50 protein-coding genes, 1 pseudogene and 1 riboswitch are annotated in these 53,622 nt (G+C 61.6%); of the genes and pseudogenes, 21 read left to right on the forward strand and 30 right to left on the reverse strand.

Annotated elements, in window-relative coordinates; translation table 11 throughout:
* A pseudogene (locus tag ACIQ3Q_RS13250) lies at nucleotides 1-304 on the reverse strand (branched-chain amino acid ABC transporter permease); the annotation flags it as partial.
* A 368-nt stretch (nucleotides 305-672) separates the two neighbouring features.
* Here ACIQ3Q_RS13250 and ACIQ3Q_RS13255 point away from each other — a divergent pair.
* Complete coding sequence (locus ACIQ3Q_RS13255; protein ID WP_396269574.1) at nucleotides 673-2,604, forward strand: sensor histidine kinase; 1,932 nt, start codon at nucleotides 673-675, stop codon at nucleotides 2,602-2,604.
* Nucleotides 2,597-3,934: a sigma-54-dependent transcriptional regulator gene (locus tag ACIQ3Q_RS13260; RefSeq protein WP_396269575.1), complete on the forward strand. Its 1,338-nt coding sequence runs from the start codon at nucleotides 2,597-2,599 to the stop codon at nucleotides 3,932-3,934. The genes ACIQ3Q_RS13255 and ACIQ3Q_RS13260 overlap by 8 nt, the downstream gene beginning before the upstream one ends.
* Here ACIQ3Q_RS13260 and ACIQ3Q_RS13265 read toward each other — a convergent pair whose 3' ends face one another.
* Complete coding sequence (locus ACIQ3Q_RS13265; protein WP_396269576.1) at nucleotides 3,935-4,915, reverse strand: amino acid ABC transporter substrate-binding protein; 981 nt, start codon at nucleotides 4,913-4,915, stop codon at nucleotides 3,935-3,937.
* 106 nt (nucleotides 4,916-5,021) lie between these two features.
* Between ACIQ3Q_RS13265 and ACIQ3Q_RS13270 the strand changes: the two genes are divergently transcribed.
* Nucleotides 5,022-5,660: a UPF0149 family protein gene (locus ACIQ3Q_RS13270; protein ID WP_396269577.1), complete on the forward strand. Its 639-nt coding sequence runs from the start codon at nucleotides 5,022-5,024 to the stop codon at nucleotides 5,658-5,660.
* 37 nt (nucleotides 5,661-5,697) lie between these two features.
* Here ACIQ3Q_RS13270 and ACIQ3Q_RS13275 read toward each other — a convergent pair whose 3' ends face one another.
* The 7 genes from ACIQ3Q_RS13275 to ACIQ3Q_RS13305 all read right to left on the reverse strand — a co-directional run bounded on the left by ACIQ3Q_RS13275 (nucleotide 5,698) and on the right by ACIQ3Q_RS13305 (nucleotide 14,559).
* Nucleotides 5,698-7,470 carry a S8 family peptidase gene (locus tag ACIQ3Q_RS13275; protein ID WP_396269579.1) on the reverse strand — a complete coding sequence of 591 codons (1,773 nt, stop codon included), beginning with the start codon at nucleotides 7,468-7,470 and terminating at the stop codon, nucleotides 5,698-5,700.
* A 145-nt stretch (nucleotides 7,471-7,615) separates the two neighbouring features.
* A complete protein-coding gene (locus ACIQ3Q_RS13280; RefSeq protein WP_396269580.1) occupies nucleotides 7,616-7,831 on the reverse strand; it encodes an RNA-binding S4 domain-containing protein in 216 nt (71 codons plus the stop codon).
* Between the two features lie 69 nt (nucleotides 7,832-7,900).
* Nucleotides 7,901-9,694: a S8 family peptidase gene (locus ACIQ3Q_RS13285; protein WP_396269582.1), complete on the reverse strand. Its 1,794-nt coding sequence runs from the start codon at nucleotides 9,692-9,694 to the stop codon at nucleotides 7,901-7,903.
* Nucleotides 9,695-9,874: 180 nt separating this feature from the next.
* Nucleotides 9,875-10,408 carry a peroxiredoxin gene (locus ACIQ3Q_RS13290; protein ID WP_396269585.1) on the reverse strand — a complete coding sequence of 178 codons (534 nt, stop codon included), beginning with the start codon at nucleotides 10,406-10,408 and terminating at the stop codon, nucleotides 9,875-9,877.
* Between the two features lie 54 nt (nucleotides 10,409-10,462).
* Nucleotides 10,463-11,683, reverse strand: a complete 1,221-nt coding sequence (locus ACIQ3Q_RS13295; protein WP_396269586.1) for a hypothetical protein — start codon at nucleotides 11,681-11,683, stop codon at nucleotides 10,463-10,465.
* Nucleotides 11,680-12,567 carry a hypothetical protein gene (locus ACIQ3Q_RS13300; protein ID WP_396269587.1) on the reverse strand — a complete coding sequence of 296 codons (888 nt, stop codon included), beginning with the start codon at nucleotides 12,565-12,567 and terminating at the stop codon, nucleotides 11,680-11,682. Before ACIQ3Q_RS13300 ends, ACIQ3Q_RS13295 begins: the two co-directional genes overlap by 4 nt.
* A gap of 66 nt (nucleotides 12,568-12,633) precedes the next feature.
* Nucleotides 12,634-14,559: a prolyl oligopeptidase family serine peptidase gene (locus tag ACIQ3Q_RS13305; protein WP_396269588.1), complete on the reverse strand. Its 1,926-nt coding sequence runs from the start codon at nucleotides 14,557-14,559 to the stop codon at nucleotides 12,634-12,636.
* 204 nt (nucleotides 14,560-14,763) lie between these two features.
* Between ACIQ3Q_RS13305 and ACIQ3Q_RS13310 the strand changes: the two genes are divergently transcribed.
* Nucleotides 14,764-15,651: a DUF808 domain-containing protein gene (locus tag ACIQ3Q_RS13310; RefSeq protein WP_396269589.1), complete on the forward strand. Its 888-nt coding sequence runs from the start codon at nucleotides 14,764-14,766 to the stop codon at nucleotides 15,649-15,651.
* Here ACIQ3Q_RS13310 and ACIQ3Q_RS13315 read toward each other — a convergent pair whose 3' ends face one another.
* Both ACIQ3Q_RS13315 and ACIQ3Q_RS13320 read right to left on the reverse strand, forming a co-directional pair.
* Nucleotides 15,652-16,383, reverse strand: a complete 732-nt coding sequence (locus tag ACIQ3Q_RS13315) for an HAD family hydrolase (protein WP_396269590.1) — start codon at nucleotides 16,381-16,383, stop codon at nucleotides 15,652-15,654.
* Nucleotides 16,380-17,342 carry an aminotransferase class IV gene (locus ACIQ3Q_RS13320; protein WP_396269592.1) on the reverse strand — a complete coding sequence of 321 codons (963 nt, stop codon included), beginning with the start codon at nucleotides 17,340-17,342 and terminating at the stop codon, nucleotides 16,380-16,382. Before ACIQ3Q_RS13320 ends, ACIQ3Q_RS13315 begins: the two co-directional genes overlap by 4 nt.
* Before the next feature lie 171 nt (nucleotides 17,343-17,513).
* Here ACIQ3Q_RS13320 and ACIQ3Q_RS13325 point away from each other — a divergent pair, with 171 nt between their 5' ends.
* On the forward strand, nucleotides 17,514-18,194 hold the full coding sequence (locus ACIQ3Q_RS13325) for a hypothetical protein (RefSeq protein WP_396269593.1): 681 nt from the start codon (nucleotides 17,514-17,516) through the stop codon (nucleotides 18,192-18,194).
* Between the two features lie 10 nt (nucleotides 18,195-18,204).
* Nucleotides 18,205-19,227, forward strand: a complete 1,023-nt coding sequence (locus ACIQ3Q_RS13330) for an NAD-dependent epimerase/dehydratase family protein (RefSeq protein ID WP_396269594.1) — start codon at nucleotides 18,205-18,207, stop codon at nucleotides 19,225-19,227.
* Between the two features lie 123 nt (nucleotides 19,228-19,350).
* Here the strand turns inward: ACIQ3Q_RS13330 and ACIQ3Q_RS13335 are convergent, their stop codons facing one another.
* From ACIQ3Q_RS13335 to ACIQ3Q_RS13345, 3 genes are read right to left on the reverse strand one after another with little or no spacing between them, the layout of a single operon-like run.
* Complete coding sequence (locus ACIQ3Q_RS13335) at nucleotides 19,351-20,250, reverse strand: NAD-dependent epimerase/dehydratase family protein (RefSeq protein ID WP_396269595.1); 900 nt, start codon at nucleotides 20,248-20,250, stop codon at nucleotides 19,351-19,353.
* Nucleotides 20,247-20,723 (reverse strand): thiol-disulfide oxidoreductase DCC family protein, encoded by a 477-nt coding sequence (locus ACIQ3Q_RS13340; protein WP_396269596.1) that lies wholly within the window; start codon nucleotides 20,721-20,723, stop codon nucleotides 20,247-20,249. Before ACIQ3Q_RS13340 ends, ACIQ3Q_RS13335 begins: the two co-directional genes overlap by 4 nt.
* Before the next feature lie 57 nt (nucleotides 20,724-20,780).
* Nucleotides 20,781-21,305: a GbsR/MarR family transcriptional regulator gene (locus ACIQ3Q_RS13345; RefSeq protein WP_396269597.1), complete on the reverse strand. Its 525-nt coding sequence runs from the start codon at nucleotides 21,303-21,305 to the stop codon at nucleotides 20,781-20,783.
* 138 nt (nucleotides 21,306-21,443) lie between these two features.
* Here ACIQ3Q_RS13345 and ACIQ3Q_RS13350 point away from each other — a divergent pair, with 138 nt between their 5' ends.
* Both ACIQ3Q_RS13350 and yegQ read left to right on the forward strand, forming a co-directional pair.
* A complete protein-coding gene (locus ACIQ3Q_RS13350; RefSeq protein WP_396269598.1) occupies nucleotides 21,444-23,015 on the forward strand; it encodes a class I adenylate-forming enzyme family protein in 1,572 nt (523 codons plus the stop codon).
* On the forward strand, nucleotides 23,012-24,376 hold the full coding sequence (yegQ, locus tag ACIQ3Q_RS13355) for a tRNA 5-hydroxyuridine modification protein YegQ (protein ID WP_396269599.1): 1,365 nt from the start codon (nucleotides 23,012-23,014) through the stop codon (nucleotides 24,374-24,376). The genes ACIQ3Q_RS13350 and yegQ overlap by 4 nt, the downstream gene beginning before the upstream one ends.
* A gap of 69 nt (nucleotides 24,377-24,445) precedes the next feature.
* Here the strand turns inward: yegQ and ACIQ3Q_RS13360 are convergent, their stop codons facing one another.
* The 3 genes from ACIQ3Q_RS13360 to ACIQ3Q_RS13370 are packed head-to-tail and all read right to left on the reverse strand — an operon-like array spanning nucleotide 24,446 to nucleotide 28,820.
* Entirely contained in the window at nucleotides 24,446-25,576 is a 1,131-nt protein-coding gene (locus ACIQ3Q_RS13360; protein WP_396269600.1) for a lipocalin-like domain-containing protein, read from the reverse strand.
* On the reverse strand, nucleotides 25,573-28,170 hold the full coding sequence (locus ACIQ3Q_RS13365; RefSeq protein ID WP_396269601.1) for an FtsX-like permease family protein: 2,598 nt from the start codon (nucleotides 28,168-28,170) through the stop codon (nucleotides 25,573-25,575). The genes ACIQ3Q_RS13360 and ACIQ3Q_RS13365 overlap by 4 nt, the downstream gene beginning before the upstream one ends.
* Nucleotides 28,149-28,820 carry an ABC transporter ATP-binding protein gene (locus tag ACIQ3Q_RS13370; RefSeq protein WP_396269602.1) on the reverse strand — a complete coding sequence of 224 codons (672 nt, stop codon included), beginning with the start codon at nucleotides 28,818-28,820 and terminating at the stop codon, nucleotides 28,149-28,151. Before ACIQ3Q_RS13370 ends, ACIQ3Q_RS13365 begins: the two co-directional genes overlap by 22 nt.
* Before the next feature lie 130 nt (nucleotides 28,821-28,950).
* On the opposite strand from ACIQ3Q_RS13370, the gene ACIQ3Q_RS13375 reads away from it, so the two are divergent.
* Nucleotides 28,951-29,232: a hypothetical protein gene (locus tag ACIQ3Q_RS13375; RefSeq protein WP_396269603.1), complete on the forward strand. Its 282-nt coding sequence runs from the start codon at nucleotides 28,951-28,953 to the stop codon at nucleotides 29,230-29,232.
* Nucleotides 29,233-29,247: 15 nt separating this feature from the next.
* Here ACIQ3Q_RS13375 and ACIQ3Q_RS13380 read toward each other — a convergent pair whose 3' ends face one another.
* From ACIQ3Q_RS13380 to ACIQ3Q_RS13410, 7 genes are all read right to left on the reverse strand, one after another.
* Nucleotides 29,248-30,045, reverse strand: coding sequence for a nitroreductase family protein (locus tag ACIQ3Q_RS13380; protein ID WP_396269604.1), 798 nt, complete (start codon nucleotides 30,043-30,045; stop codon nucleotides 29,248-29,250).
* A gap of 17 nt (nucleotides 30,046-30,062) precedes the next feature.
* Complete coding sequence (locus ACIQ3Q_RS13385) at nucleotides 30,063-30,518, reverse strand: type II toxin-antitoxin system VapC family toxin (RefSeq protein ID WP_396269605.1); 456 nt, start codon at nucleotides 30,516-30,518, stop codon at nucleotides 30,063-30,065.
* On the reverse strand, nucleotides 30,508-30,768 hold the full coding sequence (locus ACIQ3Q_RS13390) for a type II toxin-antitoxin system Phd/YefM family antitoxin (protein ID WP_396269606.1): 261 nt from the start codon (nucleotides 30,766-30,768) through the stop codon (nucleotides 30,508-30,510). Before ACIQ3Q_RS13390 ends, ACIQ3Q_RS13385 begins: the two co-directional genes overlap by 11 nt.
* 136 nt (nucleotides 30,769-30,904) lie before the next feature.
* Entirely contained in the window at nucleotides 30,905-33,496 is a 2,592-nt protein-coding gene (acnB, locus tag ACIQ3Q_RS13395) for a bifunctional aconitate hydratase 2/2-methylisocitrate dehydratase (RefSeq protein WP_396269607.1), read from the reverse strand.
* Between the two features lie 219 nt (nucleotides 33,497-33,715).
* On the reverse strand, nucleotides 33,716-34,213 hold the full coding sequence (locus ACIQ3Q_RS13400; protein WP_396269608.1) for a hypothetical protein: 498 nt from the start codon (nucleotides 34,211-34,213) through the stop codon (nucleotides 33,716-33,718).
* A gap of 90 nt (nucleotides 34,214-34,303) precedes the next feature.
* Complete coding sequence (locus ACIQ3Q_RS13405; protein ID WP_396269609.1) at nucleotides 34,304-35,326, reverse strand: HpcH/HpaI aldolase/citrate lyase family protein; 1,023 nt, start codon at nucleotides 35,324-35,326, stop codon at nucleotides 34,304-34,306.
* A gap of 91 nt (nucleotides 35,327-35,417) precedes the next feature.
* Entirely contained in the window at nucleotides 35,418-36,404 is a 987-nt protein-coding gene (locus tag ACIQ3Q_RS13410; protein ID WP_396269610.1) for a malate dehydrogenase, read from the reverse strand.
* Between the two features lie 246 nt (nucleotides 36,405-36,650).
* On the opposite strand from ACIQ3Q_RS13410, the gene ACIQ3Q_RS13415 reads away from it, so the two are divergent.
* The 12 genes from ACIQ3Q_RS13415 (at nucleotide 36,651) to ACIQ3Q_RS13470 (ending at nucleotide 48,582) form a co-directional block, all read left to right on the forward strand.
* A complete protein-coding gene (locus ACIQ3Q_RS13415; protein ID WP_396269611.1) occupies nucleotides 36,651-37,421 on the forward strand; it encodes a GntR family transcriptional regulator in 771 nt (256 codons plus the stop codon).
* A gap of 120 nt (nucleotides 37,422-37,541) precedes the next feature.
* A complete protein-coding gene (gene sdhC, locus ACIQ3Q_RS13420) occupies nucleotides 37,542-37,973 on the forward strand; it encodes a succinate dehydrogenase, cytochrome b556 subunit (RefSeq protein ID WP_210807845.1) in 432 nt (143 codons plus the stop codon).
* 11 nt (nucleotides 37,974-37,984) lie between these two features.
* Entirely contained in the window at nucleotides 37,985-38,347 is a 363-nt protein-coding gene (sdhD, locus tag ACIQ3Q_RS13425) for a succinate dehydrogenase, hydrophobic membrane anchor protein (RefSeq protein WP_396269612.1), read from the forward strand.
* Between the two features lie 19 nt (nucleotides 38,348-38,366).
* Nucleotides 38,367-40,136, forward strand: coding sequence for a succinate dehydrogenase flavoprotein subunit (gene sdhA / locus ACIQ3Q_RS13430; protein ID WP_396269613.1), 1,770 nt, complete (start codon nucleotides 38,367-38,369; stop codon nucleotides 40,134-40,136).
* 22 nt (nucleotides 40,137-40,158) lie between these two features.
* Nucleotides 40,159-40,866, forward strand: a complete 708-nt coding sequence (locus ACIQ3Q_RS13435) for a succinate dehydrogenase iron-sulfur subunit (RefSeq protein WP_396269614.1) — start codon at nucleotides 40,159-40,161, stop codon at nucleotides 40,864-40,866.
* 33 nt (nucleotides 40,867-40,899) lie between these two features.
* Nucleotides 40,900-41,169 carry a succinate dehydrogenase assembly factor 2 gene (locus ACIQ3Q_RS13440; protein ID WP_396269615.1) on the forward strand — a complete coding sequence of 90 codons (270 nt, stop codon included), beginning with the start codon at nucleotides 40,900-40,902 and terminating at the stop codon, nucleotides 41,167-41,169.
* 28 nt (nucleotides 41,170-41,197) lie between these two features.
* Nucleotides 41,198-42,508: a citrate synthase gene (gene gltA, locus ACIQ3Q_RS13445; protein ID WP_396269616.1), complete on the forward strand. Its 1,311-nt coding sequence runs from the start codon at nucleotides 41,198-41,200 to the stop codon at nucleotides 42,506-42,508.
* A gap of 221 nt (nucleotides 42,509-42,729) precedes the next feature.
* Entirely contained in the window at nucleotides 42,730-44,274 is a 1,545-nt protein-coding gene (locus tag ACIQ3Q_RS13450) for a methyl-accepting chemotaxis protein (RefSeq protein ID WP_396269617.1), read from the forward strand.
* A 40-nt stretch (nucleotides 44,275-44,314) separates the two neighbouring features.
* Nucleotides 44,315-44,391: riboswitch (SAM riboswitch) on the forward strand.
* A 54-nt stretch (nucleotides 44,392-44,445) separates the two neighbouring features.
* The gene (locus ACIQ3Q_RS13455) at nucleotides 44,446-45,597 is read left to right on the forward strand and encodes a homoserine O-acetyltransferase (protein ID WP_396269618.1); all 1,152 of its coding nucleotides are present in this window, start codon (nucleotides 44,446-44,448) and stop codon (nucleotides 45,595-45,597) included.
* Nucleotides 45,590-46,174 (forward strand): methionine biosynthesis protein MetW, encoded by a 585-nt coding sequence (metW, locus tag ACIQ3Q_RS13460; RefSeq protein WP_396269619.1) that lies wholly within the window; start codon nucleotides 45,590-45,592, stop codon nucleotides 46,172-46,174. The genes ACIQ3Q_RS13455 and metW overlap by 8 nt, the downstream gene beginning before the upstream one ends.
* Before the next feature lie 48 nt (nucleotides 46,175-46,222).
* Entirely contained in the window at nucleotides 46,223-47,926 is a 1,704-nt protein-coding gene (locus tag ACIQ3Q_RS13465; protein ID WP_396269620.1) for an ExeA family protein, read from the forward strand.
* A 275-nt stretch (nucleotides 47,927-48,201) separates the two neighbouring features.
* Entirely contained in the window at nucleotides 48,202-48,582 is a 381-nt protein-coding gene (locus tag ACIQ3Q_RS13470; RefSeq protein WP_396269621.1) for a general secretion pathway protein GspB, read from the forward strand.
* Between the two features lie 27 nt (nucleotides 48,583-48,609).
* Here the strand turns inward: ACIQ3Q_RS13470 and ACIQ3Q_RS13475 are convergent, their stop codons facing one another.
* The 6 genes from ACIQ3Q_RS13475 to ACIQ3Q_RS13500 all read right to left on the reverse strand — a co-directional run bounded on the left by ACIQ3Q_RS13475 (nucleotide 48,610) and on the right by ACIQ3Q_RS13500 (nucleotide 53,449).
* The gene (locus tag ACIQ3Q_RS13475) at nucleotides 48,610-48,945 is read right to left on the reverse strand and encodes an H-NS histone family protein (protein WP_396269622.1); all 336 of its coding nucleotides are present in this window, start codon (nucleotides 48,943-48,945) and stop codon (nucleotides 48,610-48,612) included.
* A gap of 80 nt (nucleotides 48,946-49,025) precedes the next feature.
* Nucleotides 49,026-49,256 (reverse strand): hypothetical protein, encoded by a 231-nt coding sequence (locus tag ACIQ3Q_RS13480; RefSeq protein ID WP_246498668.1) that lies wholly within the window; start codon nucleotides 49,254-49,256, stop codon nucleotides 49,026-49,028.
* A gap of 192 nt (nucleotides 49,257-49,448) precedes the next feature.
* Nucleotides 49,449-50,360, reverse strand: a complete 912-nt coding sequence (locus tag ACIQ3Q_RS13485; RefSeq protein ID WP_396269623.1) for a hypothetical protein — start codon at nucleotides 50,358-50,360, stop codon at nucleotides 49,449-49,451.
* Between the two features lie 69 nt (nucleotides 50,361-50,429).
* Complete coding sequence (glf, locus tag ACIQ3Q_RS13490) at nucleotides 50,430-51,542, reverse strand: UDP-galactopyranose mutase (RefSeq protein ID WP_396269624.1); 1,113 nt, start codon at nucleotides 51,540-51,542, stop codon at nucleotides 50,430-50,432.
* Nucleotides 51,539-52,324, reverse strand: coding sequence for a glycosyltransferase family 25 protein (locus ACIQ3Q_RS13495; protein WP_396269625.1), 786 nt, complete (start codon nucleotides 52,322-52,324; stop codon nucleotides 51,539-51,541). The genes glf and ACIQ3Q_RS13495 overlap by 4 nt, the downstream gene beginning before the upstream one ends.
* A complete protein-coding gene (locus ACIQ3Q_RS13500) occupies nucleotides 52,325-53,449 on the reverse strand; it encodes a glycosyltransferase (RefSeq protein WP_396269627.1) in 1,125 nt (374 codons plus the stop codon).
* Between the last annotated feature and the right edge of the window lie 173 nt (nucleotides 53,450-53,622).

Consider the following 53,622-nt stretch of genomic DNA (forward strand, 5'->3'; position numbering starts at 1 on the left):
GGGCCAGGCGCGGCGCGTTGCGCAGCGGCCTGTAGGCCACCTTCTCAATGGTGAAGTTCAGCAGCGAGCAAACAATGATGGCCGCAAACGCCGAGATCAGCAGCAGCACCCAGCCCGGCCAGCCCGTATCGGCCAGGGCCGTCACCACCGTCCAGGACACCATGGCGCCGACCATCAGCACTTCGCCGTGCGCAAAGTTGATCAGGCTGATGATGCCGTACACCATCGTGTACCCCAATGCCACCAAGGCATACATGCTCCCCAGCACCAGGCCGTTGATGATCTGTTGTACGAATATGTCCATTGAGAACCCTTCAGTCGACGTGTTCGTCGCGATTGAAAACAGCACTGCTTATGCACATGCCGTGCCATGCCGCTCGACGCCCGGGTTTGCACTAGGCGCCGGGGCCAGCTGCGCCTTGATGTTTAAGGGCATACCCTTGGTTTTGGCCGCGAAAAGGCGCGAATGGCGGCTGTTGCGCAGTTGGCACTGAGGCGGTGTTGGTGAGCGCACATCGACTTGTGTGGAAATCCGCCCACCTGTCAAACCTGCCGGTGCGGAAATCCGCACTACAGCGCCGCTGCACGGTTGAATGGCCTTGCGGAAGGCTGGAAATATCTGTGGCGACCGGGCTCAAGCCTGCTGCGTTGTTGGGCAAACTACGCGCTCTGATGGTGCATGAACTGATTCTTCGCGCGCGCCACCGCCTGTTGCCGTGGGCGGGTGTGCTCACACGTCCGGGCTGGGTTGTCACCTTCACGTTGGCCTTGGCGATCTTGGGCATGGTGGTGGCGCACCGCACCAGCAGCCGGGCCGGCTTGCAGCAGTTGGCCGCGGTGGCGGGTGAGCGTTTGGAGCTCTATGCCTCCAACTTGGAAGCCGAGCTGGCGCGTCATGCCTACTTACCCAGCTTGATGGCCCTGGACGAGGACGTTCAAGCTTTGCTCAAACAGCCCAATGACGAGGCCTTGCGCCAGCGCACCAGCTTGCGCCTAGCCAGGGTGAATGTGCGGGCCGGCGCCATCTTGATGCTGGTGGCGGACAAGTCCGGGCAGGTGATCGCATCCAGCCAGCCCTCCCGCCAAGACGGGCTGCCGCCCGAGCGCTTGGCTTCTGCGTTGCAAGATGGCGCCACCAGCTTTTTTGCCACCCACTCGGTGGGCTTGGGGGCGGCGCCCGGGATGAGCGGCTCGACAGACCATGTCTTTGTGCAGCCCGTGCAACGCGACGGCCAGGTGCAAGGCCTGATGCTGGTCAAGATCAGCCTGGCGCCTCTGGAGGCGACTTGGATGGACTTGGGCGTGCGCTCTCACGGCGAAAAGCTGTTGGTGGTGGACGAGTTGGATGTAGTGATCATGAGTTCAGTGCCCGAGTGGAAGTTTCGAGCCCTGGGCGAGGTGAGTGCGGCCCGTCGCACCATGCTGATGAATACGGGTCGATATCCCCCCGAGGCGCCACTCAGCCCCTTGATGCTGAGTGATGAAGAGCGCGTGGCCCCGGATGCTGTGCTGAGGCGCGTGCCCGGCGTGTCGGGTGGCCGCAGCGGCCTACGCCTGGCCCAAGAGCGCGAGGTGGTGCCCCTGGGGGTTCGACTGATGACCTTGTCGGACCCGGCAGACGTTTGGCGCAATGCGCGCACAGCGGCGTGGGGCGGCGGGGCCGTGGGCGCGGCGCTCGGGCTTTTGGCGCTCTACCTCTCCTTCCGGCGCCGGGCCGTGCTGCAATTGTTTGAGGCTCGCAATCAACTGCAGTTGGCTCACGATGAGCTGGAGCGCCAAGTCTACGAGCGCACCCGAGAGCTGCGCCGCACCAACGTCGAGTTGAAGCACCAAATTGCACAACGACTGCAGACGGAGGATGAGTTGATCCAGGCTGGCAAGCTGGCGGTGTTGGGTCAGATGTCGGCGGGCATCTCGCATGAGATCAACCAACCGCTGACGGCCTTGCGGGCCTTGTCTCGCAACACCCAATTGCTCTTGGGGCAGGGCCGCACCAACACGGTGGCCGAGAACCTCAAGCTGATCGATGACATGGTCGAGCGCATGGCCAGAATTACGCGCCAACTCAAGACCTTTGCGCGCAAGGCCGAGAGTGCCAACGCTGCCATCTCGTTGTTGGGCGCAGTGCGCAACACGATGCTGTTATTGGAGCACCGCTTGCGCAGTGAAGGCGTGACCTTGAACGTGGATGTGCCGGAGAGCTTGCGCGTGCACTGTGACGCCAATCGCTTAGAGCAAGTGTTGGTGAATCTGTTCACCAATGCGCTGGACGCGATGAGCGACGCACCGCGCAAGGTCTTGGATGTGTCTGCCGTACCCTGGCAGCAGGTACGCGGCGCTGATCGCTCAACACCCCAGAGAGTGTTGGTGCAAGTGAGGGACAACGGGCCCGGCATGCCCCAGGCCTTGCGGGCGCGCTTGTTCGAGCCTTTTTTCACCACCAAGCCGGCGGGGCAAGGCCTGGGCCTTGGCTTGGTGATCTCCTCGAAAATCATCCATGAGTTCGGTGGCACGCTGAGGGCGCATGCGCGGGATGAAGTGGCTGATGACGGCCAGCCGGGCATGGTGTTTGAATTTGATTTGGAAGTCGCAGCAGATGTTTGAAGGCTATCGCGTCTTGTTCGTAGAAGATGACCCGCCCGTGCGGGCCAGCCTGACCCAAACCCTGGAGCTGGAAGGCTTGACGGTCGAGGCCTTTGCCTCGGCCGAGGCCGCATTGCCGCACATACAAGCCGGTATGCAGGCCATTGTGATCACCGATGTGCGCTTGCCGGGCATAGATGGCTTGGCCTTGCTGGACCATGTGCAGCAGGTGGATGCAGGCGTGCCGGTGGTGCTGGTGACAGCCCATGGCGATGTGGCCATGGCGGTGCGTGCCATGCGTGCTGGTGCCTATGACTTCATCGAGAAGCCCTTTGCACCCGAGCGCTTCGTGGACACTGCCAAGCGCGCATTGGAGAAGCGGGTTCTGCGGGTTGCAGTGGATGAGTTGCGCGCCCAACTGAACCAACGCAGTGGCATTGAGGCCGTGCTGCTGGGGCATTCACCCGCGATGCAGCAGGTGCGGCGCCAAATCTTGAACTTGGCCGACACCTCGGCCGACGTGATGATCTTGGGAGAAACCGGCACCGGAAAAGAGCTGGTGGCGCGTTGCCTGCATGACCACAGCCACCGCCGCGATCGGCACTTTGTGGCCATCAATTGCGGTGGGCTGCCCGAGTCATTGTTCGAGAGCGAGCTGTTTGGCCACGAGCCCGGCGCATTCACGTCAGCGGGCAAGCGGCGCATCGGCAAGATTGAGTTTGCCAATGGCGGCACGCTGCTGCTCGATGAGATCGAGACCATGCCTGTCGCCTTGCAGATCAAGCTGCTGCGCATCTTGCAAGAGCGCAAGGTCGAGCGGCTAGGCTCCAACGAGGAAGTGCCGGTCAACGTCCGTGTCATTGCGGCCACCAAGGCGGATCTGCGGGAGCTCTCAGAGCAGGGCAAGTTCCGAGGCGACCTTTACTACCGCTTGAATGTAGCGGTGCTTCATTTGCCGCCGCTGCGCGAGCGGCGTGAGGACGTGCCGCTCTTGTTTGAGCACTTCGTGGCCCAGGCCAGTGCGCGCTACGGGCGTGCCGCACCCGAGTTGAGTGCACAACGCCTGCGTGAGCTGATGGCCCATGACTGGCCCGGCAATGTGCGTGAAGTGCGCAATGCCGCCGACCGCTTTGTGCTGGAGTTGGGCGGCACCGAAGGGGCCACGGCGCACGCAGAGGCCGCACCCACGCTGGCGCAGCAAATGGACTTGGTTGAAAAAACCTTGATCGAGCAAGCCCTGCGCCGCAGCGGCGGCAAGGTGCCAGCGGCGATGGAGTTGCTAGGGACACCCAAGAAAACGCTCTACGACAAGCTGCACCGGCACGGTATTGAGCTGGAGCGCTTTCGCTGATCAGCGGTAGTGCGCCGGGTCGGGCGAGTCTGTGGGTTTGGCAATCACGCGCTTGAAGGCCTCACTCATGGGCTGCTGTAAGTTCAAGCTTTTGGGCGGCACGGGCGACTGGAACCAGCGCTGATAGATCGTGAAGATTTCGCCCCGGCGGTAGAGGTCTGTCAACACGCCATCGACCAGGGCTTTAAAGGGGGCGTCGTCGCGGGGCAGCCCAATGGCATAGGGCTCGACGCTGTAGGCTTCATCAGAGATCACATACTCCGACGATTGTGGGTTGCCGGCCAGCAGGCTGCGCAGCAACACATCGTCCATGGCAAAGGCTACCGCACGGCCGGTTTGGACATGGCGGAAGGCGTCGCCGTCATCTAAGCCCACCAAGATCTTCATGTCCAGTTTGCGGCTCTGATTGACATGATGAAGGTATTGAATGCTGGTGGTGGCAATGGTGGACACCACGGGTTTGCCGCGCAGGTCATCCAGGGTGCGAACACCTTCTTCACGACGCGACAGCAAGCGGCTCTCGGCCAGAAAAGTGGTGATCGAAAACGCTTGGTTGCGTTGCCGCTCAGCGGTGTTGGTGGTGACACCGCATTCCAGGTCTACCGTGCCATTGGCCACCAGCGGCATGCGGGTGGCTGAGGTCACAGCGATCAATTTGACTTCGAGATCCGGCATGTCCAAGCGCCTGCGCACCTGATCCACCACGCGCCAGCACAACTCCATGGAATAGCCCACAGGCTTGAGTTTCCCATCCAAGTAGGAAAAGGGCACAGAGCTGAGGCGATGGCCCAGCACGATCACACCGGTGTCGCGTACCTTGCGCAAGGTGGGCGAGTCGGCCAGATTGCCGGGCTGCACTTGAGCCAATACCGACGCATGAAAGCCCAGGCCCAACACCAGCCCTAAGCCCCCCTGCCACAGGCCGTGAGCGGCGGTGGTCTTGAAGAGGGCGCGGGGAGCGAGGTGGGGGTACTTCGGCATGATCAGCCTGAATTGTGTCAAAAAGCCACCGCCCTCTCCCCTGGGCATGTGCGGATGGCACTTCGGGAATTCGGCGACACTGCTGACCTATTGCCTAGAGACCGACATGAATTACCCCGATTACGACGCCCAATCTCCCATCACCCCACTCGACGCCTCGGAGCTGGACGCCCTAGACAGAACATTGATGAACTTGCCCCAAGACGGCGTGATGACCTTGGACGGCCTGGATGGTTATCTGACCGCGCTGCTGGTGGGGCCAGCGGAGGTTTTGGCCACGCTGCCGACCGCGCAATGGTTGCCCGTGATCTGGGGGGGTGATGCAGACGCCGAGACTGCGGCGCCCTTTGCCAGCAATCGGCAGCGCAAGAACGCCGTGGTGGCAGTACTTCGCCACCTTCGTCACTTGGCCGCTCAGTTGGCGACAGACCTGGATCAGTGGGAGCCGATTTTCAGCGTGGCCGAGCAGGGTGAGCGCGAGTGGGCAGACGCGAGCGATTGGTGTGCGGGCTTTTTGCAGGCGGTGGACTTGCGCCCACAGGCCTGGGGCGCGGTATGGGACGCGGCCGACCTGGGGGCACAACTCGCCCCCTTGCTGCAATTGGGTGGGGGCTTGGGCGATGACCTTGACGCAGACGACTCCGACGAGGACGATCTGAGTGACCCCGAGACCGTGGACACCCTGAGCCGCATGGTGCCCGAGGCGGTGTTGGCGCTTCGGGCACATTTTCATGCGGCGGGCTGAGCATGGTGTTGCTCCAACGCTCAGCCTTCGAGCAGGGTCAATAGGCCATGTGCAGGGTGTAGCTGCCTGCGGAGGCGCTGGTGTTGATGACCCGCACCACCCAGGTCACCGAGGCTGCTGAGGTGTTGGTGCGCACCAGGGTGTCGATCAGGCTTGTTCCTGAGGTGGAAGTCGCCATCACCACACCGCCAGTGGTCATCAGACTGATGGTGTAGTTCTTGCCGACGGCCGGGGTCAGGCCCGCTGTGAGGGTCCTGCCCGCTGCCACAGTGATCTTGTAGTAGTCAGTGTCCGTGCTGGTGGACATGCTGCCTGTGATCTTCACCGGGTTGAGCACCACGTTTTGAGCGGAGGCGATGGTGCCATTGGGCTCTACTTCAGCCAGGTTGGCCACACCCAGAATGGCCGAGTCCACGGCAGCCTTGGCATTCACGATGCCTGTGCCGCAGGTCACGCAGACACCCGGGAATGCACGCGCCGTCGACTTGAGTTTCGACTCGACCAGATCGGGGGTGAGCGAGGGGTTGCGCGCCAGCATCAATGCCGCCACACCCGCCACATGCGGCGCCGCCATGGAGGTGCCTTGGTAGTAGGCATAGCTGTCGGCCAGCGGCGTGTTGGTGCCGGTGTTCAAGGTGGACAGGATGCCGTTGGCGGCCACTGTGGTGTCACCGCCGGGGGCTGCGACATCGATCAATGCGCCGAAGTTGGAATACCAAGCCTTGCTACCCGAACGATTGACCGATGCAACCGCCACCACACCAGCGCAATTGGCAGGGTTGAACCCGCTGACATTCGCATTGCTGTTGCCTGCGGCCACCACCACCACCGTGCCACGCGTGCGAGCGCTGTTGATGGCAGTTTGTGTGGTGGCTGCGCAGGCGCCAGATCCCCCCAGAGAGAGATTCAAAACCCGCGATGGATTTGTGTTGGCTGGAACGCCCGCCACTGTGCCGCCGGATGTCCAAGTGATGGCGTCTGCAATGTCAGAGGTGTAGCCGCCGCACTTTCCAAGCACTCGCGCGGGTGTGACTTTGGCGGCGTGGGCGACGCCCGCCACACCAGAGGCGTTGTTGGTGACGGCGGCAATGGTGCCCGCCACGTGGGTGCCGTGCCAACTGGAATTGCGGGCGGGAGAGCCCGCATAGCACTCCCCGGCCACCACCCGGTCACCGGGATCCAGTGCGCTGGCGTCGCGGCCACTGCCGTCGTTAGCGACAAAGAGGTCGCCGATGAAGTCATAGCCTCCCAAGAGGTTCGCCGCCAAATCAACATGCGGGCGATAGCCCGTGTCGATCACCCCCACCACCACGCCTGCCCCCTTGGTCAAGTCCCATGCGGTGGGTAAGTTCAGCCCGCCGGTGGCTTCAAAGTAATGCCACTGGCTGCCGTACTGGGTGTCGTTAGGCACAAACTGCGGCTGCAGGAGACGATCGGGCTCGGCATACTCCAAGTCGGGCAGCGCGGCTTGGAGAGACTGCGCCAGCGCTTCCAGTTCAGCAACGGGCACCCGCGCATTGGCCTGGAAGACCATCGCGCCGTGAGCGGTATGGCGTAAGTGCTTGAGCATCAGGCCCTGGCGCAGGCCTGCGTCCTGAATGTGGGCGAGGGCCAATGCGTGGCGCTCCGCCTGGACTTCACTGCCCTTGCGGAATTTGACGATCAGGCGGTCCGACCAATCTTGAGATGCGGCATGGGCTATGTCTTGCGCTGCCTCAGCAGACTGACCAGCTTGACTGTTTCCACCGACAGACATCGCGGCGGCAAGACCTAAGGCGGAAAGCACGAATCTCGGAGAGGGATGCAGCATGACGGAACTCCTTGACGGTTAATCGTTGAACCCCAGAAACTGGGTAACCGAATTGTGAGGAAACTCCGCGCACCGTGAATCCGCCTAGTTGGGGGATTGAGTCCTATGCGTTAGGGGGTATGTGTCACTCCCTTGCCTTTCGGTGTCAGGCCTTGACCACCACTTGGTGACCATCAAACGAGACGCACTGACCGGCTCGAATCTTGCAGGTCTTTCTGGTTTCAACCAGTCCGTCTACTTGCACCAAACCTTCCGAGATGACGGCACGAGCTCTGCCTCCACTCTCGGCCAGCCCTGTGGCTTTGAGAAGGGCATCCAGGGCGATGAAGTCGCCGCGAAGGGTAAGGTCCAGTTGTGTCATGCCGGCATTGTCGCAGGCATAGAGCGGGCGGCAGATCGGAAGAGATCCACCGCCCGCGTCGAGGGCCTGTTACTGAGTGAGGTTCAGGGTGTACTGGCCGGAGGTACTGCCGACACCGCCACCGTAGTAGCGGACCCGGACAGTCCAAGTCACCGCCGTTGTGCCGGTGTTTGTCCGGGTGATGGTGTCCACCGCTCCTGTTCCCGCCATGGCACTTGCCAACTGCGTGCCGCTGCTGTTGTAGAGGTAGAGGTCATAGTCCGAGCTGGCGTTGGGTGCCAGCGCTGCCGTTAGCGTCTTGCCCGCCCCCACGGTGAGCTTGAAGTAATCGGTGTCCGTGCTGGTGGCGACTGTGCCATTGACAGTGACGGGCGTCGTGCTGATCAGCTGCGCCGTCGCCAAGGTGTTGTTGGACTCCACTTCATTGATCGTGTTGACCGGGGGCGGTGTGATGCCCAGCGCCGCGTTGACCGCCGCCAATGCGTCCACGATGCCTGTGCCGCACTGAGTGCACGTCGCAGGGAAGGGTCTTGCGCTGGACTTGATGAGGCTCTCGACTTGGTCCGGCGTCAGCGTTGGCTTGACCGACAACATCAGTGCCGCCACACCCGCAACATGAGGCGCCGCCATCGAGGTGCCTTGGTAGTAGGCTGTCGAGTCCGCGCCGGGCGATGAGGTGCCAGAGTTCAGTGTAGACAGCACACCGTTGGTGGCGCCAGTACTCATATTGCCCCCTGGCGCAGCGACATCCACCAGTGCACCAAAGTTGGAGTAACTGGCCTTGCCGCCATTACGACCTGTCGCCGCAACCGAGATCACGCCGCTGCAGCTGGCGGGCGAAAACCCTGAGACATTGGCGTTGGAGTTGCCCGCTGCGACCACGATGACCGTGTTGCGGCTTCGCGCACTGTTGATCGCGCTTTGGGTCGTGGTGTCGCAGGCGCCGCCTCCACCCAGGGACATGTTGATGACACGGGCAGGGTTGGCATTGGCCGGCACACCACTGACCGTACCACCTGAAGCCCAAATGATGGCATCGGCGATGTCGGAGGTGTAGCCACCGCACTTGCCCAAGACGCGCGCATTGGAGACCTTGGCGCCAAAAGCGACACCGGCCACACCACTACCATTGTTGGTGACGGCTGCAATAGTCCCGGCCACATGGGTTCCGTGCCAGCTAGAGTTGGTGGCTGGACGACCAACGCCGCACTCGCCTGCCGAGGTCCAGTCACCGGGGTCGCTGGGGTCGCTGTCACGCCCGTTGCCGTCGTTGGCGACGGTGGTGCTGCTGATGAAGTCGTACCCTGGCCGCAGGTTGGCTGCCAAGTCCGCGTGGGGGCGAATGCCTGTGTCAATGACAGAGACCACCACGCCGCTGCCGGTACTCTTGTCCCAGGCCAGCGGCAGGTTCAGCCCACCGGTGGTTTCGTAGTAGTGCCATTGACTGTTGTAGCCGGGATCGTTCGGGGTGAGCATGGGCTGCATCAGTCGGTCTGGCTCGGCATACTCAACGGCGGCATCAGCCGCCTTGATGCTCTGGGCCAGTTGCTTCGCGGCTTCCAGGTCAATCACTCGATCTAACTTGAGCACGTGAGCGCCTAGGGCGTTGGTACGGAGCCACTTCATTTGAACGCCTTGACGCTGGACGGCCTCGTGAGCCAGGGCCATGGCCTGCGGCGTGGCCGTCCTGGCCGCAAGAGCGGACTTCTTGTACTTGATGATGAGCTGCTGTGTGCTCTCGCCCACAGGCTCTGCAGCCATCATTTCTGGTGCTTGGGCGGCAAAGCTGCTTGGGGCGCACACATAAGCGGCGGCCAACGCAACTGGAATCCAGGTCAGGGACAGACGTGATGTCTTTCGCATGCTCACTCCGTGGGTTAAGTTAGGGAGTTGTTCGGATCGCCTTGGTGAGGCTCGGCGATCATCGTGACGGACATCACAGTCTGCAAGACTCAATTCGCGTTATTTATAATCACTTTGTAAGTGGGTGTTCTTGCATGCATCCATTCCGCAAATACCCATGAGGGTTAACCAACAAGCAGGCTACTTTGGCCGACTTGCATGCCACTGATCAATGGCTTTCATCATGGCGGCAACGTGGCCGTCAGGCTTCATGCTCACATGAGTCGCCAGGATCTTCCCTTCTGGGGAGATAGCATATGAAATGCGATCCGCCATGCCCAGCATCAGACTGGCGTCGTAGGCTTTCATGATCTTGCCGCCGGCGTCGGCAGCGACGGCGAACTTGCTTCGACAAGCCTCCACTGAAAACCTTTTCAAGGTGTCAATGTCGTCATTGGACATGCCGAGAACGGTCGTGCCCTTGGCTTGAAACTGGGGCGTTGCTTCTGCAAAAAGATTCGCCTCTACAGTGCAACCACTGGTGAATGCTTTGGGATAAAAGAAGAGCACCACGGGCCCCTTCTGCAGCGCATCTTGCAAGACAAAAGTAGCGCTTTTCCCCCCGAGTGCAGATTCCGCTTGAAACAATGGCGCGGTGGTGCCGACGGGCAATGCAGCCCAGGGTGAGGTACACAGCAAGGCGAAGAGCAGGGGGAGCGTACGATGAAGGCGCATGGAGGACTCCAATGGACTGAGACAGTGTTGCGAGCGCTTGATGGTGGGGCGGTGTCAGGGGGAGGTGCCTTCGGCGTGCCGAAGTTGATCCTCAGCCTCCTGGACATCCTTGCTGTACTCTGCAAGATATCGACCTCGCTCCTCACTCTGCCACTCTGCGTCAGAGAAGCTGAGATATGCATGCTGGCCCGACAAAACGGTGGGGGCACCTTCTTTGGGCAGCATCACGCGGTCAGGAAATGTGTCCGGAACCAGCCTGAATGCTTGCACATCCCGTAGCTTGAGCGGGAATCGGGGCCTGAAGTCGCGCACAAGTTTGCCAAACAACACCAGGCGAACGCGCTGCTTGCCGGCCCGTAACTCTTCATTGAAGGTGAGCAGCGCGAAGGGCTTGCCGTTCGCATCGTCTACTCGGCCTGTCGCCACATAGCGGCCCGCTGCATAAACCTCTACGGGCAAGTCGAACAGCAAGGAGCCATGCTCCATTTTGTCCTGCGCACCAGGCAACCACTTTGCAGTGTTTTCGGGGTGGGTTACCACGTCAAAGTAAGCATATCCGGGGTGTGCGACGGAGCCGTGCTGGGCCTCCATGCTGACCTCCACGCGCAAGGTGCCGGCGAGTTCCGAAAATCCCAACAGCGTTGGTGAAATGACCGCCGTATGCACACCATCACCAGCGAGCTGATCACTGCTAGAGCCATCATCCCGAAATTCAACCAAGGCGATGTGAGGGTGACTGGCTTGCTGACCTCGGCCTCCTTCATGGGCCCAGGCGCGCTGAATGGACAGAGGCAAGGGCTTGCCAGCATCATCCACTGCGGCAACGGTGACCGTCACACTTTCCTGAGCCTGGATGTGCACTCTGTCTTGGGTGGTCTTGAGGTTCAACCCTCGGATCACCGTGCCTTGGGGCAATCGAAACGCACGTTCTTCGACGATGGGGCGATAGGGAAAGGCTTGATCGGGTTGCTCGCTCAGTGGCCTGGCATTGAAGGGGTAGCGGGTGGCTTCTCGGTAGGAGGTCAGCGTCGCTTGTGCTCGCTCCAATCGACCGCGCCAGAGCGCAATGAATTCCGGCTTGGCTGGTGCACGCGCAAACACCGAATTTGCTGCGGCGTCAAACTGAGGCAGCGACGTGTTGCTGGGGTCGCGTGTAGCAACAGCGGTTTCGGGCAGCGGCATCGGAGCAGGGGGCTCGGCCGTTGCCGCCGCTGACCACCAAGTCAGCACGAGAGCCGCAGCGCCCAATGCGGTCAGCCAGCGCCAGAAATTCACTTGGCGTTGGCTTCCATGTCCTGCCTCACCAGTGACACGATGCCCCCCCAACTGCCATTGGTGTAGTGGTTGTAGGCTTCTCGGTCATCCCTGAACTTCACCGTGTGGAAGGACCATTTGGCACGGCCACCTTCCGCCTTGGCGGTGCCCAGGGTCAGGTCATTACAGAGCCAGTCCGAAGGGTTGCAGTAGGAAGCACCTCCGCTGCCAGAAATTCCTCCTGAGGAGTGGTAGGCAATGGCCTCGTCATCCTGACCGGGTAGCAAGAAGGAATAGAGCGTACCGCTCGCACCCGCATACATATTGAACCAGACCCCGCGCGTGTCATTGTGGTTGTACATGGCCCGTGCGGTGCTGGTCTTGAGGTCAGAGACCAAAGGCTCTGAAATCGCCCAGTCACCACTATTGGCCAGTTCCGACCCGCCACCGGCTCCGCCGGCAACGTTCACCCACTTGATGTTCCAACCCGTTTGGGTGCTGCCGTCGACAGCACCACACTGGCCGGCCGAGTTGGCTTGCGCGTTGCGTTTGACGCGTGGCGTGCCACCGTACATGGACAGGGTGTAACCCATCATCAGATTGCCGGCGCTGTGGGCAGCCACATAGCACCAGTTGCTTCCGGTGCAATAGCAATCGAGGGCATCGCGCAAGCGGTAGCTTTGGTCACTGATGCGGTTGTAGCCGTCCCAGTTCACCGATTTTTTATTGACGCCTGCATTGGCACTGGCGGGGCCCCAATAGGTGAAGTCTGCGTGATTGCCGCTTTGCCCTGAGCCGTTGCGTCCGTTGACCCAGAGGCTGAAGTTCGTGGCGTAGGCCACAGCGGCCACCAGCGTCACGCCAATAATCAGGGGCCGAACCAAAGTGGACAGACGCAGGGCCATGGCAATCTCCTGGGTGCGGGCGGGCCGCCCGGCGTTTTCTTGAGAGGCGCCCGCACTGTCGCACCTTCAGGGGGCCGTGAGCTTCAGGGTTTCCCTCATAAACCGCAACATGGCGTAAAACTGGAAATCGGCGTTCTCTTTGCGCTGGAAGCCATGCCCCTCGTTCTCGGCCAGCAAGTACCAGACAGGGGTGCCGTTAGCACGCGCCTTAGCGACGATTTGCTCAGCCTCTGTCCAGGGAACCCGAGGGTCGTTGCGGCCTTGGATCACGAACAAGGGCTTGCGGATCTTGTGCGCATTGGTCAAGGGGGAAATGGCTTCCAGGTGCGCTCGCATGGCGGGCTCTCGCTCGTCGCCATACTCCACACGACGCAGGTCACGCCGATAGCTTTCGGTATTCTGTAAGAAGGTGACAAAGTGCGAGATGCCAACCACGTCGATGGCGCCTGCGATGCGGTCGGCGTAGTGGGTGCTGACGGCCAGGCTCATATAACCGCCGTAGCTGCCGCCCATGACAAGCACGCGTGAAGAATCCAGATCCGGCTGGGTGGCGATCCAGTCCAGCAGCGCACCGATGTCCTTGACGGAGTCTTCGCGCTTGAAGCCGTTGTCCAGGGTCAAGAAGGTTTTGCCGTAGCCACTGGAACCCCGCACGTTCGGCTGGATGATGGCCACGCCCATCTCCTCCACCATATAGCTCATGCGGCCCAAGAAGCCGAAGGTGGCCTGTGCTTCAGGCCCGCCATGAATGTTGATCAGTACAGGGCGCTTGCCTGTGAACTTTGCCGGTGGTTGGGTTAACAGGCCAGAGATGGTGAGGCCATCAAAGCTCGGCCAACGCACGATGCGCTGGCGCGCAAACTGACTGGCGTCAATGCCGGGTGCCGCTTCAGCTTTGGTCCAGGGGGTGACGCTCTTGCTTTGTGGGTTCAGCACATAAAGCTGACTGGGCCCACCTGCACCATTGACAGAGAACACCAAGTCCTGGCTCGCTGGTCGGAAGTGAACACTGCCCACGCTGCCGTTGGGCAACTCTGGTAGGCTGACCTCTTTCATGCTTTGGGCGTCGAACAAGCGCAGGGTGCCCAGTCCGTCCTCATTGGCCCGCACAGCTAACCAGCGGCCGTCGCGGGAGGCGTCGCCACCACTGACATCCCAGGGGATGTGCCCGGTGACCCGGCTCAGTGCCAGGGTGTCAAGACGCACTTGTTGCAGCTCGCGGAACTCCCCCGAGCGGTCGGTGACCACGAAGAGGGCCTTGTCGTCCGCCGAAAAGCCGGCCGCCAAGTGCACGGCTTTGGCTTGTCCGGTAGCGGGCAGCACTTGTCGCTTCTGCCCAGTGGCAACATCCATCAGCCACACCTCGGACTCATTGGCCGAGCGGTAATGGGACAGGGCCAACTGGCGGTTGTCATGGGAAGCACTGCTGACGCCCCAGCCGCCGCCAGGCAGCTCGGCCAGCAATTGGCGCTGCTCAGGCTGGAGAGGATTCAGCAGCCAGACTTGGGTGTTGACGGTGGTTCGGCTGCCGCCTGCGGCTGTTCTGTCCAAGGGCACCGAGGTGTGGATCAAACGGCTGGCTTGCCCCGCTTGCGGGTGCAGCCAGATCTCAAAGTTGTGGCGCTGAGCGGGATCAGTGAGCGGCACCGCTTGGCCATTGCCTTCGTCAAAGCGGAAGAGCTGGGTCACCTCATTGCCACCCGCCGCCCGTTCGAAGACGATGTACTGGCCGGCTTGGGGTTCATAGCTGGCACTGCTGATGGGCTCCGAGGTGTTGATCAGCGGCTTGAGGGTGCCCATAGGGGCGTCCAGCTTGAAGACCTGCGGCAGGCTCGCGCCGGCTGGCCGGTGCGAGACCAGCATCTCGCGGCGTTGAGGGTGCCAACCCAAGAAACTATGCCCTCTGAAGTCGGTGTAGCGCTCGACTTGCTTGACCATGCTCAGGGGAATCGGCGGGATGCCTTCAGCGCGCAATTGTGCGTTGGGCGTCAAGACGGCATCGCTGTTTGTCGGCGCCCAATGGGAGCAGCCAGTGACGAGAAGCGCAGAGAACACAGCGACGCAGCGCCAAACGGGCAAGGACGACATAGGGGGCTTGTAGAAAAGAGGTGGGCGACTGTAGCGCCAAGCGCTTCCCGGCATCTAGCCCCTAAACAGCGCTAGCATGTCGGGTTTTGTACGAGGATTGTTCCCACCATGGCCGCTGCCAGTTTGCTTGCATTGATCGATGACATCGCCACCATCCTGGACGACGTGGCGGTGTTGACCAAAGTCGCGGCCAAAAAGACGGCGGGTGTGCTGGGCGACGATTTGGCCCTGAACGCGCAACAAGTGGCAGGGGTCCAAGCAGACCGAGAGTTGCCGGTGGTCTGGGCCGTCGCCAAAGGATCGCTGCTGAACAAGGTGATTTTGGTGCCTGCGGCCTTGGCGATCAGTGCTTTTGTCCCGTGGTTGGTCACGCCGCTGCTGATGGTGGGTGGCGCCTTCCTCTGCTATGAAGGCTTTGAGAAGCTGGCTCACCGCTATCTGCACAAACCCGAAGAGGATGAGGCGCACCACGCCGAGTTGACTGAGGCTTTATTGAATCCTGCAGTGGACATGGTGGCCCTGGAGCGGGACAAGATCAAAGGGGCGGTCCGCACTGACTTCATTTTGTCGGCCGAGATCATCGCCATCACTTTGGGCACGGTGGCCAGCCAACCGATGCAGACTCAGTTCACTGTCCTCGCCGTGGTGGCCTTGCTGATGACCGTGGGGGTTTACGGCTTGGTTGCGGGCATCGTGAAACTCGATGATGCAGGGCTCTACCTCAGCCGTCAGGCCAGTGCCACGGCCCAAGCCTTCGGCCGCTTCTTGCTGGTTTTTGCGCCTTGGTTAATGAAGGGCTTGGCGATTGCAGGCACTGCAGCGCTGTTCTTGGTGGGCGGAGGCATCCTCGTCCACGGCTTGCCTGCCCTGCATCACCTCATACAGCCGCTGGGGAGTGTCATTGGCTTTCTCGCTGAAGGCTTGGTGGGTGTGGTGGCCGGCGCCTTGGTGTTGGCCGTCGTGATGTTGGTTCAAAAGGTTCGCGGCAAGGCCTGATCAGCGCAGTTGCAGCCGCGCCTGGTACAAGCGCTCATAGGCGGGTTGGCAGGCTTGGGCGACGGCCAAGCCCTGGCCCGAGAGCTGCGGCTGCCGTGGCCGCCAGGCCTCGAAGCCCGTGGAGCGCCATACGGCGTCATACCAATGTGGTGCCCAGATGCCGTCGCTGGGCCTGGGCCCGGCCGGCCAACACAACATGCCCGGCATAAAGGCAATGCCGAGGTGTTGGCAAAGGGCTTGAAGATAGGCGCCCGGCTGCTGCAGAAAATCATCGGCATCAATGACCAAGGGTGGGCGGCCTTGCCGCGCCGAGATGGCCTCATGGAGCGTCACTTGCTGCAGTAGGCCAATGTCCCCTGGGGTGACCTCAGCGCGCGATTTCAGGTACGACTCCACCACCTGGTCCGGCGCGCGAATCAGCAAGACATTGGTCAGACCATGAATCCAGTCCACGTCCATGCCCGGCATGAGGTGGTGGGTCATGTGTTTCTGATACCAGATCGGCTTGCCCTCCGGGGCTGGGCCTTGCAGTGTGCCGACCACCTTCCGCCAGTCGGTCTCACCATGGGCCAAGATCTCTGCGCGGCCGGGGTGATCCAGCCCTGTTTGGGCCAGGTAAGCGGCATACAGAGGCTCGTCGCTGACGGCGCAATCGGACCGGTTCTCCCAGGCCCGCATCATGGCTGTGGAGATATTGCGCGGCCCACTCCACATGGCGAGGCGCAGCGTCATGCGCGGGCTCCTTGGGCGCTCAGCCTGGCAGCTTGCACCTGCGAGGTCTGGGCTACGTCACGCTGCACCAGGTCTTTGTAGAGCGACTGCAGGCGTTGCACCATGGGGCCGGGCAGGCTGCCGGTGATCTCTCGGCCATCGACCGCCTTGACGGGCACCACGCCGGCAAAGGTGCCGGTGCAAAACGCTTCATCGGCCCCGTACACCTGGGTGAGGCTGAAGTTCTTCTCGAAGACCGAGATGCCGGCCTCTTTGCAGACTTGGATCACATTCGCTCGGGTGATGCCACCGAGGCAGTAGTCGCCGGTGCTGGTCCAGACCTCGCCCTGGCGAACAATGAAGAAATGTGTGGAGTTGCAGGTGGCTACAAAGCCGTGTGGGTCCAGCATCAGGGCTTCATCTGCGCCCGCCGTGATGGCCTGGATGCAGGCGGTGATGCAGTTCAGCTTGCTGTGGCTGTTGAGTTTCGGATCTTGCACATCCGGAAAGCCGCGCCGTACATGCACGGTGAAGAGGTTCAAGCCAGCCGCCAGGGTTTCGGGCTTGGCTAGTTTGAACTCCGGCAGGATCACCACGGTGGCCTGCCCAATGCAAGCGCGAGGGTCTTGGTAGGGCGTGCGCTTGATGCCGCGCGTGACCATCAGCCTGATGTGTACGCCGTCGTCCATGGCGTTGGCGGCCAGGGTCTCGTAGATCGCGTCCGTGAGGGCTTCGCGGCTCATGCCGATGTCCAGTGCGATGGCTTTGGCGCCCTCGTAGAGCCGGTCCAGATGAGCCCCCAAGAACAAGGGGTGTCCACGGACCACACGCAAGCCCTCCCACACGCCATCGCCCAGCACAAAGCCGCTATCAAAGACCGAGATTTTGGCGTCATCCCGGTGATGCAGTGCACCGTTGATCCAAATGCGGATCTCTGCATTGCGCGGGTCGTCGTGGAAGTCGTGAATGCTTTGGGCCATGGTTACCATGAGGGTTGATCTGGACGCGCAGCAGTGTAGATCGGCATGGTTCGAATGGCATCATCACGGCTTCGAAACCCGCATGGGGTGGGGATCTCGGTGGCGGCCAACCGGCTGCTACCTATCAAGCTGGGGCGTGTCACCGCATGCTGCCCTCGAAGGACATAACACATGAACTTTCACAAAACCTCTTTGGCAACTGTCGTTGTCGGAATGTTTGGCATTGCCGCAGTAGGTGCCACCGCACAAACACTTGATGGCAAAACTTCCAGTAGCGGAAAGGTGATGACCATCAACGAGTTGCGTGCCTGCATCAAGCAGCAAAGTGGGCTCAAGACAGAGCGTACAGAGGTTGAGAAGCGGCGCGCCGAGTTGGATGCCGAACGCATCGAAATCACTCGTGAAGGTGAAGCCCTTCAGCCGCTTAGAGACAAAGTTCAAGCACGCACTGAGGCAGCCAAGGCGTTTAATGAAAGGATGAAGGCATTCTCGGAACGTGTGAAAGCGTTTCAGGAGAAGCAGGCCGCTTTGGCCGAGAACACGCGTTCCGGGCCAATTGTCGAACGCCAGCGCAAGGAGTTGGAAAAGGAACAACGCGAGCTGCAGTCATTGGAGGCATCCACCAATGCCGAAGCGAAATCCATCACAGAAGGGTTGGAGCAGTCCGTGAAGGAGTTGAATCAGCGCGGTGAGTTACAGCAAAAAGCAGCAGCCTCTTGGAACGAGCGAAATAAGCAATGGGAGACGCAATCTGCCGCCTATGAAGACAAGCGAGTGGACTGGACTGCCAATTGCGGCGGTCGTCGCTATCGTGAAGACGACGAGAAAGCCATTCGCGCCGAGATGAAGTAAGCGCCTCGCCATGCGTTATCTCGTTCTGGGGGGCAGCAGGTTCGTCGGGCGGCATGTGGTCGAGGCCTTGCTGGCCCGCGGAGATCAGGTCACGGTGTTTCACCGTGGCCAAACGGCTGTGCCCGAATGGGCCACCCAGGTTGAGCGGCGCTTGGGCGATAGGCGAGTCAGCCTTGAGGCCCTGGCCCACGGCACCTGGGATGTGGTGATTGACACCTGCGGCTACCTGCCATCGGAAGTCCGCGCCGCCGCTCAAGTGCTCAAGGGCCGAGTAGGCCATTACGTCTTCATCTCCAGTGTGTCGGCTTATGCCGATGCCACCCGGCCGAATGACGAAACCTCGGCACTGGGCACCCTGGAGGACGCAAGCACAGAGACCGTTGATGGGCGCACCTATGGCCCTTTGAAGGCTTTGTGCGAGCAGGTGTTGATGCGCGAATGGGGGGCCGAGCACTGCACGGTCATCCGCCCAGGCTTGGTGGTGGGGCCGCATGACCCGACGCAGCGCTTCACGTGGTGGCCGGCCCGGGTGAGCAGGGCCCACCCTGGGGAGCTGATTCCCGTGCCGGGGCACCCGAATGACCCGGTGCAGTTCATCGACGCGCGTGACTTGGCGGCTTTTGTGCTGAGGGTGGCGGAGCATGGCCTGGCAGGTGTCTTCAATGCCGTCACACCGCCTGCTCAGTTCACTTTCTCTGACATGCTGGAGGCCTGTGCGCAGGCTGCTGGCACGTCGCCAAAGTGGCTGTGGGCCACAGCAGCCCAGTTGGAGCAAGCCGGTGTCAGCTATTGGGTGGACATGCCTCTCTGGGTGCCACCGGTGGGAGAGCACGCGGCGTTCATGCGCGTCAGCAGTGCACGTGCCGAGCACGCGGGCTTGCGAACCCGCCCCCTGGCGCACACCGTGGCGGACACACTGGCTTGGTGGCAGAGCTTGCCCCAGCCCCAGCAGGCCTTCACGCTGGCCGGTTTGCGGCCTGAGCGGGAAGCTCAGTTGGTGGCCTCGCTGCTCAAGCACACAACGGCGGCTTGAACACCCTCAAGTCACAAGAACGTCAGGCGGTGGCAGTGAAGGCCGGGTAGCCTCAAGCCAATCGCGTGCGCGCGGGGCTTGGCTGTCTGCGAGCCGCAGCTGCCTCGGCCCAGCGCTGCGGGCTCATGAGGCCAGTTGCGGCATCGCCGCAGTCTGCGCCCTGCCAAACGCTGTGGCCCCTTGGGGTGCGCGGCCCAGCAGGCTTGTCATGACGCTGGCGTCGGCGGTGTTGTCGTGGCTCATCAAGGCCAGGGTGTCATGGCCCCAAGGGGTGAATGGCACGCAGTCACCGAGCGTGGCGCTGAGGTGGGTCAAGGCTCCTGGCAGGGCCATGTGCCGGGCGGCTCGCAGGCCTTGTTGCTGGCGCAAGGCCTGAACAAAGTCAGAGAGCGTCAGGGCTTGGCTGCCGACGATGGGTACGCGGCCGCGTACCGTGCAGGCAGGGTGGGTCAGCTTCAGCACCGCTTCCGCAAGCTCCTCGACCGCTACAGGCTGGATGTGGCAAATGAAGGCCGGTGGCGGCAGCAGAAGCCACGGAAACCGCGCCAACTGCTGAAACAACACAGAGCTGGCCCCGCCGGGCCCAAACACCACACTAGGCTGCAGCACGACCCCGTCCAACACGCCGCGCTGATTCAGGTTGAGCAGTGCCTCTTCAGCCGCGAGTTTGCTGCGGGCATAGAGGCGCGGGTTGTTGCTGAGGCCCAAGGCTGAGATGTGCAGCACCCTGCGCACACCCGCATCGGCCGCGGCCTGGAACAGTGCCACCGGCGCTTGGCTGTGGACCACTTGCATGGGTGCACGCCGGGAGTCTCGCAACACGCCCACCGCATTGATGACCGCGTCCATTCCTTCCAACCAGGGCCGCCATCGGCTAGGGCAGGTGGCTTCGGTGAACCTCAAGGGGCGAGTCGTGCCGTTCAAGGGTTGATGCAGGCTGCGCACGGTGTGCCCAGCTTGCGTGAGGGCTTGGTGGATGTGGCGGCCAATGAAGCCGGTGGCGCCGCACAGCAGGATGTTCATGAGGCTTGCTCCGACCGATGGCCAAGCTCTGTGGCACAGGCCCCTGCAGCGCATTGCCGCGCATGGGCTTGGGCGGCCGCACGCCTGAGCGCTCGGCCAAACAGCAGGCTGGAGAGCACCTTGGGCATGCGCTGGCGGTTGCGCGCCACCCAAGGGTAGAGCGCATCTGCCGCCGGGGCCAGCCAGGGCCAAGACAAGGCGCGGGACACCTGGGGCAGGCCTGCCGCTCGGTAGGCCAGGCGAAACACATCCACCCCACGAACCCACTCGCCATCGGCTTGCCGGGCATGGATCTCCGTCATCATGGCCTCGCGGCTGACGCCGTCGATATGGCTGGGCACCTCGGGGGCGGACACGTCCACAAAGGCCAAGTGCCCTTCGGTGTTGCGCAGCATCAGGTTGTGCATCTCGGCTGCGCACAAGGGGCAGGAGGCGTCGTAGAACAAGGTCAGGGGATAGATGGCTGGGTTCATGATTACTCCGTTTGAAATTTCAGTAAAAACAGAAATAAACATTCAAAAAAAAGGGGGCTACTCCCCTCGAACAAACTTCTGGACGTTGGCACCCATGCGCAGGACTTTCTCCAGCGTGCCGGGTGAGAGGCGCAGCATCTCGTCAGACCAAGCGCCCAAGGTCTCCATGAAGCGCAGGGTTTCTCGGACCCTGTCTTGGGTGTCCGCACGCTCAGCCTCAAAGCCGGGCTGGGCCACCAGCTCTTTCAGCACGCGCACCGTGGGGTCGAACTCTCGCTCCTTGCGCTCTCGCACGATGGTGCGGAACAACTCCCACACATCTAGAGACGTTTCAAAGTAATCGCGTCGGTCGCCCAGCACTTGGGTGGCGCGGATCAAGTTCCAGCTTTGCAACTCTTTGAGGCTGGTGCTGACATTGGAGCGGGCAATGGACAGGGTGTCGGCGATCTCTTCGGCATGCAAGGGCTTGCCATGAAAGTAGAGCAGGGCGTGGACTTGGGCCACGCTGCGGTTGACGCCCCAAGCCGTGCCCATCTCACCCCAGTGGACGATGAAGCGGCGGGCGGTGTCGGTGAGTTCCATGTCGTCATGATGCTGATATCCGATATTTCTGTCAAGACAGAAATTGCGCTTTGTTCCTCATCGGAAGACGGGTCTCGAAGCAAGCTCAGCACTTCCGCGAGGTGAAGAGCTTGCGGCCAGCGCCTATGCTTCTGCCCCATGAACCTTGCTCACGATATTGCCCGCTGGGCCCTGCCCCACCCCGAGCGCCCAGCGCTTTTTGAAGGCGCTCGACCCACCGCCACCTACGCCCAGTGGGCGGCCAGAGCGGCTGCTTTGGCTCAGAACTTGTTGGGCGCGGGCCTTCACCCCGGCGACCGCGTGGCCCTCTTCATGCGCAACCACCCACGCTATCTGGAGATCTTGTTCGGCGTGTGGTGGATGGGCGGCGTGGTGGTGCCGGTCAACGCCAAACTGCACCCCAAAGAGTTGCAGTGGATCGCCCACAACGCGGGTGCGCGCTGGGCCTTTGTGAGCCGAGATGCGCTGCCGCAGGGCGAGACAGCGCTGGCGGGTTTGGAGCGCGTGGTGGAGGTGGACAGCCCGGAGATGGCGAGCCTGCTGGCCGCAGAGCCTCAAGCCAGCCTGGCGGTGGCTGACCGCGCCCCCGACGACACCGCTTGGCTGTTCTACACCAGCGGCACCACCGGCCGGCCCAAGGGCGTGATGATCACTCACCGCAACCTGCGCACCATGGCGCTGGGCTACTTTGTGGACGTGGACGCAGTGGGGGCCAGCGACGCCATTGTTTACGCCGCCCCCATGTCCCACGGTGCCGGGCTCTATGCCTTGCCGCATGTGCTGGCGGGCGCCCGCCATGTGGTGCCGCTCTCGGGCGGGTTTGATGCGGCAGAGCTGTTTGAACTGGGCCGGCAGGTGGGGCCGCTCTCCTTGTTTGCCGCCCCCACCATCGTCAAGCGCTTGGTGGACCATGCCGAAGCCGAAGGGCTGGGGCCGGCTGATGCGGCGCACAGCTTCAAAACCATTGTTTATGGCGGTGCGCCCATGTATGCGGCCGACATCCAACGCGCGCTTAAGGTCATGGGGCCGCGCTTTGTGCAAATCTACGGCCAGGGCGAAAGCCCGATGGTGGGCACGGCCCTCAGCCGTGCCGATCTGGCCGATCAGGGTCATCCGCAGCACCTGGCGCGCCTGGCGTCCGTGGGCCGGCCGCAGTCCTCGGTGCGCATCCGGGTGGCCGATGAGGCGGGGCTGGACGTGCCCACGGGCGAGGTGGGTGAGGTGCTGATCGCGGGTGACAGCGTGATGGCCGGTTACTGGCAGGCCCCAGAGGCCACCGCCGCCGCCCTGCGCGAGGGCTGGCTGTGGACGGGTGACATGGGTTGTCTAGACGCCTCGGGCTACCTGACGCTGAAAGACCGCAGCAAAGACCTGATCATCAGCGGCGGCTCCAACATCTACCCGCGCGAGGTGGAGGAAGTGCTGCTGCTACACCCTGACGTGGCTGAGGTGGCGGTGGTCGGCGCGCCCGATCCTGAATGGGGCGAATCGGTGGTCGCCTTTGTGGTGGCTCGCGGGGCTGTCGCCTTAGAGGCCGCTGCCTTGGACGCCCATGTCGTGGCCCATTTGGCCCGCTTCAAGCGCCCCAAGCGCTATGTGCAAGTTGAGGGCTTGCCCAAGAACAACTACGGCAAGGTGCTGAAGACCGCGCTGCGGGAGAGGTTGCAGGCCAACGCCTCTGGCGCGGATTTGGGACAATCGCCGACATGAGAACCCCAGAACTGCTGCTGCCCGCCGGCTCACTCGCCAAGATGCGGGCCGCCTATGACTTTGGCGCCGACGCCGTTTACGCGGGCCAACCCCGCTATTCGCTGCGCGCCCGGAACAACGAATTCCGCTTGGAGCAAATCGGTCAGGGCATTGCTGAAGCCCATGCCCGGGGCAAGAAATTCTTTGTCACCAGCAACCTGATTGCCCACAACGACAAGGTGCGCACCTACCTGCGCGACATCGAGCCGGTGATCGCGCTCAAGCCCGATGCGCTGATCATGGCCGACCCCGGCCTCATCATGCAGGTGCGTGAAAAGTGGCCCGAGGTCGACATTCACCTCTCCGTGCAGGCCAACACCACCAACTGGGCCACGGTCAAGTTCTGGCAGAAGCTGGGCGTGCGCCGCATCATCCTCTCGCGCGAGCTGAGCCTGGATGAGATCGACGGCATTCGCAACGAGTGCCCCGACATGGAGCTGGAGGTTTTTGTCCACGGTGCCCTGTGCATCGCCTACTCGGGCCGCTGCTTGCTGAGCGGCTATTTCAACCGCCGCGACCCCAACCAAGGCACCTGCACCAACGCCTGCCGCTGGGAATATGGCACCCAGGCCGCCACAGAAAACTCCGCCAGCGGCGAAGCCATTCCGGTGGCCAAGCTGGACAGCGACTTCAACTTCGGCGAAGCCGCCGCCGAGGCCGAAAGCAATTTCTCCACCTGCGGCAGCGGTGAGCGCCACCCGGCGGCCGACCGCATCTACCTGCTGGAAGAAAAAGGCCGCCCGGGCGAGCTCATGCCCATCATGGAAGATGAGCACGGCACCTACATCATGAACAGCAAAGACCTGCGCGCGGTGGAGCATGTCGAGCGCTTGGCCAAGATCGGGGTGGACTCCCTCAAGATCGAAGGTCGCACCAAGAGCCTGTACTACGTGGCCCGCACCGCCCAGGTCTATCGCCGGGCCATTGACGATGCCGTGGCCGGTCGCCCCTTCAACCCCGAGTTGTTGATGGAGCTGGAAGGCCTGGCCAACCGCGGCTACACCGGCGGCCTGCTGGAGCGCCGCCCCGCCAACGACTACCAGAACTACATCAGCGGCCACTCCGAGCTGCACCGCAGCCACTTTGTGGGCGAAGTGCGCAGCGTGCGCGAAGATGGCTGGGTCGAGGTCGAGACCAAGAACAAGTTCTCGGTCGGCGACCGCATTGAAGTCATCCACCCCAGCGGCAACCGCGTGGTGGAGCTGAACGAAATGCGTAACCTGGACAATGAGCCGGTGCAAGTGGCCCAAGGCAGCCCCGTGCGGGTGTGGGTGCCGCTGGGCGTGCCGTCTGAAGGCGCGCTGCTTGCGCGTTTGCTGTAAGTGCAAGAGGCTGAGCGCGGCAGATGAATCTGCCGCCGCTTGGCCTGCTGCGGCTTGCCCGTCTAAGGCTCACCCCAGCCGCATGCGCCCCGCATAGCCGGTCATCTCCAGATAACCCAAGCCCAGGCGTTCGCCGCTGGGTTTGTTCAAACTGGCGGCGCCTTCCCAATAGCGCATGCCCGTGCTCATGCGGGCGTCCACCTCTTGGGCGTCGAGCAGGGCAGTCAGTTTGAACTCGCCCGCAGGGCATTGGATCAACCAGGCCACCGGGTACTCGGCACTGCTGCTGGGGCTGCGCCAGTGGCGCAGCGGCTGTAGGCGCACCTCGCTGGGCGCAAAGTTGCGCTGCATACCTTGGCTGCTGCGCCAACTGCCACCGCTCCACAAGGTCGAGCCATCGGCCCGGCGCAGGCGAAACACCGTCAGGGCGCTGCCATCCAAGAGGTTGATGCCTGCCCAGTCCCAGCCCACGGCCTGCTCTTGCGGGGCGCTGGGGTCGCCCAGCAATTGGTCGCTCCATTCTTGATCCAGCCACGACAGGCCTTGTAGAGGCTGCGTCTGCCCGCCCAGGCGCAGGCTGGCTTGGGTGCGCATCTGCACCTGGCTGTAATAGTGGCTGAACTGGTCTGCGCCCGGGCCTTTTTTGGAGAGCCCGTCCACGCCCTGCAGCAAGACGGGTTGCGGGCACTGCAGCGTCAGCTCCAAGGCAAATGCTTGCCCGTGGCTCTGGCCTTGAAACCGAGCCACGTAACGGCTTGGGCCAGTGCCCAAGTCACCCTCGCTGGTCTCGCGGCGCAGCAGCCAGTCGCGCATCTGCACATGGCAGTCGCCTTCTCGGGCCTCTGCCACGCCGGGATAGGCCCGCGCCAAGCGTTGGTCATGCAGCAGTTGGCCTTGGCGCAGGTCGCTCAAGGCGGCGTGGCCGATCAAGACTTGGCGCGCAGCCAAGGCGCTGGGATGGCCGGCAGGCGCTGAGCCTTGCACCCGGAAGAAGGTCAGCTGATAACCGAGCGCAGGGGTGGCCGCTGGGTTAGCCGCGTCCGCCGAGGCATGCAGCACGCCGGTCAGGTACCACCATTCCAAACGGGTGTGAGGGTGGGCGCCAAAGTCACGGGGGAACTGCAGGCGCGGTGCGTTGCTGGCCCAGCCTGGGGTGCCATACAGGGCGGCCAAGGCCAAAAAACTGCGACGGGGAATCACCAGTCCTCCTTCACCGATTGCACTGCCGCCTTGCTGGCCGCTTGGCGGGCCGCCAGCAGCGCCGATAGCACTCCGGCGGTGAACACCGTCAGCAACAAGACCAGCAGTCGCGGCCAGGGCAGGCTCATGTCCATGCTCCAGTGAAAGCTCTGCGGGTTGACCACCCAAATCAACACCGCGCTCAAGCCCAAGCCCAAACCCAGCCCGGCCAAGCAGCCCACCCCGCACAGCAAGGCGGATTCCAGCGCGAGCAGGCGCAAGACGCCCGCGCGGGTCAAGCCCAAATGCAGCAGCAGGCCGAACTCCCGCTTGCGCGCCAGCACTTGCGCCGATTGACTGGCAGCAATGCCAAACACACCAATGGACAAGGTCACGGTCTGCAGCCAGACGGTCACCGCGAAGCTGCGGTCAAAAATTTTCATCGACACTTCGCGCAGCTCTTGGCTGTCTGCCATCTCGATGTCCTCGGGCTGGGCCGCCAGCGCCCGCAAAGCGACTTGGGCTTGGCGGCTGGTCTGGCCCGGCGCCAGCCAAATCTTCACCTCGTTGATGCGCTGATCTTGCGTCCAGGCTTGGTAGGCGTCCAGCGGCATCCAGGCCGCGCCACTTTGGCGGGCATAGTCGCGCCAAACACCGCGCACAAAGACCTTGAGCGGGGGCAGGCCCGGGCGCAGTTGCATCTCTGTGGTGTCGCCGGGGTTGAGCTGCAGGCTGTCGCGCAGGGCTTCGCTGATGTAGACCGGTATCTGGCCTGGCGGCACTGTGGTGGGCGCCAGGGCTTGGGCCAAAGGCAGTTGCGCCTCATCCACCTTCTTGGCCAGCAAGGCGAAGCGCTGGCCACCCATCAGCACCTCGTCGCTGCGTTGGTGCTCGACCGCTTGCACCACGCTGCTGGAAGGCAAGGCGGCCAAGAAGTCGGGTGGCAAGGGCGCATGCAGGCTGGCGCCACCTTGCTGAACTTGCAGGCTGGAGCGCAGGTAGAGGTCCGCCGGCAGCATGTGGTGCAGCCACTGGGTGAGGGAGTCTCTAAAGCTGCCCACCATCACCAGCATGGCGACCGACAAGCTCAGGCTCACCAGCACCCCGGCCAGGGCGCGGCTGGCCTCGCCCGCTTGGTCTCGGGCCCGTTGCTCCACCAGCAAAACCAAGGCGTGGCGTTGCGAGCCTGGCCAGTGGCGCAGCAATGCGAGGGCGCCCCGCACGCCCCAGGGCACGCAGGCAATGCCGCCCAGCAGCATGCACAGCATGGCGGCATAAGCGGCCAGCGGGACGTCTGCCAGCGGCCAAGTCTTGGGCGGTGGTGGCACCATCGCCAAGCCCAGGCCCAAGAGCAACAACACCGGCCCCAAAGCCCTGTGTGTGGATAGGCCGCTGCCGCTTCCAAGGCCTTTCAACACCTGCGCCACCGGCATGCGCCGCACCGTCAGCGCGGGCAGGGCGGCACTGAGCAGGCTCAGCGCCAAGCCCAGCCCGCCAAACAACCCGGCCGCAGCCCAAGGCCCCTGCGCCAAGCTGATGCCCGCAGACAGATGGCCCAGGCCCAAATTGGCGCCCAAGGCCTGCAAGGCCCATTGCGCCGTGGCCCAGCCCAAGGCCAGGCCCAGCACACTGCCCAAGCCGCCCAAGAGCGCTGCTTCCAGCAGCACCAGGCGGGCACGCTCGCGGCCTGTCATGCCCAGCACGCCCAGCAAGGCCCACTGCGGCAAGCGCTGCGCCACAGACAAGCTCATCACCGCAAACACCAAGAAGCTGCCCGTGAACAAGGCCATCAGCGAGAGCATGCTGAGGTTGACCCGATAGGCCCGGGTGAGGTCGCTCATGCGCTGGCCTTCATCCGGCGGCGGCGCAGCGCTGACGCCTTCAGGCCAACGCTGCTGGGCCAACCAGCGCTCTGGGTCCACGCCAGTCACCAAGCGCACATCCACGCGGTCGAGCCGACCCAGCTTGCCCAGCAGCACTTGGGCGGCGGCGATGTCCAGCACGGCCAAGGGTGAGCCCGCTGCGGCGTTGGCTGGGCCGAGGCTGAAGGTGTGGCTGTGCGCCTGGCCGCTGTCGGCCTGAGCGGCACGCAGGCTCACCGTTTGAGCCTGCCCCCCCAGCTTTTGCAGCGCGGCTGGGTTGAGTGAAAGCTGTTGCGGGTCCAGCCCTGCCAGCGGGTTGGTGGGGGCGCTGCCCGCAGCAGGTGCCTGGGGCAGCAAGGCGGGGTTGAGGGCCGCGCCCTGCAGCACATCCCAGCCGATCACCCGCAGGCTGAAGGGCTTGCCCTGCGGATCTTGCATATCTTGCGCCAAGGCTTGGCCTTCCAAGATGGGCGAGGCCAGTTGCACGTCTGGGTCGGCCGCCAAGCTGGCCAACAGCGTTTCAGGCAGGCCCTTCGCGGCGTCAGAGTGCAGCACCACATCGGGCTGGCCCTGCAGGCTGGTGGCGGCGCTGGAGAACTCCGCCAAAGCGGTGCTGTTGAGCAGATGAACGGCAAAGCCCAGCGCCACGCCCAGCACAATGGCCAGCAAGGCCAGTAATTGCCGCCCGGCCTGGTAGCGCAGCGCTGGCCAGCTCAGCTGGGCAAAGTGGCTCAGTGAGCGGGCAAGACCCATGGGCGGATTCCCTTCTCGTCCAGCCGCAGCGCGCGGTCAGCGCGGCCTGCGGCCTGCTCGGAATGGGTGACCAGCAAGCAGGCCGCGCCCTCAGCCCGCACTTGCGTGAGCAGCAGGTCCATCACCTCGCGGGCATGGCGGGCGTCCAGGTTGCCCGTGGGTTCATCGGCCAGGATCAGGGCGGGCTTGTGAACCAAGGCCCGCGCAATGGCCACCCGCTGTAACTGGCCGCCGGAGAGCTGGCGTGGCATGCGGGCGCCGAGGCTGCTCAGCCCGACGGCGTCCAGCATGGCTTGCACCCGGGCGGGGTCTGGCCTGTGCAGCAGCAGCAAGGGCAGGGCGACGTTCTGCGCCACAGTCAGGTGGGGCAAGACATGAAAGGCCTGGAACACAAAGCCTAACTTGGTGCGCCGTAACTCGGCCCGCCCCGCTTCATCCAGTGTGGCGAGGTCTTGGCCGTCGATCTCGATGGCACCTGCATCGGGCTCGTCCAGCCCGGCCAAGCAATTGAGCAGCGTCGACTTGCCCGTGCCCGACTCGCCCAGCAAGGCCACCAACTCGCCGCGCACCAACGTTAAATCGACGGCTCGAAACACGGCGCTGTCGCCATAAGCTTTGGCCAGACCTTCGGCGCGTAAGAGGGGGCTCATGTCGGAATTCTCGCTCAAGCGCTGCGGCTTTCATGAGGCCGCGCATCCGCTTTCGCCTTGTGTGGGCTGGCACGCAGACAGGTGGGGCTGGCGTTTCTAGCATGGGCTTTCCTTGTTGCGAAAGCTATCCATGACCAACCCCACCGCTCGTTTGTTGATGCCCTTGGCTGCAGAGTTGGCCGCAGACCAGAATGCCAGTTCAAGCACTCAGGCCTCGGGCACGGTGCCACTGGCCAGCGGCACCCCCAATGTGGCCAGCAGCACGCCCGCTGTTGCTGCGCCCCGTCCACCTGCACCGGCCCCTGCGCCAGCACCTGCGCCGACGCCCAGTGAAGCTTTCGGTGGGGCGCTCAAGGACCGCGCCAATCAGCGCAACAAGACGGCCGAGCAACTGCTGAATGAACAGAAGTAGGCTTGCTTGGGCTGATCACCCGTTGTTCATGAAGTCGTGTTGCTCTAACAGGGCCAGCAGCTCGCGCGAGATGCCCTGCATGGCGACGGGCGAGTACTTCAGCTCCGAGGTGTAGAACTGTGCGAGTGAGGTGATGCCGTGCTCGGCCCAGCGTTGGCGCGCATCGGCGCTCAGGCTTTGGTAGCGCTGCAGGCCGCGCTGGTCACGCTGGGCATAGAGGTCGTCAATCTCGGCAGGCCCGGCGCGTTGGTAACGTTCGCGATGCAGGTAGGCCGCTAGGGGCAGTCGGTCGCGCGGCTCGGGGCTCTCATCGGGCCACCCCAGCACCAAGCTTGTGACTGGCAAGGTGCCCGGCGGCAGCTCTAGGAAGTGAGCGATCTTTGGCGCTGCGTTCAAGGTGGTGCCCAAGTAGCAAATGCCCAAGCCTTGGGCCTCACAGGCCAGCGCCATGCTTTGCGCCAAGATCATCGCGTCAAACGCGGCCACCAAGAAGCCGTGGAAGTTGTTGAAGTTGTCTCGCGCTTCGTGCCGCGCTAGCCAGTCGCGCGTGCGCCTGGCCTCCGCGCAAAAGGTCAGCATCACTGGAGCTTGCAAGATCATCTCTTGCTCACCATGCAGGCGGAACAACTCCGTTTTGCGGCCTACATCCCGTGTCTCGATCACCGCATAGGTGTTGAGGTTGCCCGAGCTGGAGCTGCCGAGGATGGCGGCTTGCAGCAAGCTGTCCAACATGGCGGGCGGCACATCGGCGGGCTTGAAAGCGCGGATGGAGCGGTGGGCGCGCAGCAGGGTTGGGAGATCAAAGTTTGTCATGGCTAGCGATTGGGTGTTCACGCGCCGTAGAGGACGGGTAGCCCCTCGACCTTGGAAAAATCTCGGTCGTGGGTCACCAAGGCGGCGGCGCCAATGTCGAGTGCGGCGGCGAGTTGCAAAGCATCCGGCAGTTTCAGTCCATAACGCGCCCGCAATTGGGCCGCTAGATTGGCGATGGCGGGTGAGAGGTTGACCCATTCAAACTGGGTCAGAGCTTGCTCGTAGCGCGCAGCCAAGGCGGTTTGGCCGGCTTTGTGGGGGCCGCTCAAGACCTCGGCCAGGGTGATGGGGGTCAGGGCCAAGCGCAGCGTGCCCGCTTCCGCGGCTTCAAATAGGCCCGCAAATCTGGGGGCAAAGTCAGGGTGGTCTTGCAGCAGGTAAATCCACGGTGCCGTATCCACCAAGACTGTGCTGCCTGGGGGCAGACCACCCCACACGGTCGGGGCCGACCTCGATCGTTGGCTACCACTCATGGCGCAGTTCAGCCACCGCAGTGGAAGCGCCTTGGGGCCAGAGGCCGCGGCCCGTGCCACGCAGGGCCAGCAGGCTTGCGCGAGGGCGGTTGGCGTGTTGCTGCGCTTCCCAAGTGCTGACGGGCAAGACCACGGCCACGGGTTTGCCGTGCCGGGTGATGACGCTGGTGTAGCCAGCCACCGCCTCGGAGGCGATTTGCGGCAGTTGCGCCCTAGCCTGTTCCAGGCCGTAGGGTTTGGGTTTGGTCATGGCGCACGCCCTCAAAGTATGTACAGACTGTACAGAAGTGGCTTGCCGCCGTCAAATCACTCTCTTCAGCATCGGCGTTGGCCGGCCAAAAAAATCGGCCCCGAAGGGCCGATCATCATGGAGCCTGATGGTGCACTCAGGCGGTCACGCCCTTGGCGTTATCCACGTACTCTTCGATCTGGTCGAAGTTCATGTACTTGTAGATCTCGCCCGACTTGGTGGTGATCACGCCGGTGGCCGTCAAGTACTCTTCCTTGGTGGGCAACTTGCCCAGTTTAGAGGCCACAGCAGCCAGCTCGGCGGAGCCCAAGAACACGTTGGTGTTCTTGCCCAAACGGTTGGGGAAGTTACGGGTCGAGGTGGAGATCACCGTAGCGCCTTCGCGCACTTGCGCTTGGTTGCCCATGCACAGGCTGCAACCAGGCATTTCGGTGCGGGCACCGGCAGAGCCGAAGGTGGCGTAGTGGCCTTCTTTGATCAGCTCGCTCTCGTCCATCTTGGTGGGCGGTGCAATCCAAAGCTTGACCGGGATGTCACGGGCACCGCCCAACACCGTGGCCGCAGCGCGGAAGTGGCCGATGTTGGTCATGCAAGAGCCGATGAAGGCTTCGTCGATCTTGGTGCCGGCGACTTCAGACAGGAACTTGGCATCGTCCGGGTCGTTGGGGCAGCAGACGATGGGCTCCTTGATGTCGGCCAGGTCGATTTCGATCACGGCCGCGTACTCGGCGTCCTTGTCGGCTTCCAGCAATTGCGGGTTGGCCAACCAGGCTTCGACCTTCTCAATGCGGCGCTGCAGGGTCTTGGCGTCGGCATAGCCGTCAGCGATCATGTTCTTCATCAGAACGATGTTCGAGTTCAGGTATTCCTGTACCGGAGCCTTGTTCAGCTTGATGGTGCAACCCGCAGCGGAACGCTCAGCCGATGCGTCGCTCAATTCAAAAGCTTGTTCCACCTTCAGGTCAGGCAGGCCTTCGATTTCGAGGATGCGGCCGGAGAAGGCGTTGATCTTGCCGGCCTTGGCAACCGTCAAGAGACCGGCCTTGATGGCGTACAGCGGAATGGCATGCACCAGGTCACGCAAGGTGACGCCGGGTTGCATCTGGCCCTTGAAGCGCACCAGCACCGACTCAGGCATGTCCAGCGGCATCACGCCGGTGGCAGCACCGAAAGCCACCAAGCCTGAACCCGCGGGGAAGGAGATGCCGATGGGGAAGCGGGTGTGGCTGTCGCCACCGGTGCCCACGGTGTCAGGCAGCAGCAGGCGGTTGAGCCAAGAGTGGATCACGCCATCCCCTGGGCGCAGCGACACGCCGCCCCGGTTGGAGATGAAGGCGGGCAGCTCGCGGTGGGTCTTCACGTCCACAGGCTTGGGGTAAGCGGCGGTGTGGCAGAAGGATTGCATCACCAAGTCGGCCGAGAAGCCCAGGCAAGCCAAGTCCTTCAACTCGTCGCGGGTCATCGGGCCAGTGGTGTCTTGGCTGCCAACCGTGGTCATGCGGGGCTCGCAGTAGGTGCCAGGGCGCACGCCTTGACCTTCGGGCAGGCCCACAGCGCGGCCGACCATCTTTTGCGCCAAGGTGAACCCAGCCTTGGTGGCTGCAGGCACGGAGGGCAGGCGGAATAAGGTGGAGGCAGGCAAGCCCAGGAACTCACGGGCCTTGGCGGTCAGGCTGCGGCCGATGATGAGGTTGATACGGCCACCGGCGCGCACCTCGTCAAACAGCACATCGCTCTTCAGCTTGAACTCGGCCACCGTGGTGCCGTTCTTCACCAACTTGCCGTCGTAGGGCAGCACGTCGATGACGTCGCCCATTTCCAGCTTGCTGACATCGACTTCAATGGGCAGCGAGCCCGAGTCTTCTTGAGTGTTGAAGAAGATCGGGGCGATCTTGCCGCCCAGGGTCACACCACCAAAGCGCTTGTTCGGCACAAAGGGGATGTCTTGGCCGGTGGCCCAGATGACGCTGTTGGTGGCAGATTTGCGGCTAGAACCGGTGCCCACCACGTCGCCCACATAGGCCACCAAGTTACCCTTTTTCTTCAGGTCTTCGATGAACTGCATCGGGCCGCGCTTGCCGTCTTCTTCGGGCTTGAACGCCGCGTCGGGGCGGGTGTTCTTCAGCATGGCCAGATAGTGCATGGGAATGTCCGGACGCGTGGTGGCGTCCGGGGCGGGCGACAGGTCGTCGGTATTGGTTTCGCCGGGCACCTTGAAGACGGTGACGGTGATGGTCTTGGGGACTTCAGGGCGGCTGGTGAACCACTCGGCATTGGCCCAGCTCTGCATCACTTCCTGAGCCTTGGCATTACCCGCCTTGGCCTTGGCAGCCACGTCGTTGAAGTAATCAAACATCAACAAGGTTTTCTTCAGGGCTTCAGCAGCCACGCCTGCCACTTCGGCGTCGTCCAGCAGCTCGATCAGGGGGTGGACGTTGTAGCCGCCCACCATGGTGCCTAGCAACTCGGTGGCCTTGGCTTTGGAGATCAAACCAACCTTCACGTCACCATGCGCCACGGCGGCCAGGAAGCTGGCCTTGACCTTGGCGGCGTCATCCACGCCCGGGGGCACGCGGTGGGTCAGCAAGTCCAACAAGAAAGCATCTTCGCCAGCCGGGGGGGTCTTGATCAGCTCGATCAGGGCGGCGACCTGCTTGGCGTCAAGGGGCAGCGGCGGGATACCGAGCGCGGCGCGTTCGGCGGCATGTTGGCGATAGGCTTGCAGCATGTCTAAGCTCCTGAGGGGCAGTGAGTGAAGATCAGGGTATCTACCGTATTTTATATCTTATATAAGACTTGCCAAGCCCTGTCTCTGTATCTTGGCGGGGGAGATTGTGGTCCGCGCATCCTGACACCAGAGCCTGTGTCCGAGTGAGTGGCAGGGGCAAGGGCCAAGAAAAAGGCGCCTCCGTGGAGACGCCTTGTCTGGATGTGCGGGGTTTGGGGCTCAATTGCCCATCATGGATGGGGCGGCGGGCTGCCCTTGCGCCTCGGCCTTGGCCTGGGCTTGCTTCTCATGAACGCATTCGTCCACCAGGCGCCGGCCGACCTTGACGTCCATGAGCATGGACTTGTGCGCGATTTGCAGCATCAGGGTCTGGCCTTTGACATCTTCCAGGCGCAAGGCGCCGGTCGAGGACAGCACGGGCCTCATGGTCCAACGCTGCTTGCCAAACAGCACATCGATATAGCCCTCAAACTTGGGGTTCATGGCGACTTGAACCGATTTGCTTTGCTCGCACTGGTACTCACCAAAGTGAGTCATGGCTGCGGCGGCCAGTTGCTCACCTTCAGCGGTCGGCAAGGGGGGCTCGGCCTTGGCGGCCTTCACGGGCTTGGCTTTGGCCGCAGCTCTCTTGACGGGCTCTGCCGCACCTGCAGCGGTGGCACCCAGCAGGGCCGCCAAGGTCAAGGTTGTGACGGCAGCAAAGAAATGACGATTCATTCAAAGTCTCCAATTCATGTCTCAAGGTGCATTGTCACCAGCGCAGCGCCTGCCACTGTGACGGAACGTGACCAGCATAGGGGCGGTCGCTCAGTCCAGATGCTTGAAAAAGGCCTGAACTTCAGCGGGAAGCCGGGGTCCATGCGCGAATGATGTGCGATGCGCACGTTGCAGCACTTGCCAGAAGTAACGGTAACTGGCGCGGTCGTGCAGTTGTTCTCGGCCCTGATGTTGGTGGCGGATAGGCCCCCACTGCGCGATCTGGGCGGCCAGCAGGATCTCGGCGGCTTGCTCAATCTCGCTGGCGCTGGGCGTGAAGGCTTCGACGATGGTGCGGATCTGGTCGGGGTGGATACTCCACATCCGGGTGTAGCCCAGGCGCTGCGAAGCTTGCAGCGCCGCGGCCTTCAAGGCGGCTTGGTCCTTGAATTCGGTGACCACGCAATGCGATGGCACTTTGGCGTGGGCATGGCAGGCGGCAGCAATCTCCAGCTTGGCCCGCAGCACCAAGGGGTGTTCAAACTGCCCCACAGCGCCCATAGCACTTTGAGGAATGGCGCCGCGGTGTGCGGATACGAAGTCCATGAGGCCAAATGACAGCGACTCTAGACGTGGGTGAGCCGCAAGGCTGTGGACGGACTGCAGCGCACCATGGGTTTCAACCAGTGCATGCAAGGGAATGCGGCGGGCGAGCCCTGAGGCTTTGCTCAAGGCGTCAACCACGTCCGCGGCCCGCTGAATATCCGCCAGGCCGTCTGGCTTGGGGATCATCAGGTACGCCATGCGGTGACCGGCCTTGGGAATCAAAACCTCCAGCATGGCTTCAAATGCAGGATGCGAGGCGGGCACCACGCGTGCACCGACACGCCCGTGCGCATTCAGGGGTGAGGTCAGTAATTCGGCCATCAGGTGGGCGTGTTCCACCTCGCCGCCCACTGGCGCCCCATCTTCACCATCCAGCGTCACGTCAAACACGGGGCCCCACTCGGCCTGCAGCTCCAGGCTCTTGCGCATGCGGGCTTCGACGCCGCAGTAGTGGTCGCAGACGGGCAGGTCGGGGGCGGCGGGGCCTTCTTCGACCAGGGCCAAGTGAGGAGGGGTTAGCGCAGACATGGTGAATGCTTCAGTTTGTGCATCTAAGAATGAGAAAAGGCTGCCCGTGGGCAGCCTTTCAATCTAACACCTTGAGTGCTGAAAGTGCGGATCAGAGCAGGTGCTTGACGCCGTCTTTCTCGCCTTCGAGCTCAGCCAGGGTCTTGTTGATGCACTCTTGCGAGAAGGCATCGATAGGCAAGCCCTCGACGATCTTGTACTCGCCGCCTTCGCAGGTGACGGGATAGCCGAACATGACTTCCTTGGGGATGCCGTATTCGCCATTGGACGGAATGCCCATGGTGACCCACTTGCCGTTGGTGCCCAAGGCCCAGTCGCGCATGTGGTCGATGGCGGCGTTAGCAGCCGAGGCGGCCGAGGACAGACCGCGAGCGGCAATGATGGCAGCGCCACGCTTGCCCACGGTGGGCAAGAAGGTGTTGGCGTTCCAGTCGTGGTCGTTGATGGTGTCCTTGACCGACTTGCCATTGACCGTGGCGAAACGGTAATCGGCGTACATGGTGGGCGAGTGGTTGCCCCACACGGCCAGCTTCTCGATGTCGCCCACGGCGCAGCCGATCTTGGAGGCGATTTGGCTGGCAGCGCGGTTGTGGTCCAGGCGCAGCATGGCGGTGAAGTTCTTGGCCGGCAGGTTGGGGGCCGACTTCATGGCGATGTAGGCGTTGGTGTTGGCAGGGTTGCCGACCACCAGCACGCGCACATTGCGCGAGGCCACGGCGTTCAGGGCCTTGCCCTGGGCGGTGAAGATCTGGGCGTTGGCAGCCAACAGGTCGGCGCGCTCCATGCCAGGGCCGCGGGGACGTGCACCCACCAACAGGGCGTAGTCGGTGTCCTTGAAGGCGGTCATGGGGTCAGCGTGGGCTTCGATGCCAGCCAGCAGCGGGAATGCGCAGTCTTCCAGTTCCATGATCACGCCCTTGAGCGCGTTCTGGGCCTTCTCGTCCGGAATCTCCAGCAGTTGCAGGATGACGGGTTGGTCCTTGCCCAGCATTTCGCCAGAGGCAATGCGGAACAACAGGGCATAGCCGATTTGACCAGCGGCGCCAGTGACGGCCACGCGAACGGGTTTCTTGCTCATGGTGATAACTCCGGGAAGTGGGGGAAAGTGAGACGCATACCGCGCAGGTATTCGGTGGGCGTCGGCGCTGCGCAGTATCGCTAAGCAGGCTGACACCGGCATGAACCCGGCTAGGAGACGAACACGTGAGTGTAGCGGGCAGTCTAAGGGTCAACCCGAGGAGTGTCAATATTCTTATGTCTTATATAAGACATCAATCGGATAAGTCTGGACGAGCCCATTGGGGATGTGCTGCAATCCCGCCCCATGCCTGCTGCTTTACCCCCTGACTTGCCTGATGCTGAACCGGCCTTGCCTGCTGGCCCAGCCTTCAGCCCTTTGTATCAGCAGATCAAGGCTTTGTTGGTACGCAGTCTGCAAAGTGGAGACTGGAAACCCGGAGAGGCCATTCCCAGTGAGGTGGAATTGGCTGCGCGCTATCGTGTGAGCCAAGGTACGGTACGCAAAGCCATTGATGAGCTGGCGACAGAGAATTTATTGGTGCGTCGGCAGGGCAAGGGCACATTCGTTGCGACACATGCCGAAGAGAACACACAGTATCGTTTTTTGCGCCTGACGCCCGACGCCGGGCCTGCCAGCGGCATGGCGCGACGGTTTTTGGACTGTAAGCGCATGCGCGCCCCGCAAGATGTGGCCAAGGCCTTGGGTTTGAAGGCGGGTGAAAGTGCTTTGCTGGTGCGTCGAACCTTGTCGCGCAATGGCCAACCGGTGGTGTTGGACGAAATTTGGCTGCCTTCAGGCTTGTTCAAGGGGCTGACGGCGGAACGTTTGAGTCAATACGCAGGACCGATGTATGGTCTTTTTGAAACGGATTTTGGGGTGCGGATGATCCGTGCCGAAGAGAAGATCAGGGCGGTGGCCGCTGATGCGTCAACGGCTGAGTTGATGCAAGTGCCGATGGCGTCGCCCTTGTTAAGCGTAGAGCGCCTCTCTCACACCTACGGAGATAAACCTGTTGAGTTGAGGCGCGGGCTCTACAACACCTTGGCGCACTACTACAGAAATGAGTTGCAGTGAGCTTGCGCAAATAGCTGCAACGTCTGATGTGGCAAGGCCCCTGAAAGCTTGCTGCGATGCAATAAAATCCTCAGGTTTCATCGCGATTACTTCCCGAGCGACCACAACAAGGACCGACCCATGGCAAACACGCTCAAGACGCGTCCGGAATTCCGCAATATCAATGCGCTTTCGGATCTGCCCAACTACCGGCTTCCCCCGGCGGGCATCGTCTCTATCCTTCACCGCATCAGCGGAGCAATTCTGTTCCTCTTGTTGCCTTTCATCATTTGGCTGTTCGACAAGAGCGTGACCTCAGAGATCTCGTTCGAAGTCTTCCGCAATGCCTACACGGCAGGCATCGGTGTTGCACCGGCCTGGTTCGTGAAACTGGTGACCTTGGCCATTCTGTGGGGCTACTTGCACCACTTCATCGCCGGTGTTCGCCATCTGTGGATGGACGCCACCCACAGCGTCTCCAAAGAGCAAGGCAAGTCTTCCGCCATCGTCACCTTGGCGCTGGGCACTCTGCTGACGCTGGCCCTGGGCGCCAAGCTGTTCGGCCTGTATTGAGGAGCAACCCCATGGCAGTGAATTACGGATCAAAGCGCATCGTTGTTGGTGCGGGCTATGGCTTCCGCGACTGGCTGGCCCAGCGCGTGACGGCTGTGTTGATGGCGCTGTTTACCGTTGTCGTGCTGGCGCAAGTGCTGATGCCCGGCGAGATTGGCTATGACAAATGGGCCGGTATCTTCTCGGCACAGTGGATGAAGGTCTTGACCTTCGTCGTCATCCTCTCCTTGGCCTACCACGCCTGGGTGGGCGTGCGCGACATTTGGATGGATTACGTCAAGCCGGTGGGCCTGCGCCTGGTGCTGCAGGTGTTCTCCATCGTCTGGCTGGTCGGCTGCGCCGGTTGGGCCATCCAAGTTCTGTGGCGTCTGTGACGCGCTTGAGAGAAACAATATGACTAGCAATATCACCAAGCGCAAGTTTGACGTTGTCATCGTCGGGGCTGGCGGCTCCGGCATGCGCGCCTCGCTGCAACTCTCCTTGGCCGGCCTGAACGTGGCTGTGCTGTCCAAAGTCTTCCCCACCCGCTCGCACACCGTGGCGGCGCAGGGCGGCATTGGCGCCTCACTGGGCAATATGTCGGAAGACAACTGGCACTATCACTTCTTCGATACCGTCAAGGGCTCAGACTGGCTGGGCGACCAAGACGCGATTGAATTCATGTGCCGCGAAGCGCCCAAGGTCGTCTACGAGCTTGAGCACTTCGGGATGCCGTTTGACCGCAACCCAGACGGCACCATCTATCAGCGCCCCTTCGGTGGCCACACGGCCAATTACGGCGAGAAGCCCGTGCAGCGTGCCTGCGCTGCGGCGGACCGCACTGGCCACGCGTTGTTGCACACGCTCTACCAGCAAAACGTCAAGGCCCGCACCAACTTCTTCGTGGAGTGGATGGCGCTGGACCTGATCCGCGACCAAGAAGGCGACGTTTGTGGCGTGACCGCCCTGGAAATGGAAACCGGCGGTCTGCACATCTTGGAAGCCAAGACTGTGCTGATGGCGACGGGCGGCGCGGGTCGCATCTTCGCTGCTTCGACCAATGCCTTCATCAACACCGGTGACGGTTTGGGCATGGCTGCTCGCGCAGGCATCCCGCTGGAAGACATGGAGTTCTGGCAGTTCCACCCCACCGGCGTGGCCGGTGCCGGCGTGCTGCTGACCGAAGGTTGCCGTGGCGAAGGCGCGATCTTGCGCAACGCCAACGGCGAGCGCTTCATGGAGCGCTATGCCCCCACCCTGAAGGACTTGGCACCGCGTGACTTCGTCTCGCGCTCCATGGACCAGGAGATCAAGGAAGGTCGCGGTTGCGGTCCCAACAAGGACTACGTGCTGCTAGACATGACCCACCTGGGTGCGGACACCATCATGAAGCGTCTGCCTTCGGTGTTCGAGATTGGCCATAACTTTGCCAACGTCGACATCACCAAGGAGCCTATCCCCGTGGTGCCGACCATCCACTACCAGATGGGTGGTATCCCCACCAACGTCAATGGTCAGGTGGTGATCCCGCGCAATGGCAAGCACAACGACGTGGTCAATGGCCTGTATGCGGTGGGCGAGTGCTCCTGCGTGTCGGTGCACGGCGCCAATCGCTTGGGTACCAACTCCTTGTTGGATCTGATCGTCTTCGGTCGTGCTGCTGGCAACCACATTGTGGCAAGCAGCCTGAAGCAGAAGAGCCACAAGCCACTGCCCGCCGATGCCGCCGACCAAACCCTGGCCCGCCTGGCGCGCCTGGATTCGGCCAAGAACGGTGAGTACGCCCAGGATGTGGCCAACGACATTCGCTCGACCATGCAGAAGCATGCTGGTGTGTTCCGCACCCAGAAGATGATGGACGAGGGCGTCACCGCTATCAAGCAAGTGGCTGAGCGCGTCAAGTCGATTGGCTTGAAGGACAACTCCAAGGTGTTCAACACCGCGCGCATCGAAGCTCTCGAAGTCGAGAACCTGATCGAAGCGGCCAAGGCCACCATGATCTCTGCGGCCGCTCGCCCCGAGAGCCGCGGTGCCCACGCGCACGACGATTTCCCGAACCGCGATGACGCGAATTGGATGAAGCACACGCTGTGGTACTCCGAAGGCGACCGCCTGGACTACAAGCCCGTCAACCTGCAGCCGCTGACCGTTGAGTCGGTGCCGCCCAAGGTTCGTACTTTCTGATCGCAGCGAGAGGATAAGCAACATGGCTGATAAGCGCACTTTCCAAATCTATCGCTACGACCCTGATAAGGACGCCAAGCCTTACATGCAGACCATCGAGATCGAACTCGATGGCAACGAACGCATGCTGCTGGACGCCCTGGTCAAGCTCAAGGCTGTAGACCCCACCTTGTCCTTCCGTCGCTCTTGCCGTGAAGGCGTGTGCGGCTCGGACGCGATGAACATCAATGGCAAGAATGGCCTGGCCTGCCTGACCAATATGCGTACGCTGCCACAAACCGTGGTGCTGCGCCCTCTGCCTGGCCTGCCGGTGGTTCGCGACCTGATCGTGGACATGACCCAGTTCTTCAAGCAGTACAACTCGATCAAGCCCTATCTGGTGAATGACGAGCGCCCCCCTGAGAAGGAGCGCCTGCAGTCTCCTGAAGAGCGCGAAGAGTTAGACGGCCTGTACGAGTGCATCTTGTGCGCGAGCTGCTCGACCAGCTGCCCCAGCTTCTGGTGGAACCCCGACAAGTTCGTGGGCCCGGCCGGCTTGCTGCAGGCCTATCGCTTCATCGCGGATAGCCGCGACCAAGACACCAACGCCCGTCTCGACAACCTCGAAGACCCGTACCGTCTGTTCCGCTGCCACACCATCATGAACTGTGTCGATGTCTGCCCCAAGGGTCTGAACCCCACCAAGGCCATCGGCAAGATCAAGGAATTGATGGTCCGTCGTGCGGTGTAAAGCGCGAGCGGTCAATTTCAAGCAAGCCTAGGCATGGACACTGCGTCTCTGAATCCCACCGATGTCAGCCGCCTGAAATGGCGTTGCCGTCGGGGTTTGCTTGAAAACGATCTGTTTGTCGAACGGTTCTTCCGCCGGTATGAGCACAGCCTCACGCTGGCTCAGGTGGAAGGCCTTCAGCTTTTGATGGACCTGGCCGATAACGACCTCTTGGACCTGCTGCTTGCGCGGAAGGAACCTGAGGGCGACCTCGACCGGGCCGAGGTGCGGGAAGTGCTTGCACTCCTTCGCCAGCCCGGTTGAACAACGCATTCTTAGAAAGGACTCGACGATGACCCCGTCTGACGTGAAAGCCACCCTGTCGTTCTCTGACGGCAGCCCCGCCATGGACCTGCCGATCTACAAGGGCACCATTGGCCCCGACGTGATCGACATCCGCAAGCTCTACGGCCAAACCGGTAAGTTCACCTACGACCCCGGCTTCCTGTCCACCGCGTCTTGCAACTCGACCATCACCTACATTGATGGCGACAAGGGCGAGTTGCTGTATCGCGGCTACCCCATCGAGCAGTTGGCCGTGAATTGCGACTACCTCGAGACCTGCTACCTGCTGCTGTACGGAGAGCTGCCCAACCCGTCGCAAAAAGAAGACTTCGTGGCCCGTGTGACGAATCACACCATGGTCAACGAGCAGATGCAGTTCTTCCTGCGTGGCTTCCGCCGTGATGCACACCCGATGGCCGTGATGACCGGCTTGGTGGGCGCTCTGTCGGCTTTCTATCACGACAGCACCGACATCAATAACCCCGAGCACCGTGAAATCGCCGCGATCCGTCTGATCGCCAAGATGCCCACGCTCGTGGCGATGGCCTACAAGTACACCGTTGGGCAGCCCTACATCTACCCGAAGAATGACCTGTCCTACGCAGGCAACTTCATGCGCATGATGTTCGCTACGCCGTGCGAAGACTACAAGCCCAATGACGTGCTGGTGCGCGCCATGGACCGTATCTTCACCCTGCACGCCGACCACGAGCAGAACGCTTCGACCTCGACCGTGCGTCTGTGCGGCTCTTCGGGCACCAACCCGTTTGCCGCCATCGCTGCGGGCGTGGCCTGCCTGTGGGGCCCGGCTCATGGCGGCGCCAACGAGGCCTGCCTGAACATGCTGGCCGACATCCAAAACCAGGGTGGCGTGGCCAAGATCGGCGAGTTCATCAAGCAGGTCAAGGACAAGAACTCTGGCGTGAAGCTGATGGGTTTTGGCCACCGCGTCTACAAGAACTACGACCCGCGCGCCAAGCTGATGCGCGAGACCTGCCACGAAGTGTTGAACGAACTGGGCCTGCACAACGACCCGATGTTCAAGCTGGCGATGGAGCTGGAAAAGATTGCGCTGGAAGACGAATACTTCGTCGCCCGCAAGCTCTACCCGAACGTGGACTTCTACTCTGGCATCGTGCAGCGCGCCATCGGCATCCCCGTGCCGCTGTTCACGGCCATCTTCGCCCTGGCACGTACCGTGGGCTGGATTGCCCAGTTGAACGAAATGATCGGCGACCCCGAGTACAAGATCGGTCGTCCACGTCAGTTGTTTGTGGGCTCAGCCTCTCGCGACGTCAAGCCCATCGCTCAGCGCTAAGCTTTCGCTGGATGTCAAAAAGGCCACCTTCGGGTGGCTTTTTTCATTCCCCCGCGGCTTTCGGTGCCCAAAGATGCAGGCTTGGGGCGGTCCGATTCCATCGAGCACGTAGTGACAGACCTGCGGACAATTCGGCACAGAGGTGTCTTGCTCCGGTGCGCGGGCGTTGACGGTTGCATGCGCCTTGCACTTTGACGTCCATAGCTTCTGGAGACTTTCGCATGCGCGATAACCAGCCTGTCAGCCAACGAGAGTACGCCTTGGCTCCAGGGCAGACCTTGATGTCCACGACCGATGTGGACAGCCGCATCACCTATGCCAATGCGGCCTTCATCGAGGTCAGCGGCTACGAGCGTGACGAGCTGCTGGGCCAACCGCACAATATGGTTCGGCATCCGGACATGCCACCCGAAGCTTTTGCAGACATGTGGGCGACGCTTAAGGCAGGGCGTTCCTGGACGGCTTTGGTGAAGAATCGCCGTAAGGACGGCGACCACTACTGGGTCCGGGCCAACGCAGCGCCTGTGCGGCGCCAAGGCCAACTCAAAGGCTATATGTCCGTTCGCACCACGCCCATGCGTGAGGAGGTTCAGCAGGCCGAGACGCTCTATGCGCGCATGCGCCAAGGCAGGCAGGGGGCCTGGAGGCTGCACCAAGGTATCTGGGTTCGCCGCGGCGGCTTGGCTTTTTTGACGATCTTGAAGACGGCATCCCTGGCCACGCGCATTCGGATGGCGACGTTCGGCTCCGCCTTGCTCATGTGCGCCGGTCTGTTTGCGTTGTGCCCCACAGCGCTGGCCTTGCAAGCCTCCGCGCTGGCTGTGTTGGTGATGATGCTGGCCACGTTCTGGTTGCAATCACAGATTTCCACGGCCATGCAGTTGGTGCAGAAGGAGGCCCAAGAAGTGGCGTCTGGACAAGGCGGCACAGGTGTTGCACTCGATCGTGTCGATGAGGTGGGCATGGTCTTGAGGTCCATCAACCAAGCGGCACTGAACCTGCGTTCCTTGATCGACGATGTGGGTGAGCAGGCTTCGGGCATGAAAGTGGCCAGCCAAGAGATTGCCTCCGGTAACGCCGACCTGAGCGCACGCACCGAGCAAGCCGCGTCCAACCTGGAGCAAACCGCGTCGGCCATGGAGCAGATCAGCTCTACGGTCAAACACAACGCCGACTCCGCTGTCCAAGCCACCACGCTGGCCGCCACGGCGCGCCAAGTGGCCTCGGCCGGCGGTGACCTTGTGGGGCAGGTCGTGAGTGTGATGAGTGACATCACCGCCAGCTCTCGTCGTATCGCGGACATCATCGGGGTGATCGACGGCATCGCGTTCCAGACCAATATCCTCGCCCTTAACGCTGCAGTAGAAGCCGCCAGAGCCGGCGAGCAAGGGCGTGGCTTTGCGGTGGTGGCGGCCGAGGTGAGAACCCTGGCTCAGCGCAGTGCGGCAGCGGCCAAAGAGATCAAGCAGCTCATCACCAGCAGCGCTGACAAAGTGGAGGGTGGTGCCAAGCTTGTGGACCAAGCGGGGCACACCATGGAGGACATCGTCCAGCATGTCCGTCAAGTCTCAGAGTTGATTGCAGAGATTTCTGTGGCATCCAAGGAGCAAAACTCCGGGATCAGCCAAGTGGGGCAAGCGGTGTCAGAACTGGACCGCATGACCCAGCAAAACGCCGCGCTGGTCGAGCAATCAGCGGCGGCGGCGGAGAGTCTCAAGCTGCAGAGCGTGCGCTTGAACGACGCCATCAGCGCCTATAGTCATTGAGCGCATGAGGCCCAAAGGGCCGCGCATTGCTTATACTCACGCCTCATTCAGCGCCGATTTGTTCCGGATTGCGGGCGCTTCAATAAATGCCGCTAAAGAGGGACATCCGATCAACCCGGTGTCCGCCATCTTTGCGGCGCCGGGTTTTTTGTCAGGTTCAGGATGTCCGTCATGGCCTCAGTTGGCACTGTCTTGCCTCAGCAAATGTCCTTCGACACGCCGCTTGCGCTTCGAAGCGGGGCGACGCTGGGCAACTACACACTTCACTACGAAACCTATGGCACGCTGAATGCCGACGCCAGCAACGCGGTCTTGGTTTGTCATGCGCTGAATGCCTCGCACCATGTGGCAGGTGAATACGCAGGGCAAGAGCGCAGCGAGGGCTGGTGGGACAACTTGGTCGGCCCTGGCAAGCCCCTGGACACCAATCACTTCTTTGTCATTGGCATCAACAACCTCGGTTCCTGCTTCGGCTCGACCGGCCCCATGCACCTGAACCCTCAAACCGGTAAGCCTTATGGGGCTGACTTTCCGGTAGTGACGGTGGAAGACTGGGTGGATGCTCAAGCACGGTTGATTGAGCGCTTAGGCATTCGGCAATTGGCCGCTGTTTTGGGCGGCAGCTTGGGCGGCATGCAGGCGCTGGCTTGGACGCTGCGCTACCCCGAACGCCTGCGCTACTGCGTGGCGGTGGCGACCGCTCCCAACTTGTCCGCACAGAACATTGCCTTCAACGAGGTGGCCCGACGCGCCATCATCACCGACCCGGATTTTCATGGTGGGCACTTCTACGAGCATGGGGTCGTTCCGAAGCGCGGCTTGCGCGTGGCACGCATGATTGGCCACATCACTTACTTGAGTGATGACTCGATGGAGGCCAAGTTCGGGCGGGACATGCGCGCGGGCGGGCCGGCCTATTCCACCCAGGACATTGAGTTTCAGATTGAGAGCTACTTGCGACACCAAGGCGATAAGTTCAGCGAGTACTTTGACGCCAATACCTATTTGCTGATCACCCGCGCCCTGGATTACTTTGACCCCGCGCGTGAACACGGCGGAGACCTCTCCCGTGCTTTCGCCATTGCTCGCCAACACAAGTTTCTGGTGGTGAGCTTCACCACCGACTGGCGGTTTTCACCCGCACGCTCACGTGAAATCGTGAAGGCACTAGTGGACAACCGCATCGACGTGAGCTACGCCGAGATCGATGCACCCCATGGCCACGACGCTTTTCTGCTGGAGGACCCGCGCTACCACGGTGTGATGCGTGCTTACTTCCAGCGCATTGCGGCCAGCTTGAAAACTGGAGGCCAAGATGAGTGAGCGCAAAGACCTGGAAGTCATCGCCCGCTTGGTGCCCGAGGGCTCTCGTGTGCTGGACTTGGGCTGTGGGCAAGGCGAGTTGTTGGCTCACCTGCAGCAGCATCGCGGCTGTACCGGCTATGGCATCGAGATCGACGACGCCAATGTGCTGGCCTGCGCACAGCGGGGCGTGAACGTGATTCAGCTCAACCTTGAAGAGGGCTTGAAGCTGTTCGACGACCACAGTTTTGATGTGGTGCTGCAACTGGAAACCCTGCAGCACCTGCGCAATACCGAGCACATGCTGCGTGAGACCGCGCGGGTGGGCCGCATCGGCATCGTCAGCTTTCCCAACTTCGCCCATTGGCCCAACCGGCTGAGCGTGATGCGCGGGCGCATGCCGGTGACCAAGGCCTTGCCCTACCAGTGGTACGACACGCCCAACATCCGTGTCAGCACCTTTGCGGACTTTGAAGTCTTGGCGGGCAAAAACGGATTGGCCGTGACCGACAGCTTCGGTCTGAGTGGCGGTGAAGTGATCCGCACTTGGCCCAATCTGCTGGCCAGTGTGGCGGTCTTTAAGTTCGAGCAAGTTTAGGCCCTGCTGGAGACCCCGCTCTGCCGGGAAGGTATCCTCCTGCCTGTCATGTACGCCAAGTTTTTTGGGCTGAGCCAAGCCCCTTTCTCCATCGCACCGGACCCGCGCTACCTCTACATGAGTGAGCGCCACCGGGATGCCTTGGCGCATCTGCTTTGGGGCGTGAGTGCGGGCGGCGGCTTTGTGCTGCTCAGCGGCGATATTGGCGCTGGTAAAACCACGGTGTGTCGCTGCTTCTTGGAGCAGTTGCCTCCGCAGTGCACGGTGGCCTATATCTTCAACCCCAGCCTGACGGTGGACGAGTTGCTGCAGACCGTTTGCCAGGAGTTTGGTGTGGGGCTGCCAGACGCAGTGCACACGCCGGGTTCTACCAAGGGCATGGTGGATGCCCTCAACACTTTCCTGCTGCAAGAACATGCGGCTGGACGGTCTTGCCTGCTGATCATCGACGAGGCGCAGAACCTCAGCGCCCCTGTGCTGGAGCAACTGCGCTTGCTCACCAATTTGGAAACGGCCGAGCGCAAGCTCTTGCAGATCATCCTGATTGGTCAGCCCGAGTTGCGCGACATGCTGGCCAGACCCGAGTTGGAGCAGCTGTCTCAGCGCGTGGTGGCCCAGTTCCACTTAGAGGCCTTGTCGCCCGCCGAGACGCACCAGTATGTACAGCATCGTCTCTCGGTAGCGGGCTGGCAAGGCCCATCGCCTTTTGAGCTGCGGGCCCTGGTACGCATACAGCAGCTCACCAAAGGCGTGCCACGTCGCATCAACTTATTGTGTGACCGCGCCTTGTTGGGCGCCTATGCGCTGGGCCGCATGACCGTCGATCGAAGCATGGTCGACAAGGCAGCGTTGGAGGTGTTTGCTCGCCCGCTGGCGACCACGGCCTCGCAGCGCGGTGCTCTCGGGCGTTCAGGGGCACTCTGGGGTGTTGGGGCTGGTGTGCTGTTGCTGGGCCTTGTTGCAGCGTGGTGGTGGCATAGCCAGGGTCTATCCTCCAAAACGGCGCCGCCGACCGCGTCGCTGGCCATGCCCAAAGGGACGCTGGAAAGTGCATCGTCTGCATCACGTCCTGTATCGGCCCCGCAAGTGCCGTCGGTGGCCTCTGTTCCCGTGGTGGCGCCTGTGGATGATGCGCAGTCCCAACGCCGCTTGATGCTGGCCGCATCCGGCCAAATGCCTTCACGCGACCTGTGGTGGCGGCAAGATGCCGCACCGCTTGGGCTGTTGGTGGGGCGTTGGGGGGGGCAGGTCAGTCAAGGAGACGTGTGCGAGCAGGTGCTGGCGCAGTCCCTACGCTGTTTCCGCGCCCACGGCAGCACGCAACTCATTCGTCTCTTGGACCGCCCTGTGATGCTTCTGTTGCAAGACGAGAGTGGTACGAAGGGCCAAGTCTTGCTGTGGGGGCTGCGGGCTGACCAAGCCTTGGTGCAGCACAAAGAAGGCCAGCAATGGGTACGTTGGGTCGATTTGGCACCCCATTGGCGCGGTGACTTCGTCACGCTTTGGCGTACCTCTGAGGCCTGGGCGCAGCGAGACGATGCCACTGCGAGTCAAGGCATCCAGGCTGCGCTGCGCCAGTTGGGTGTGGCGCCCAAGCCTGCATCTGGTGCCGGTGGTGACGTCAGTGCAGGCCTTTACGCGTTTCAGGCTGCCCAGGGCCTGCGCCCAGATGGCAAAGCCAATGTTCAAACCTTGATGCTGCTGAATCGCGCCATGGCGGTCAAAGAGCCCCGCTTGGACGGGGAACGCTGAATATGTCGTACATCTTAGAAGCGCTGAAGAAGGCCGAAGCCGAGCGCGAGCAGGGCAGTGTGCCTGGCTTGCGCAGTCAAGCGTGGGCGCCAAACACTCAAGAGACGCCGGCTAAAACGTGGTCTGCGGGCCGATGGTGGGTGATGGGGCTTTTGCTCGCGAGCCTTGTAGGGCTTGGACTGTGGCTGTGGCGCGCAGGTGTCACCGCAGAGCGGCCCGCGATGCCCAAGGGGCAAGAAGATAGGGTTGTGGCGACTGTGCCTGTGATGCCTTCTGTGGCAGCTTCTCAAGGCCAGGTTCCGCCCCCGCTGGTGTCAGTCTCGCCTGCGCCGCCACCTGCACCTTTGGCGCCCGCAGTGGTGGCACCAGCGCCGCCGGTCAAAGTCAAAGTGGCTAAGGCACCTTCGCCTGCAGCCTCTGCCAACGACCGCGTTGTGAAGTGGGCAGACATGACGCCAGCCCAGCGGCAAACGCTCGCCAAGCTGACCTGGGGTGGTGCCATGCACTCCACAGACCCAAGCGCACGCATGGTGATCATCAATGATCAAGTGATGCGTGAAGGTGATGCACTCGGCCCAGACTTGGTGCTGGAGCGCATTGAGCCCAAGGCGGTGGTGCTGAATCTGCAGGGGCAGCGCATCCGCAAAGACTTTTAAGCGCCTTCTGGTGGGCGCATTCGCGCGTTAGGGCGCTGGAGGCTGCTTGTCTGCAATGCCGGGCTTGAGTTCTTCGACCCGTAGCCCTTCTTTCAGCAAGGCGTGTCGTAACCACTCAGGGTGCGTGCCCTGGCCGTCCCAGGTTTCTCCGCTGACGGGGTGGCGATACTTGATGGGCAAAGGCCCTGCAGGGGACGGTGGGGGTGGGGTTGGCGCCTCAAGCTCGTCCAGCGTGATGCCCCAAAAAGACATCAAGGACTGAATCCGAGCAATCACGGGTTCCAACTCGCGGCGGGAGAGACGCTGCTCGCCCTCGTCGAGGACGGGCTCACCGCTGTCTTGAGGCTGCAGCGGCTCATTCATGGCAGATCATGTGCCGGTAGATCGAAAAATGGGCATTGAAATGCGACACAGGGCACCAAATGGTGCCCTGTTGGGAGGTATCAGCCCTTGGCCGCGTCAAGTTCGCGGCAGGACGGAGCGCACACGGCCTGGGACTTGCCCAGAATCTTGCGCGACTTCAGTTGCGCGCGAGGCCGATGCTTGCCGCACAAAAAGCACGACATCGTGGCAGCGCCGAAAGCGCCAGTTGCTGAAAATGGGGAACCCGCTACTTTTGAGCGGTAACGTAGGCCGCCCGGGTCGATGGCGGTCTTGGGATCGTCCTTGGCCAGAATGTGCTCCTTCCTGTGCAATCCATAGATATGGGGCTTTTCACCCTCTCACGGCAGAGATGCTGAGACGCAATAAGGCTCAGTTGACCTTGCAGCGAATCTGGCATTATCGCTGATACGGACTAGGTTTACCCGTGATGCGCGTGCAATCCTTGGCGAGCGCTGATTTGGAACAGTGAACCTTGTCTCGGATCAGGCCTGCCAGAGCTTGATCCACTCTGCAATATCAAATGGCCTGAGTGCTTCAGGGGGAGGGGGCAGATGCCTGCTGCGCAGGAACGCCGGGAGCATGGTCTCATCATCTCTGCCCAAGATGAAGATGCGGTCTGGACTGTAAAGAGGGGTGTCCAAGTAGATGGGGTTGTCCGTGATGAGCTTCTTGTTGAGAAAAGCTGCTTCTAGCCCTCGCAGGGTCAAGCCCTGTTGGCCACTCTGTAGCAACTCCAGGATACAAGCTGACGATTGCACCAAGGCCAAGTACTCTTCGTAGGCCAGCCATCGATGGGTGACTTGCAGGTTGCCGTTGAGTGCATAGTGCTTGCGTTTGTCCGCCACCACATGCATGTGCACACGCCATCCCATTTGGGTGAGTACGTGGTGCCAATGTTCAAGCCTCTCAAGGCGACCCTTGTCTACACCCGCGAAGGTCACGTCAAACTGCACCTCGTCTTGAGTAGTTGGTGGGACTTTGCGAAAGACTTGGTTGTGGAGCCTTAGGCCGAACTGTTGCGCATCCAGCGGATCAAACGTCGCCGCATCAATACCCTCTTTGCGCAGCCGGTCGACATACTTCTGCTGACTCGACTTGGTGGTTCGGAAGCTAGAAATCGGGTTCCAGAGCCATAGATTGAGCTTGGTCGTTTGAACAAAGCTGCGCATGAGCAGCAGTTCCTTCAAATTCTCAATGGCAAAGAACAGGACGGTGTCGTCTGGCGTGATGGCTTTCAGTTGCTGCGTGAGTTGGCCACCCAGATAGAGCGAGTGAGAAAGTCTGATGCCCAAGGCGAAGTCATACAGACGCAGCAAGGTCGCAAGTGCGCCTCTGGGTGGCTTTGTTTGGACGATGATCTTGATACTCGGCACTTGGAGCAAAGGCTCCATCAAGAACCGGATCAAGGCGTGGTCAGGAATGACAATGAACAGCATGGATCATGCTTGAGGCGACACAGATCTTCACGCCGTCCCACTGAGAATGGCTTCGCTGGCCTTCAAGGCCGCCGCGACGATCTGGTCCATGTTGTAGTAACGATACTGGGCCAAACGCCCCACAAAGGTGACCTGGGTTTCTTGTTCTGCCAAGGCCTCGTAGCGCTTGAACAAGGCCTCGGACTCAGGGCGCGGCACGGGGTAGTACGGGTCGCCTTCGTCTTGCGGATACTCCCTCACAATCGACGTACCCGCCGCCGCTTGCCCCGTCAGGTGCTTGAACTCGGTGATGCGCGTGAACGCATGGTCGTTGGGATAGTTGACCGTGCCGACGGCCTGGAAAGCTGCTTCTTGCGCCAAGTGTTCATGGGCAAAGCGCAGACTGCGGTAGGGCAGGGGGCCAAAGCATTGCTTGAAGTAGCTGTCGATGGGGCCGGTGTAGACCAGGCGTGCACTGGGGTAGAGGTCGCGCACAGACTCGAAGTCTTGACTGGTTTGCACGGTGATCAGGGGATGGGCCAGCATGGCTTCGAACATGCGGGTGTAGCCCTGTGCAGGCATGAACTGGAAGCTGTCTGAGAAATAGCGGTCGTCGTCGTTGGTGCGCGTTGGGATGCGTGCCGCCACGCCCGCCGAGAGTTCGCTCAAATCCAGGCCCCATTGCTTGCGGGTATAGCCCCGGAAGAACTTTTCGCACAGGTCACTGCCCACCGAATTGAGCACCACGTCTTCGCTGGTCTTCAGGGGAGACCGAGGCTCTCGCACGCGTTCGATATAGGCTTGTGCCTCTTCCTCGCTCAGGTTCAGGCCATAGAGCTTGTTGAGCGTCGTGCGGTTGATCGGGATCGGTACCAACTGCTCGCCCACTTTGGCCAACACGCGGTGCTCGTAAAAGCGCCAATCGGTAAAGCGCGAGAGGTACTCGAACACCAGCTTGCTGTTGGTGTGAAAGATATGGGGGCCATAGGGGTGGATCAGCACGCCATGCTCGTCTAGGCAGTCATAGGCGTTGCCGCCGATATGCGGCCGCTTGTCGATGACGAGCACCCGGCGCCCCGCGTCAGCCAACTGGCGGGCGCACACGCTACCGGCAAAACCGGCGCCGACGATGAGAAAATCAAATAGTGAGTTTCGAGTCAATTGATTGGCCGTCCGTTATTGTGAATGGAATAAGGGGCGATCTTCGAAAGTGCGACACCATGAAGCCAGTTTGACACAGAGTACTTGAACTGAAGCCCAACCTTTCGCAAGCGGTAGCCCAAACCACTAGCACGATCACGCTCCCCAATCGTGGATTGATCCGAGGTTTGATCGAGGCTCACTGGGTAAGGGTAGAGCCCATAAATCATCAGAGGAACTTCCCACCAATATCGCAAATCGACATCGACCGGGCGACCGAATGGTCGGCGTATTCGGCTAAGCTTTCGAGCTCCTTCGCGGCTCACTAGATAAGCGGAAGTCATGCTGGGAACACGCCGATAGCGAATCAGTTGCGAGAGATCGTCAACGGGCCAAGACTTCAATGCTTGCTCATTCTGCCGACCTAGCAATTTGATCATGTCCCATGATGGGGCAGGCAGTTGAGCGATGGCGTTCAACATCGGCACCAGTTTGGGATCTAAAGTGACATCATCTTCTAACACCATGGCCCACTCATCCTGACCGTCAGCGATCATTTGCCACACCAGGAGATGACTCGCGTAACACCCAATCTCTCCGGCGACCAGTGGCAGTGGGTATTGTTGACGGTTTAGACCTTCCGAGTAGAACGAACTCCGCGCCTCTTCGCTCAAGTGTTTTCCATAGACGGCATCTACTTTACGGAGAACATGACCTGACCCCAAGGCCGCCACTTGGCGTGTCATTCTTTCAGCTCTCTGCGTGTCTTTAGGCAGATTTATGAGGTATATAGAGATAGTCATTCAATGAGACCGTATGCTGTTGAACAGCGCTTCGTACAGCGTGATCATTGATTCGACACTGTACTGGCTCATGGCTTCGTTCTGTCCCACCTTCGCAAGCTGCCCAGACCACTCGGGGTCTAGAAGGTGTTTGGCGATTGCGTGCGCCCAAGCATCTGGATTCTCTGGTGGTACTAAGGTGCCATTTATACCGTCTTTGATCAACTCTTTGATGCCTGAGACTTGGCTGCCTAGAACCGCACATCCGGCAGCCATCCCTTCAATCAGTGTCAGTGGCATGCCTTCGTAGTGACTTGACAGGCAAAGCAGTTTGAATTGATGCATCATATCTCGCACGTCCTGACGCGGGCCATGAACCTCGACTTGGTCCTCGAGGCATAACTCCTTGACTGATTTCAGCGTGGCCCGTCTATATCTCTCTTTGCCGCCCCCGACCAGCACAAGATTCGGGGTCAGCGCATACAGCTCCCTTAGTCGAGCGAGCCCTTTCACCAGTGTCAAATGATCTTTTTGAGAGGCAAATCGAGCCACCATCAAGAGGTTTGGGCGGCGCTCTGGTGTAGGCGAAGTTAGTGAGGGCGGCGATGAAGGTATACGAATACCGTTTGGTATGGCATAGCACTTCGAGGCTGGAAGTCCCTGTGAGATCAGTGACTGCTTTACTGCTTGTGAACATCCCACGAAAGCCTCGGTGTGTGGTGTCAGCCAATTCACCAAGCGCCTTGACCAGAGTGAGTATCGCTCTCGGCTGTTGTGTTCGACCTGGATCAAGTGTGGCACTCTAGCCCACACGCCGGCGATGCGTCCAATCAGATGCTCAGGGAATCCATGAGAAACAAGAATGTCGGGCCTCTGTTGCTTCAAGAGATTTACGAGGTGCCAAACGCTGATCGCGCGACTCCAGCCGGGTATCAATTTGACATCAATGCCTGAGGCTCTCAGTGCTGCGATTCGCATCATGGATGTCTGACGCTTTTGGCGCAATACCAAGGTAGCGGGACCAGTCGAGGCAATGACCAAATCCATTGCAACCTGGGTTGACCCAGAAAAGCCGCCCGACACGAAGTGCATGACGCCCCCTCGACGATTCAAGGCTTGAGGTTGAGAAGGTGATGGGTGACTCATGGACAAAGATTTTGGAGTTTAAGCCTTCATGCTGGCGTAGCGAGCATAGCTGTCAAGCCCCGGGAGATCATTCACACGTTTTGTGAAGAGCTTGGGGTGTGAGGCGTGCCATTTTTTCAGGGCCTCGATGGGGGTCTGGTGGTTGAGGGCGCGTTGAGGAATTCGATGGTTGT

Source organism: Ideonella sp. (assembly GCF_044358605.1).
In the GTDB taxonomy this organism is placed as follows: Bacteria; Pseudomonadota; Gammaproteobacteria; order Burkholderiales; family Burkholderiaceae_C; genus Ideonella.

Bases quoted from the DNA above. Each gene is read 5' to 3' on its own strand.
- ACIQ3Q_RS13255 (WP_396269574.1), top strand. From the start codon at position 673: ATGGTGCATGAACTGATTCTTCGCGCGCGCCACCGCCTGTTGCCGTGG.
- ACIQ3Q_RS13260 (WP_396269575.1), top strand. From the start codon at position 2,597: ATGTTTGAAGGCTATCGCGTCTTGTTCGTAGAAGATGACCCGCCCGTG.
- ACIQ3Q_RS13265 (WP_396269576.1), bottom strand. From the start codon at position 4,915: ATGCCGAAGTACCCCCACCTCGCTCCCCGCGCCCTCTTCAAGACCACC.
- ACIQ3Q_RS13270 (WP_396269577.1), top strand. From the start codon at position 5,022: ATGAATTACCCCGATTACGACGCCCAATCTCCCATCACCCCACTCGAC.
- ACIQ3Q_RS13275 (WP_396269579.1), bottom strand. From the start codon at position 7,470: ATGCTGCATCCCTCTCCGAGATTCGTGCTTTCCGCCTTAGGTCTTGCC.
- ACIQ3Q_RS13280 (WP_396269580.1), bottom strand. From the start codon at position 7,831: ATGACACAACTGGACCTTACCCTTCGCGGCGACTTCATCGCCCTGGAT.
- ACIQ3Q_RS13285 (WP_396269582.1), bottom strand. From the start codon at position 9,694: ATGCGAAAGACATCACGTCTGTCCCTGACCTGGATTCCAGTTGCGTTG.
- ACIQ3Q_RS13290 (WP_396269585.1), bottom strand. From the start codon at position 10,408: ATGCGCCTTCATCGTACGCTCCCCCTGCTCTTCGCCTTGCTGTGTACC.
- ACIQ3Q_RS13300 (WP_396269587.1), bottom strand. From the start codon at position 12,567: ATGGCCCTGCGTCTGTCCACTTTGGTTCGGCCCCTGATTATTGGCGTG.
- ACIQ3Q_RS13310 (WP_396269589.1), top strand. From the start codon at position 14,764: ATGGCCGCTGCCAGTTTGCTTGCATTGATCGATGACATCGCCACCATC.
- ACIQ3Q_RS13315 (WP_396269590.1), bottom strand. From the start codon at position 16,383: ATGACGCTGCGCCTCGCCATGTGGAGTGGGCCGCGCAATATCTCCACA.
- ACIQ3Q_RS13320 (WP_396269592.1), bottom strand. From the start codon at position 17,342: ATGGCCCAAAGCATTCACGACTTCCACGACGACCCGCGCAATGCAGAG.
- ACIQ3Q_RS13325 (WP_396269593.1), top strand. From the start codon at position 17,514: ATGAACTTTCACAAAACCTCTTTGGCAACTGTCGTTGTCGGAATGTTT.
- ACIQ3Q_RS13330 (WP_396269594.1), top strand. From the start codon at position 18,205: ATGCGTTATCTCGTTCTGGGGGGCAGCAGGTTCGTCGGGCGGCATGTG.
- ACIQ3Q_RS13335 (WP_396269595.1), bottom strand. From the start codon at position 20,250: ATGAACATCCTGCTGTGCGGCGCCACCGGCTTCATTGGCCGCCACATC.
- ACIQ3Q_RS13340 (WP_396269596.1), bottom strand. From the start codon at position 20,723: ATGAACCCAGCCATCTATCCCCTGACCTTGTTCTACGACGCCTCCTGC.
- ACIQ3Q_RS13345 (WP_396269597.1), bottom strand. From the start codon at position 21,305: ATGGAACTCACCGACACCGCCCGCCGCTTCATCGTCCACTGGGGTGAG.
- ACIQ3Q_RS13350 (WP_396269598.1), top strand. From the start codon at position 21,444: ATGAACCTTGCTCACGATATTGCCCGCTGGGCCCTGCCCCACCCCGAG.
- yegQ (WP_396269599.1), top strand. From the start codon at position 23,012: ATGAGAACCCCAGAACTGCTGCTGCCCGCCGGCTCACTCGCCAAGATG.
- ACIQ3Q_RS13365 (WP_396269601.1), bottom strand. From the start codon at position 28,170: ATGGGTCTTGCCCGCTCACTGAGCCACTTTGCCCAGCTGAGCTGGCCA.
- ACIQ3Q_RS13370 (WP_396269602.1), bottom strand. From the start codon at position 28,820: ATGAGCCCCCTCTTACGCGCCGAAGGTCTGGCCAAAGCTTATGGCGAC.
- ACIQ3Q_RS13375 (WP_396269603.1), top strand. From the start codon at position 28,951: ATGACCAACCCCACCGCTCGTTTGTTGATGCCCTTGGCTGCAGAGTTG.
- ACIQ3Q_RS13380 (WP_396269604.1), bottom strand. From the start codon at position 30,045: ATGACAAACTTTGATCTCCCAACCCTGCTGCGCGCCCACCGCTCCATC.
- ACIQ3Q_RS13385 (WP_396269605.1), bottom strand. From the start codon at position 30,518: ATGAGTGGTAGCCAACGATCGAGGTCGGCCCCGACCGTGTGGGGTGGT.
- ACIQ3Q_RS13390 (WP_396269606.1), bottom strand. From the start codon at position 30,768: ATGACCAAACCCAAACCCTACGGCCTGGAACAGGCTAGGGCGCAACTG.
- acnB (WP_396269607.1), bottom strand. From the start codon at position 33,496: ATGCTGCAAGCCTATCGCCAACATGCCGCCGAACGCGCCGCGCTCGGT.
- ACIQ3Q_RS13400 (WP_396269608.1), bottom strand. From the start codon at position 34,213: ATGAATCGTCATTTCTTTGCTGCCGTCACAACCTTGACCTTGGCGGCC.
- ACIQ3Q_RS13405 (WP_396269609.1), bottom strand. From the start codon at position 35,326: ATGTCTGCGCTAACCCCTCCTCACTTGGCCCTGGTCGAAGAAGGCCCC.
- ACIQ3Q_RS13410 (WP_396269610.1), bottom strand. From the start codon at position 36,404: ATGAGCAAGAAACCCGTTCGCGTGGCCGTCACTGGCGCCGCTGGTCAA.
- ACIQ3Q_RS13415 (WP_396269611.1), top strand. From the start codon at position 36,651: ATGCCTGCTGCTTTACCCCCTGACTTGCCTGATGCTGAACCGGCCTTG.
- sdhC (WP_210807845.1), top strand. From the start codon at position 37,542: ATGGCAAACACGCTCAAGACGCGTCCGGAATTCCGCAATATCAATGCG.
- sdhD (WP_396269612.1), top strand. From the start codon at position 37,985: ATGGCAGTGAATTACGGATCAAAGCGCATCGTTGTTGGTGCGGGCTAT.
- sdhA (WP_396269613.1), top strand. From the start codon at position 38,367: ATGACTAGCAATATCACCAAGCGCAAGTTTGACGTTGTCATCGTCGGG.
- ACIQ3Q_RS13435 (WP_396269614.1), top strand. From the start codon at position 40,159: ATGGCTGATAAGCGCACTTTCCAAATCTATCGCTACGACCCTGATAAG.
- ACIQ3Q_RS13440 (WP_396269615.1), top strand. From the start codon at position 40,900: ATGGACACTGCGTCTCTGAATCCCACCGATGTCAGCCGCCTGAAATGG.
- gltA (WP_396269616.1), top strand. From the start codon at position 41,198: ATGACCCCGTCTGACGTGAAAGCCACCCTGTCGTTCTCTGACGGCAGC.
- ACIQ3Q_RS13450 (WP_396269617.1), top strand. From the start codon at position 42,730: ATGCGCGATAACCAGCCTGTCAGCCAACGAGAGTACGCCTTGGCTCCA.
- ACIQ3Q_RS13455 (WP_396269618.1), top strand. From the start codon at position 44,446: ATGGCCTCAGTTGGCACTGTCTTGCCTCAGCAAATGTCCTTCGACACG.
- metW (WP_396269619.1), top strand. From the start codon at position 45,590: ATGAGTGAGCGCAAAGACCTGGAAGTCATCGCCCGCTTGGTGCCCGAG.
- ACIQ3Q_RS13465 (WP_396269620.1), top strand. From the start codon at position 46,223: ATGTACGCCAAGTTTTTTGGGCTGAGCCAAGCCCCTTTCTCCATCGCA.
- ACIQ3Q_RS13475 (WP_396269622.1), bottom strand. From the start codon at position 48,945: ATGAATGAGCCGCTGCAGCCTCAAGACAGCGGTGAGCCCGTCCTCGAC.
- ACIQ3Q_RS13495 (WP_396269625.1), bottom strand. From the start codon at position 52,324: ATGACTATCTCTATATACCTCATAAATCTGCCTAAAGACACGCAGAGA.
- ACIQ3Q_RS13500 (WP_396269627.1), bottom strand. From the start codon at position 53,449: ATGAGTCACCCATCACCTTCTCAACCTCAAGCCTTGAATCGTCGAGGG.